Origin of the sequence: Pseudomonas sp. TMW 2.1634 (assembly GCF_001703595.1) — a bacterium.
Taxonomy (GTDB): Bacteria; Pseudomonadota; Gammaproteobacteria; order Pseudomonadales; family Pseudomonadaceae; genus Aquipseudomonas; species Aquipseudomonas fragi.
Genome location: NZ_CP016849.1, coordinates 5,360,684 through 5,414,130, shown reverse-complemented (window position 1 = coordinate 5,414,130; position 53,447 = coordinate 5,360,684). Strand labels below are relative to the sequence as shown.

Below are 53,447 nucleotides of genomic sequence, written 5' to 3'. Positions count from 1 at the left end.
GCGTCACGCCGGACGCAGCCTCGCTGCGCGAGTCAGCGACTACAAGGGGCCAGCACTTAACGCAGCAGCGCCTCGATATCGGCCTTGAGCGCCTCGGGCTTGGTGGTCGGGGCATAACGCTTGACGCTCTGGCCATCGCCGCTGACCAGGAACTTGGTGAAGTTCCACTTGATCCCCTGCGACCCCAGCAATCCCGGCGCACGCTTCTTGAGCTGGACAAACAAGGGATGGGCCTTGGGGCCATTGACGTCCACCTTCTTGAACAGCGGGAAGCTCACGCCAAAGTTCAGCTCGCAAAACTCGGAAATGGCCGCTTCGTCGCCCGGCTCCTGCTGGCCAAACTGGTTGCACGGAAACCCCAGGATCACCAAACCCTGGTCGCGATACTGCTGCCACAGCGCCTCTAGCCCCTTGTACTGCGGGGTAAAGCCACATTTGCTGGCCGTATTGACCACCAACACGGCTTTGCCCGGGAAATCCGCCAGGGTTTTCGGCTCGCCGCCAAGAGTGGTGCATGGGATATCGAACAGGTTGTCGTGCATGACGGCGCCTCAAAAGGTCAGTTGCGGGGAACCAGGTCCAGGCACACCGAGTTGATGCAGTAGCGCAACCCGGTGGGTGGTGGACCATCAGGGAATACATGGCCCAGGTGCGCATCACATTTGGCGCAGACCACTTCGGTACGCACCATGCCGTGGCTCACGTCACGGATCTCGACCATCGCACTGTCGCCAATGGGCTGGTAAAAGCTCGGCCAGCCACAGCCGGAATCAAATTTGGCGCTGGAATCGAACAATGGCGCGTTGCAGCAAATGCAGTGATAAACGCCGTCGGTTTTGGTGCCGTTGTATTTGCCCGAAAACGGCCGTTCGGTGCCTTTGAGCCGGCACACGTTGTATTGCTCCGGATCGAGCATGGCCTTCCATTCGTCCAGGGTTTTGTTCAACTTTTCCATGCTTATGCCTCTGCAACTGAAAAACCCCGACCAGTGGCTTTTCCAGGGGTCGGGTGGCACGTATGATTGCGCCTCGTTAAACACCAGTCTGGCACCCGCCCCAACTGCATTCAAACGGATTCTTGAAGCAAAGCGGTGTTAGCCACTGTGTGCAAACACAGAATTTCCCAGTGCCGTGGTCATCACAGCGCCTGGATCGTTCATTTTCGGGATCACATCGCCATGCAGGTCAGCAAATCAAACAAGCTCGCCAACGTCTGTTATGACATTCGCGGCCCGGTGCTCAAGCACGCCAAGCGTCTGGAGGAGGAAGGCCAGCGCATCCTCAAGCTGAATATCGGCAACCCCGCACCCTTTGGATTTGAAGCGCCGGACGAAATCCTCCAGGACGTGATCCGCAACTTGCCGACTGCCCAGGGCTACAGCGACTCCAAAGGCCTGTTCAGCGCCCGCAAGGCCGTGATGCAGTACTACCAGCAAAAACAGGTGGAAGGGGTCGGCATCGAAGACATCTACCTGGGCAACGGCGTGTCCGAGCTGATCGTGATGTCGCTGCAAGCGCTGCTCAACAATGGCGACGAAGTGCTGGTACCTGCACCTGACTACCCGCTGTGGACTGCCGCCGTGACCCTGGCCGGCGGCCACCCGGTACACTACCTGTGTGACGAGCAAGCCAACTGGTGGCCTGATCTTGAGGATATAAAAGCCAAGATCACCCCCAACACCAAGGCGATGGTCATCATCAACCCGAACAACCCGACCGGTGCGGTGTATTCCAAGGAAGTGCTGCTGGGCATGCTGGAAATTGCCCGCCAACACAACCTGGTGGTGTTCTCGGACGAAATTTACGACAAGATCCTCTACGATGACGCCGTGCATATCTGCACCGCGTCCCTGGCCCCGGACGTGCTGTGCCTGACCTTCAACGGCCTGTCCAAGTCGTACCGGGTGGCGGGTTTCCGCTCGGGCTGGATTGCCATCTCCGGGCCCAAGCAAAACGCCCAGGGCTATATCGAAGGCATCGATATGCTGGCCAACATGCGCCTGTGCGCCAACGTGCCCAGCCAGCACGCCATCCAGACCGCACTGGGCGGCTACCAGAGCATCAATGACCTGGTCCTGCCCAACGGCCGTTTGCTGGAGCAGCGCAACCGCACCTGGGAACTGCTCAACGACATCCCTGGGGTCAGCTGCGTAAAACCGATGGGGGCGCTGTACGCATTCCCGCGTATCGACCCGAAAGTGTGCCCGATCCTCAACGACGAAAAATTCGTGCTGGACCTGCTGCTCTCGGAAAAACTGCTGGTGGTGCAAGGCACGGCATTCAACTGGCCGTGGCCTGACCACTTCCGCGTGGTGACCCTGCCGCGTGTCGACGAGCTGGACATGGCCATCGGCCGAATCGGTAACTTCCTGAAGACCTACCGTCAGTAATTTCTGAGCACGCTGTGCGACCAATCAAAAGTCGCACAGCATGTGTCAGATGAAACATTCTTCACGCAGTGCCTGCTGTCGCCCTCTTTCCCCCTCAAAAAACCCCTGCAAACGACAAAGCCCCGTGTTTATTGGCTTGAGGTGGAACTTCTGGCGCAGAAAAACGTTCCTTCATATTAGGAAATGCCCCGCATGCAACTAGAATCAGGCTGAAGGACACAGTTTGAAATAGTCACTTGGTTGAATAGCCCGGGGCAGCACCTTATATACCCGCATACGGCAACACCTTTAAGACGAGGAGATTCTTACAACCATGATGCGCATTCTGCTGTTTTTGGCCACTAACCTGGCGGTCGTGCTGATTGCCAGCATCACCTTGAGCCTGTTCGGCTTCGACGGGTTCATGGCGGCCAACGGGGTTGATCTGAACCTCAGTCAGCTGTTGGTGTTCTGTGCGGTCTTTGGTTTTGCAGGGTCTTTGTTCTCGCTGTTCATCTCCAAATGGATGGCGAAGATGAGCACCAGCACCCAGGTGATCACTCAACCTCGTACTCGTCATGAACAATGGTTGATGCAAACCGTTGAGCAATTGTCCCGCGAGGCGGGAATCAAAATGCCTGAAGTGGGGATTTTCCCTGCCTATGAGGCGAATGCCTTTGCCACAGGCTGGAACAAAAACGATGCCCTGGTCGCTGTCAGCCAGGGTTTGCTCGAGCGTTTTTCGCCCGATGAAGTCAAAGCGGTACTGGCCCACGAGATCGGCCACGTTGCCAACGGTGACATGGTCACCCTGGCACTGGTGCAGGGCGTGGTGAACACCTTCGTGATGTTCTTCGCACGGATCATCGGCAACTTTGTCGACAAGGTGGTGTTCAAGAACGATGAAGGCCGCGGCATTGCCTACTACGTCGCGACCATTTTCGCCGAACTGGTCCTGGGCTTCCTGGCCAGCGCCATTGTGATGTGGTTCTCGCGCAAGCGTGAGTTCCGCGCTGACGAAGCCGGTGCGCAGCTTGCCGGCACCTCGGCCATGATCAGCGCCCTGCAGCGCTTGCGCTCCGAACAGGGCCTGCCGGTTCACATGCCGGACACCATGGCGGCTTTCGGTATCAACGGCGGCCTCAAGCAAGGCCTGGCGCGGATGTTCATGAGCCACCCGCCACTGGAAGAACGTATCGATGCTCTGCGTCGCCGCGGCTAACCCACGGCAAACACAAAAAAGGGCGACTGCGGTCGCCCTTTTTTGTGCCTGCGATTTCGCTCAGGCGGTTTTTTCCAGGCGATACACCCGCTCCACCAGGCGCGTCACCCCGCCCTTGAGGAACTTCCATTCCTGATCGAGCACATCGGGTTGCTCAATGATTTCCAGCGTCCAGGCAGGTGCCAGCAGGCTCTGCACCTCGGCGTCCGGCACCGAAAACGGCGGGCCGTTCATTTGTGACTGATCGTAGTCGAGGGTTATCAACAGGCCACGGCAACCGCTCGGCAGAATCCGGTTCAGGTGCTGAGCGTAGGCAGCGCGCATTTCGGCAGGCAATGCAATGGTTGCAGCACGGTCATACAGCCCCACACAGGACACCACGTCAGCCTCCGTCAGGGCGAACACGTCACCGCACAGGATCGTCACCGGGCCTGCCTCGTACACCTTGAAGGCGCCCTGCTGGCGAATCTGTGGCTCGACCTGCTGCTCGCTGAAAAACTGCTCCACGGCCGTCTGCGTCAGCTCCACCCCCAGCACTTCATGACCGTTGGCCGCCAACCAGCTCATATCCAGGCTCTTGCCACACAGCGGCACCAGCACACACCCGCCCTGCTCAAGGCCCAAAGCGGGCCAAAGGCGCGGCAGGTATGGGTTGACCTGTTGCAGGTGAAAGCCGATCTGATTGCGATCCCAGCGGTCGTGCCAAAATTCGGGCTGCATGATTCACCTTTAAATTCGATAGATAAGTACTAAAACTTATATTGGATTTAGATCAATGATCGGGATGAAGATGACGCATCTTAACTTTGAGGACATCGTTCATGCTCCCCAGCCTGTTTATTTCCCACGGCTCCCCCATGCTAGCACTGGAACCGGGCGCCAGTGGCCCGGCGCTCAAACGCCTGGCGGCCGAACTGCCGCGACCAACAGCCATTGTGCTGGTGTCCGCGCATTGGGAAAGCCCCGACCTGCGGGTCGCCAGCAACCCGGCGCCCGAGACCTGGCACGACTTCGGCGGCTTCCCGCCAGCCCTGTTTGCCGTGCAATACCCGGCGCCCGGCGAGCCTGCATTGGCGGCGCGGATCGCCGCGCTGCTGGCAGACAACGGCCTGCCGGCCCGGCTGGACGCCAGACGGCCTTTTGACCACGGTGCCTGGGTGCCACTGTCATTAATGTACCCGGACGCAGATATTCCGGTGGTGCAGGTGTCGCTGCCCAGCCAGCTTGGCCCGGTTGGCCAGACCAAAGTCGGGCATGCACTGGCGGCCCTGCGCAGCGAGGGCGTGCTGATCATCGGCTCGGGCAGCATCACCCACAACCTGCGCGAACTGGACTGGCACGCCGGCCCTGAGAGCATCGAGCCCTGGGCCAAGGCTTTCCGTGACTGGATGATCGACAAACTGGCAGCTGATGATGAAACCGCACTGCATGCCTATCGCACACAGGCGCCTTTCGCCGCCAAAAACCACCCCAGCGACGAGCACCTGCTGCCGTTGTATTTTGCCCGCGCCGCGGGCGGCCCGTTCAGCATTGCCCACCAGGGCTGGACGCTGGGCGCGCTGGGCATGGATATCTACCGGTTTGGCTAGCGCCCCATATCCTGTGGGAGCGGGCTTGCTCGCGATGCTGGCGGCGCGGTAGCGCAGTTGAACGGCGTCGATGCCATCGCGAGCAAGCCCGCTCCCACAAAGGCCAGCCAGTACAAATGACGGACAAAAAAAATCCCCGCACCAGGCGGGGATTTTTTTAGCGATCAATCACTGCAACAGTGATTAATCTTCGCGGTAGCGACGCAGTTTCAACTGCTTGCCAGCAACGCGGGTGTCTTTCAGTTTGGCCAGCAAACCTTCCAGACCGGCTTCCGGCAGTTCTACCAGGCTGAAGCTGTCACGCACCTGGATGCGACCGATCGCTTCACGCGCCAGGCCACCCTCGTTGAGGATAGCGCCCAGCAGGTTCTTGGCAGCGATACCGTCACGCGCACCCAGCGCGGTACGGCAACGAGCACGGCCTTCAGCCAATGGAACCGGAGCACGACGCTCACGATCACCACGATCCGGACGGTCACCCGAACGCTCGGAACGCTCACGCGGTGCGCTGTTCGGCACCAGTGGACGCTCACGCTCGATGGCGGCCAGGGTCAGGGCCTGACCGTTGGTGGCCTTGCGCAGCAGAGCAGCGGCCAGGGCACGCGGGCTGCAACCGATATCAGCAATCAGGCGATCCAGCAGATCACCGTGAGTAGCTTCAGCGTCAGCAACCAGCGGCGTCAGGCTGTTGGTCAACTTCTTGATGCGAGCATCCAGAACAGCCTGGGCATCCGGCAGGCGGACTTCCGCAACCTTCTGACCGGTTACACGCTCGATCACTTGCAGCATGCGGCGCTCACGCGGAGTCACCAGCAGCAGTGCACGACCTTCGCGACCGGCACGGCCAGTACGGCCGATACGGTGAACGTAGGACTCTGGATCGTAAGGCATGTCAACGTTGAACACGTGAGTGATACGTGGAACATCAAGACCACGTGCCGCTACGTCGGTCGCCACAACGATGTCCAGACGGCCATCCTTGAGGGAGTCGATCACGCGCTCACGCTGGTTCTGGGCGATGTCACCGTTCAGTGCAGCAGCCTTGTAGCCTTTGGCTTCAAGGGCGCTGGCCAGGTCCAGGGTCGCTTGCTTGGTGCGAACGAACATGATCAGGGCGTCGAAATCTTCAACTTCCAGCAGGCTCAATACAGCCGAGGTCTTCTGGTCAGCGTGAACCAACAGGTGAGCCTGTTCGATCGCGGTAACGGTCTGAGTCTTGGTCTGGATCTTCACGTGTTGCGGATCGCGCAGATGGCGTTCGGCAATGGCACGGATCGACTGCGGCAAGGTTGCCGAGAACAATACGGTCTGACGGGTTGGCGGAAGTGCCTTGAAGATAACTTCAAGATCGTCCATGAAACCCAGTTTCAACATTTCGTCAGCTTCGTCCAGAACCAGGTGGTTCACGGTCGACAGCACTTTTTCGTCACGACGCAGGTGGTCGCACAGACGGCCCGGAGTGGCGACAACGATCTGTGCGCCATTACGGATTGCTTTCAGTTGTGGACCCATAGGGGCGCCGCCGTAAACGGCCACAACGGTAACGCCCGGCATTTGCTTGGCGTAGGTTTCGAAAGCGGTTGCTACTTGCAGCGCCAACTCACGGGTTGGCGCCAGGATCAGGGCTTGCGGCTCGCGCTTAGCAGGATCGATGCGGTGCAGGATCGGCAGGGCGAACGCGGCGGTTTTACCCGTACCGGTTTGCGCCTGACCAATCATGTCGTGACCGGCCATGATGATCGGGATCGATTGCTGCTGAATAGCCGAAGGTTCTTCGTAGCCAGTCGCAATGACAGCAGAAAGAATGTTCGGGTTAAGATTAAAAGCGGCGAAGCCGCCGGTTTCCTGGGTCATGGGTCTGCCTCTAAGTGCATCCGCAAAGACCCATGCTCCAAAGCTGCGCATGCCGTGTAAGACTCAAGAGTCGCCCTGGCTGCTTTGTCGGCGGGGATTTGCGAAAACGTTAAATGAATGGAGCGTTCAGGAGTTGTCCGCGAAACGGACGAGCAGCCGAAGCGTGCTTCGGGAAATGCGACACCTAAACGTGGCCCGGCTAAAGGCCGGCGCGCACTATACCGGATTTATCAAAAAAAAGAAGGGGTTTTTTGCTGTAAAAACGCCTGTACCCCTCTGTAGACCGGGCTTTAACGATTTTTTCGTCCCTGAAAAAGCGTTTCGTGCCGGGCCACCCTGGGGCAAACGCTAAAACGTTTCACCGTCGGGCATCAGGTTGCCGGGCGAATTGCCTTGATCAGCGACTCCAGCGAATAGCCCAGACGCGGTGCCAGGGCTTGCGCACGAACGGTCAGCGCGTCGATGTCCAGGGTCTGTTCCAGATCGGCAGGCACCATCAGGATCACGTTACCCTCCTTGACCGGCAGCTCCCAGTAATGGCGGTGATACAGGCCGCGCAACAGGGCAGCACCTAGCGGCTTGCCATCATCGGTGGCCCACTGGTTGATGATCAGCCAGCCGTTGGGGGCCAGTTTTTTCTGGCAGCTTTCAAGAAAGGTCCAGGCCAGATGCCCCGCAGCCGGACCCAGGTCGTTGTACAGATCGACAAAAATCAAGTCCGCCGGCTCTGCACTGTCGAGCAGTTCAAGTGCATCGCCAATGCGTATAAATAACCGCGGATCATCGTCCAGGCCCAGGTATTCAATGGCCAGGCGTGGCACATCAGGGCGCAGCTCGATGGCTTCGACATCTTCCAGGGGCAAGAATTTCAGGCAGGCCTGGGTCAGGGTTCCGGCGCCCAGCCCCAGGAACAACGCGCTTTCCGGGGCGTCATGGCACAGCGCACCGATCAGCATGGCACGGGTGTAATCGTACTCCAGCCAGCTGGGGTCAGCGGTGAACACGCAACTTTGCTCGATTGCATCGCCAAATTCGAGGAAACGGTAGTCAGCCACTTCCAGTACCCGAATCATGCCGAAGTCATCGTGAACTTCGGCGAGCAGACGCTCTACGCGCTCCTCAGACATTTCCACTCCTTGCCGCGCTCCGGCACTACCCGCAACGCTGAAAAAACAGCCACTCGATAGCGAGCGCAAAGGCGCGATTGTCGGCCATTGCAGCGCAACAGGTCACGCACTAATTGCTGCTAACATGGGCCACCCCCAACAAATACTAGAGTCTGCGATGAGCCCAATCTGGACCCCTGACAGCTGGCGCGCCCTGCCGATCCAGCAACAACCCCACTACCCGGACGCTGCGCACCTGCTGCGCGTCGAGCAAAGCCTGGCCAGTTACCCGCCGCTGGTGTTTGCCGGGGAAGCCCGCGAGCTGCGCCGCCAGTTTGCCGAAGTCACTCAAGGTCGGGCGTTTCTGCTTCAGGGCGGCGATTGCGCTGAAAGTTTTGCCGAATTTTCGGCGGCGAAGATTCGCGACACCTTCAAGGTGTTGCTGCAAATGGCCATTATCATGACCTTCGCGGCAGGTTGCCCGGTGGTCAAGGTCGGTCGCATGGCCGGGCAATTCGCCAAGCCGCGCTCGGCCAATGATGAAACCATCAACGGCGTGACCCTGCCGGCCTACCGTGGCGATATCGTCAACGGCATCGGCTTTGATGAAAAAAGCCGCGTGCCCGATCCGGAGCGCCTGCTGCAGTCCTATCACCAGTCCACCGCCACCCTGAACCTGCTGCGCGCCTTTGCCCAGGGCGGTTTTGCCGACCTGCACCAGGTACACAAGTGGAACCTGGACTTTATCGCCAACTCGGCGCTGGCGGCAAAATACAGCCAACTGGCCGACCGCATCGACGAGACCCTGGCCTTTATGCGCGCCTGCGGCATGGACAGCTCGCCGCAACTGCGTGAAACCAGCTTCTTTACCGCCCACGAAGCGCTGCTGCTCAACTACGAAGAAGCCTTTGTACGACGCGACAGCCTGACCAACGATTACTACGATTGCTCGGCACATATGCTGTGGATCGGCGACCGCACGCGCCAGCTGGACGGTGCCCATGTCGAGTTCCTGCGCGGGGTCAACAACCCGATCGGGGTCAAGGTCGGCCCGAGCATGAACAACGAAGACCTGATCCGCCTGATCGATATCCTCAACCCGGACAACGACCCCGGCCGCCTCAACCTGATCGTGCGCATGGGTGCCGACAAGGTCGGCGATCACCTGCCGCAACTGATCCGCGCCGTGGAAGGTGAAGGCAAGCAGGTGCTGTGGAGCTGCGACCCGATGCACGCCAACACCATCAAGGCCAGCAGCGGCTACAAGACCCGTGACTTTGCGCAGATCCTGGGTGAGGTGAAGCAGTTCTTCCAGGTCCATGAGGCTGAAGGCAGCTATGCCGGCGGCATTCATATCGAGATGACCGGGCAAAACGTCACCGAATGCATCGGTGGGGCCAACCCGATTACCGAAGACGGCCTGTCGGACCGCTATCACACCCACTGCGACCCGCGCATGAACGCCGATCAGTCGCTGGAACTGGCATTTTTGATTGCCGAGACGCTCAAGCAGGTCAAGCGCTGACCCACACACTGTGTGCATGCCGATCTTGTGGGAGCGGGCTTGCTCGCGATGCGGACACCCCGGTGCCTCAGGCAAAGCCGGGGGATACCATCGCGAGCAAGCCCGCTCCCACAGAGGGGTTGAGGCAAGCTCGCCTCACTTGTTAAACGGATCATCCCAAAAAGCCCGGTGGCTTTCGGTTTCGATATCCGCCCTGCTCAAGCCAAGATCCTTGAGCGCCGCATCGCTGATCTGCCGCAAGCAGGCCCGCTCGCGCGACAGTTGATACCAGCGCGAAATCCGGGCCATCCACACTCTGCCTATTTGACCTTTCATCACTTGAGCCTCCTGGGGTATGGCTCAAGTGTCGGCGCGGGCATAAGATCAATCCAACGAATGTTTCTTATGCGACACATCTGCGAGATTGATCAATGGCTGAATTCCCCAGCATCGACACCGACCTGCTGCGCACCTTTGCCGCAATCGCCGATCACGGCGGCTTTACCCGCGCCGCCGAAGTGGTCAATCGCACCCAGTCCGCCGTCAGCATGCAAATGAAACGCCTGGAAGAAGACGTACTGAAATGTGCGCTATTCCAGCGCGAGGGGCGCAATGTCAGCCTGACCCAGGAAGGCATCGTGCTGCTCGGCTATGCGCGGCGCATCCTCAAGTTGCACAGCGAGGTGTTCAACACCCTGCGCCAGCCACAGATGGTGGGCACGGTGAAGATCGGCTCGCCGGATGATTATGTGATGCGCTTTTTACCCGGGGTGCTGTCGCGTTTTGCCCAGGATTACCCGCTGATCAATGTCGAGGTGCATTGCGAGCCATCATCGCAGCTGTTGCAGCGCAACGACCTGGACCTGACCATCGTCACCCGCAAACCCGGCACCGAAATGGGCCAGATCCTGCGCCAGGAGCGTTTTGTCTGGATGGTGGCCCAGGGCTTCTCGCCCCACGAGCAAACGCCCCTGCCGCTGGCGATGTTCAATACCGACTGTTTTTGCCGAACCTGGGCCTGCAATGCGCTGGATATTCAGCAACGTGAATACCGGGTGGCCTACACCAGCGCCAGCCTGGCGGCAATCAACGCCGTGGTGAGTACCGGGCTGGCCGTGACCGCGCAGCTGCAAAGCCTGCTGACCCCGGACCTGCGCATCATCGGCGAGGCCGAGAACCTGCCCGTGCTGCCCTCCGCCAGTATCGTGCTGCTGCGCAAAGCCAACAGCGCGTCGTCGCCCATTATCGAGTGCTTTGCCGAGTACATCGTTGAAGGCTTCAAGCCTTGATTGCCAGCAACCCCGCGCACAGCAGCAAAAAGGCGCAATACAAGCCGCGCAGCATGCGCTCCGGCAGGGCGTGGGCCAGCTTGACACCCCAGCTGATGCTCAACAGGCCACCGATGGCCATCGGCACGCCCATGACCCAGTTGACCTCGTCATGCACCGCATACGTCAGCAAGGTAACCGCAGTACTCGGCGCTGCCAGGGCCAGCGACAGGCCCTGAGCCATCACCTGCGTGGTGCCGAACACGCTGGTCAGCACGGGGGCCGCCACCACGGCCCCGCCCACCCCAAACAACCCGCCGGTCGTGCCCGCTACGGCCCCCAGCACCCCAAACCACGGCCAGCCGTAGCGTGAACCGGTGACTGAGGGTGGCGCCGAGGTGTACATTTTGATCAGGTTGTAGAGGGTGATCGCCAGTAAAAAGGCGATAAAGCCCCAGCGAATAACCCCTGCATCCACCCCGACCGCGAACATTGCCCCCAGCCAGGCGAAGCAAAAACTCATCAGCACCAGCGGCAATGCCTGACGCAGATTGATCCGGTTGCGCTGCTGATAGCGGTACAGCGCCAAAAACACATTGGGCACCGACATGGCCAGGGCCGTGCCTTGCGCCAATTGCTGATCCAGACCGAACCACAACCCCAGCACCGGAATGGCGATCAAGCCCCCACCAATCCCGAACAACCCGCCCAGCGCGCCCATCGCGACGCCCAAGGCTGCATACATTACAAAATCGATCAGCATTACCGCCCCTCTTGGTAAGCGCCCATGCTACCCAGTCCCCGGCCCCGGGCAAAGCACCAGGCCGGGGCTTTTGCCGGGCAAAAAAAAGCCCGACCAACAGGCCGGGCTTTTTATCGTACGGTTAACGCAAGGTTTAAACCTTGGCGCGGCCCTTGTAGGAACCACCGTCACGGGTATCGATTTCGATCCAGTCGCCGATTTCAACGAAATCAGCAACGCTCAGCTCGGTACCGTTTTTCAGTTTGGCAGGCTTCATCACCTTGCCCGAAGTGTCGCCGCGAGCGGAACCTTCGGTGTAGTCAACCTGACGCACGATAGTGGTCGGCAGCTCTACGGAAACCAGACGGTCTTCGAAGAAGATGGCTTCGCAAACGTCGGTCATGCCTTCTTCAACGAATGGCAGAACGGCTTCGATGTCTTCAGCGTTCAGCTCGTACATGGTGTAGTCAGTGGTGTCCATGAACGTGTAGGTGTCGCCGCTGATGAAGGACAGGGTCGCTTCTTTGCGATCCAGGATCACGTCTTCCAGCTTGTCGTCAGCGCTGTATACGATTTCGGTCTTGTAGCCAGTCAGCAGGTTTTTCAGCTTGGTCTTCATGATCGCGCTGTTACGACCGGACTTGGTGAATTCAGCTTTCTGAACCAACCAAGGGTCGTTTTCGAGCTTGATGACTGTACCGGGTTTAAGCTCTTTACCAGTTTTCATTACGAATATCCGAATTTGGATTGAGATTTACAAAAATCTAGGTCGCGTATCATATCCAATTTCTATAAAACAGTACTAGCGCTTGCGCAAGATCGGCCTGTAATGACTGTTCCAGACACCAACGCTCGGCGTGCGCGGTGATCTCGGGCCAGTGTTCCAGCAGCGAATTCCAGCTTTGCGCCATGTCGGCACCCGCATTCCAGGCATGCCAAAGCCCGGTAAATGCCTGGGCAGCCAGCGGCGACAGGCCTTTGACGTACACATCGAGGAACGCATTGAGCTTGACCCAGTGCGCGTCTTCTTCCTGCTCATAGATGTGCCACAGCAGGGGGCGCCCCGCCCATTGCGCACGTACAAACGAGTCTTCACCGCGCACTGCGTTGAAATCACAGCTCCATAACAACAGGTCGTAGTCCTGCTGACGGACGAACGGTAAAGTCTGCACGGTCAAGGCCCCGCGTTGCTGCACCTGCCCCACCGCCAGTTGTTCAACCCCAAGCCAGCGCAGCAGATCACCCATAATCCGTCCCTGAGGCACCAGCAGATGGGTCGGTACACTGCCCGCTGCCATTGCGTCCAGCCAGCTGGCCAGCCCGGTATTTTCATAGGCAAACAATGAAATCAACCGCGCATCGCTTGCCGGTGTAACCCCCAACCCCTGCAAAAAAGCCTGTTTGGCTTGCGGATCCTGCTCAAAGGCACGGCGACGCTTCAACAGGTCGGCCTCACGCAGCAGCCCGCCGGTATCCGGGGTAAACCCTGGAAAGAAAAACATGCGCTTCAAACCATCCGGGCGCATGGAGGGCAGGCCGTGGCACCCATTGACCCAGTCTTCGGCGCTCAAATACTCAAGATTGATCCACAGCGCAGGGGTTGCTCGCGCTTTCATCGCCTGCAAGTAGGCCTCGGGCAATTTGCAGCCAAAGGCTTCCAGCACCACGTCGGCCACTGCCGTCGGCTGCCACGGCTGCGGCCACTGGCACACTTCGACCCCCTGCTGCCATTGCCGCGCCGCCTGCGCATCCGCCTCGGGGCACAGCGGCACAAAGGCCCGCAGATCATCGACCCACAAGCGCACACCCTGCTGATGTTCGGCCACCAGTTGCCGGGCCAGGCGCCAGGTCACACCAATGTCGCCGTAGTTATCGACCACACTGCAAAAAATATCCCAGGAGGCTTTCATTCCGGGCTCCAACATTCAAAGGGCTGATTGTCCGCATAATTGAACGCGTACAGAAGGTTTAAGGCGCATAAATCTGCGCGGCACTCGTGCGACAATCGCCGCTTGTCTCTCTCAAGCCTCGCCTCGACCCATGAACAAGACTGCTGTGCACCTGCTGATGCTGCAAAAGCTCGAAATCGACCTCGACGTGCTCCAGCGCGCAGCGCAAACCGCCTATGAAGCGGCGACCCACGCGGAAAACATCGCCGAAAACAAATACGACACCCTTGGCCTTGAAGCTTCGTATCTGGCCACGGGGCAGGCCCGCCGGGTTGAAGAAATCCGCCAGGCGCTGAAAAACTGCCGGGCCATGCCCCTGGCGCCATACGACGCAGCAAGCGGCATTCAGATCGGGGCGCTGATTCAACTGGAGGCTGAAAACGGCAGTGCGCAGTGGCTGTTTCTCGCCCCCGATGCCGCCGGGCTCAAGCTCGAACACGGCGCACAGACGGTCACCGTGATCACCCCGCGCGCACCGCTGGGCGCTGCCTTGCTGGGCAAGCAGCTGGATGACGAAGTGCAGATCAATGTGGGCGGCGCGGTGCAGGTGTTCAGCGTTTGCGAAACGCTCTAGGCAACGGTGGGAGCGGGCTTGCCCGCGATGGCATCGCCCCGGTTACTCAGATAAATCGCGGCGCCTGAATCGCGAGCAAGCCCGCTCCCACAGACAGTAGCTTTTGGGTATGAATTACTTGGCCGCAGCCATCATGCGGTTCACTTCGCTGCGCACCATGTTGGCGTATTCGGGCGGCGACATGGCGTCCAGTTCCGAACGCACCCATTCCGCCCACTTGCCCTTGCGCTTGGCGCGCTCACCGAACAAACGCGCCGCATCGCCTTTGGCCTTGCCCAGGTTGCTCTGCCAAAGGTCATACAAACGGGATTTTTCATCTTCAAGCGCTGCACGCTCTGCGAGAGGCTTGTTGGCGAGGTTGAAGCTCATGGGAATTTCCTGCGGCGTAAATTTAGGTGACATCTTACACCCTACAAAGAAGTGTCTCAGTCTGGTTTTTGACTACGCTGTCAGCTCAGGCGCAAATCAGATGCAACTTTTTAGCATTGGGTTGACTCCATTACTTATCACCCCTTTAACCTGCAAGGAGTACCGCAATGGCTCGAAAAAATGCCGTACAAGCTGAAGATCAAATCAAGGATCAAGCGTTCAGCGAGCTGCAAGACCTGATTGCCGAATCTGAAAAGCTGCTCAAGGACAGCGCGTCCCTGATCGGCGAAGAAGGCGAAACCCTGCGTGCGCAGGTCAGCCTCAAGCTCAAGCAGGCACTGGATTCAGTGACCAATGTGCGTGAGCGTACCAAACCTGTGGTCGACGCCACTGAAAGCTACATCGGCGGCCATCCGTGGCAGACCGTGGCCATTTCGGCCGGTTTTGGTCTGGTCGTAGGCCTGCTGCTGGGCCGTCGCAACTAAAAATTGGCTGCAACGGCTGCAAGCAAAGCCCCTGGTGTGTATCGCCAGGGGCTTTGTGGTTTATAAATTAAAATTGCCGACATATTCAGTGACATTCTTCGCTGGCATTCCAATACTTCGTCGCATTCCCCATGCCAACGAGACAGCCAATGTCCGCGCCTACTACTGCAACAAAGCCTCTTAGCACTGCCCTGATCCTGCTGATGGCCACCGCCACCGGCCTGGCTGTCGCCAGCAACTATTACGCCCAGCCCTTGCTGCACACCATCGCCCAACAGTTGGGCTTGAGCATGGGCAGCGCCGGCACCGTGGTCATCACGGCCCAGCTCAGCTATGGCGCCGGCCTGTTGCTGCTGGTGCCGCTGGGTGATTTGTTTGAACAACGCCGCCTGATCGTCACCATGACCGTGCTCAGCGCCCTGGGTCTTCTGCTCAGCGCGTTTGCCCCTTCGTTGACCTGGCTGCTGATCGGCACGGCAATGACCGGGCTGTTTTCGGTATCGGCCCAGGTACTGGTGCCGATGGCGGCCAGCCTGACCGACCCGCAAAGCCGTGGCCGGGTGGTCGGCACCCTGATGAGCGGGCTGTTACTGGGCATATTGCTGGCCCGCACCGTGGCGGGCGCACTGTCGTCGGCAGGCGACTGGCGCACCATCTACCTGGTGGCCGCCGCACTGATGCTGATCAGTGCCATCGCCCTGTTCTGCGCCCTGCCCAACCATCACCAGAGCGCAGGCCTGAGCTACCCGAAACTGTTGAAGTCGGTATTCACCCTGTTTGTCGAAGAGCCAGTACTGCGCCTGCGCGCCCTGCTGGGCCTGCTGACGTTCTCGCTGTTCGCCCTGTTCTGGACACCCCTGGCCTTTTTGCTGGCCGTACCGCCCTACAGTTACTCGGACGCCGTCATCGGCCTGTTCGGCCTGGCCGGTGCAGTGGGTGCGGTGGCAGCCAACTGGGCCGGGCGCATGGCTGATCGCGGCAAGGGGCAACAGGCCACCACGACCGGCCTGCTGGTACTGCTGGCGTGCTGGTTGCCGATGGCATTCGCCGGGCACTCATTGGTCGCGTTGCTGATCGGTGTACTGGCCCTGGATTTTGCCGTGCAACTGGTCCATGTGAGTAACCAGAACGCGGTATTTAAAGTCCGCCCGGCCGCACGCAACCGCCTGAATGCCGGTTATATCACCTGCTATTTTATTGGCGGCGCCCTGGGCTCGCTGGTAGGCGCGCAGACCTACCCGGCCTATGACTGGGACGGCATTGTCGTGGTCGGCGCAGTGGTCGCGACACTGGCCCTGGCGGTGTGGGCCTACAGCCTGCAGCGTGAAAGCAAGCTGCAACCGGTCGGCTAGGCAGCTATATGGCGCTTTTCATCGTAATGCGAACTCGCTAGCATGCGAAAAAAGCCCTGACCATCCGAGACGCCATATGATCCCTAAAGAATCCCGTAACGAACTGGCCCTGGATACTTTTATCAAGGCGCACCCTGAACTGATCGAAGAAATGAAAGAGCTGAGCGCCGAGGACCGCCAGCAACAGATTTTGTGGGCCTTTGAAGACGAAGCCGAAAGCCGCGGCCTGGAAGCCTGGGAACTGGCTCTGGAGCTGATCGCGCGCTCCCCTGAAGAACTCAAGAGCATGCGCCTTGAAGTGCATCAGGAAGTTGCCGAAGCCCTGGACATGAGCTGGGAAGAGTATTGCGGTTTCAACGAAATCGCGGTCTAAACCACGCCCCGCTGCACAACACGCCCGGTCGATCACTCACCGGGCGTTTTTGCATCTTAAAGGCTCAGGACTTGTGGTGAGCCTCCACCAGTTTTTGCGCCATCAGCAGATGCATTTCCAGCTTGGGCAGATACTTTTCGGCAAACGCCTGCAACTCCGGTGACTCGGGGTTTTGCGCCTGCTCCTTGTACAACTTGATGGCCTGCTCATGGGTCTTGACCTGATTGGCCGCATAAGCCGCATCAAACGAGTCCCCCTCCTGCACTTGCAGCATCAGTTTTTTCGCCTTGTCGAGCAGTTGCTCGTCGCTGGACACCGGCAGGCCGAGGCGGCTGGCCAGGTCCTTCAAGTCCCGGTTGGCGTTGGTATGGTCCTTGATGGCCTCCACTGCATAGCTTTCTATATCGGTGGATGACGTTTTACTGATCGCCATACGGCTGGTTTCGATCTCCGCAATCCCTGCTGCGTGGGCCTCATCAACAAAGTCTGCCGGACTGGCTGCGACGGCTGTGGCGGCCACGATCAGGGAACAGACCAGGGCACAACCTGCCACGAAGCGTTTGGGGCCAATCAGGTGTTTCATAACGTCCTCCAGAAAAAGGCAGGCTTATTCCCTGCACAGAATCTGAAGGCAGGTGATGGCAAAGGTTTAGATCAAAGCTGTTTTTTCAGACGGGTGGCAACTAAAAGCACTTCAGCCAACCGTGAGCCATACTGTCCAGCAGCACTTGCCGCCAAACAGGAGAAGCCATATGGACGCCTTCAGGGCCATGCTCGACAACTGGGAATCCAGATCTCAGGAGTCCAGCGAGCGGGTTGAATACAGCCTTTCACTGCACAAGCGTGATCTGGTCAAAATCAAGGCTTTCGCCCAAGCCTACGGCCTGGATGAGGCCACCATTACCCAAAGCCTGATTCATTGCGCCCTTGAACAAGCAGAACAGGCCATGCCCTATGTCAAGGGTTCTGAGGTCATCCGGATTGAAGAAGGTGAAGAGATTTATGCCGATGCTGGCAAGACACCAGCATTCGTGAAAGCAGAACAAGCAATCTCCAGGGCGCTGGAGGTAAACAGTCCGTCCTCCTCAAGCTAGCCTTCGGCAGTGACCGGGCAGCGCTGCGCCCGGTCGTCCCTGATGATTGCCAGGCCCGCAGAGTAACCCTTCAATCCCGGCAACCCGGTCGAGCATGCGCAACAATGCGGCTCAGACAGTTATATGGCATCCGTCATTAGTTGGGCGGGCGGTTTTTAATCCGGCGCAATAGTTAGTCCAAAACCGCAAAGTTATTGTCAGACAATATAACGATATATATCCACTCGTCTGACCAACTCGCCATAAAAACTTTAAAACTTGCCCAATAAAATAAATGTGCTTTTCTAGAGGAGCGATTCCTACCCATCGTCTTCAAAGGATGAAGTGATGAATACTGCTAATCAAGCACCCCGCACACCCCTGCCAAAAACCGAGCAGGATTTAATTAACGACGTCACTCAAAAAATCACCCAGCACAGTAATGAGCTGCGCAAACGCTATCGCATACTGGCTTTCCAGAACACCCTCGGCGCCAGCGTGATGGCCGTTTCAATTATTGGCATGATCGTCACAGGCACACTGTATATAAAAGGTCTTATTCCCGGCTGGCTGTGTATTTTAATCAATGCGTTATTGACGTCATTTATTCATGAACTTGAGCACGACTTGATTCATCGCCTGTATTTCCGCAAACAACCCGTGGCGCACAACCTGATGATGCTGTTGTGCTGGATAGCCCGCCCCGGCATGCCCAGCCCCTGGCTGCGCCGTGAACTGCACTTTCATCATCATAAAGAGTCCGGTACCCAGACCGATGTTGAAGCCTGGATTACCACCAGCGGCAGCCAGTGGGGCGCCAAACGCTTTTTAAAACTCATCGACGGTTTTGTCTTTGGCATTGTAAATGCCTTGTTCGCACCTGCCTGGAAAGAAAAAATCAGCCTGACCGTCAAGGTGCTTCGCTTGAATGCACCCATGGGGCTTCTGTACTGGGGCTGCTGGTATATATTCCTGGGTTACCACCTGTACACATGGGTGAACTCGTTGACGGGCCACACTGTTGAGCTCTCGGCTGGCGCAGCACTGCTGATGCAGGTGGTCAATGCTGCAGTGGTGATTATCGTCGCGCCCAATATCATCCGCCAGTTCTGCCTGTTTTTTATCAGCTCCAACATTCACTACTTCGGCGACGTCATGCCGCGCAACCCCTTGCAACAAACCCAGGTCATGAACCGGTGGTGGCTGTGGCCATTCCAGTTGTTTTGCTTCAACTTCGGAAGTACCCACTGCATTCATCACTTTGTGGTCAGGGATCCGTTCTACCTGCGCCAAATGACCGCACCCTTCGCCCATAAAGTTTTAGCGGACGCCGGTGTCAGATTTAATGACTTTGGCACTTACAAGCGATCAAACCGCTACAACTTTTCGCAACCCGAAGTTTGATCAGACCACACGCTTTTATTTAAATCACCTCACCCTAAAAACAGCGTACTGAACACCCCCACACCCAGTGACCTTCAGAGCGCGTTACGCCTTTTTCAACGACACCTTTTAGTGCAGGGCATCGGCCCTGCCCTTTATGTATGCCGTTAATAAATACTGGCTCACTGCATGGAGCATTACGCATGGAAGCAAAAGGACTATGTGCCCCCGAATTCGAAGCCGTCAAAAGCGCTTTTGAAGCCATCTTTAATGACCCGCAAGAACGAGGCGCAGGGCTATGCATTAACGTTGGCGGCACGACGGTTGTGGACCTATGGGCAGGTTCGTCGGACCTCGACGGAAACATACCCTGGAATAAACACACATTGGCGAATACATTTTGCACGGTAAAACCGTTCGCTGCGGTGGCTGCATTAATGCTGGTCGAGAAAGGAAAACTGGAGCTGGATATCCCGGTGGCTGATTACTGGCCTGAGTTCGCGCAGGGCGGTAAATGCCAGGTGACCTTGCGCCATGTCTTGAGCCATACCTCTGGCATTCCGGCATTAAGACTCCCGGACCGCAACCCTGCGATGTATGACTGGGAGCAGATGGTCAAGACACTGGCTGCCGAGCCATTATGGTGGCAACCAGGAACTGCGCTGGGGTATGGCACCACAACATACGGTTGGATAATCGGCGAGCTGATCAGGCGAACGGACGGGCGCAACCCTTGCACCTTTATCCACGAGGAAATAACCCGACCCAACGGGCTAGAGGTTCATCTTGGCGTAGAAGACCAGGAATTTTACCGCATCGCCCGTTATGACTCGGCCAGAGGGCGAGTGGGCGACCCCTACTCTAAGCACTTGCGTGATGTGGTTACTGGTCATTCAGAAGACATTTCGACGCTTGCATTTACTAATCCGGGAATAGCCCCCGGGCGTACATCCGATCGTAAATGGTGGGCGTTTCAACAGCCCGGAGCATGCTCACACAGTACGGCAGCCGGGTTGGCCGGTTTCTACAGCGCCCTGCTGGCCGGGCGCTTGATCGGCACAGAGATGCTCAATGAGTTCACCAAAGAGCACAGCAATGGCCTGGATCGAATCTGGAAGCGGCCAATGCGCTATGGCCTGGGTTGCATGATGGAGCAAAAGGCCGATCCGGACGCTTCACACTGCATGGGGCCCAACGCTTTCGGCCATATAGGGCTTGGTGGCCCAATTGCCTTTGCCGATGCAGAGCGTGACGTGAGCTTCAGCTTTGTGACAACCATATCAGGTCGCCACATGATGATCGATCCACGTGCCCAGAACCTTGCGGCGCTTGCCTACGCGGTGATTTAAAGCCCCACGGATCAGCAGGATGCCTGCACACACAACAAGCAATAACGCGCCTGAGATAAATCAGGCGCGTGCCGCATCAGTGCATCACTGTACTGCAAGGTGGAATGGGGCGGATCGCGAACTGGCCTGCAGCCGTATTCCCACGAATGCTCCCATACCGCCCTTTTCCAGACGCCAGAAACCACAAACCCCCGACTTTCTCCAGGAAAACCAGGGGTTTGTGTTTACTTACTGTGCCGTTGAAGGAGAGATTCGATACCGCCCGCCCCCGCTTTTTCAAATCACGCCCCCCCCGGATTCAAGGGCTACAGCCGATACGGTGCAGGTAATATCTGAGTAATCTATAAAGCTCAATGCCATATAAATCAATGACTTACTATTACATTGCCTTGCGCATCACTCAAAATTAATCTTCTCTGTACTACGCCAAATCCAATAAACACGGATCTTCCAGCCACCTTTAGACCTGTGCGCTATTGAGTTACCTTTTTCCGTCAGCGTTCCTGAGAATCCAAGCTGATGGAGTCGTTCGTGAACGGCAGCTATCGGCTGATTCTGTAGAAAAAGTCGGCCCTTCCAGACTGCCCATGTACTGACTGCTGAAAACGCCATTTTCGCATGCTGCTACGCAAAATCTGAGCCCCAGCCTCTGCTCACTTAGCCTGGAGGCGGCCACCCTTCAATGGCAGTCATTTAAAGGAGCGTTACGAGCAGCTCCGTAAAAGACATTGTCTGCTGGCGCGTCGATCCAGCTTCCACCTATCCAGGCAATTTGCATGCAGGGCTCGCGCAGATCAAACTCGCCAAGACTCCCACTTTTTCTGTAACTCAATATGCCTGATATGTTGCTAAAACCATCGTTACCTGGAGTCATGCTCCGGCGATGGCGCCTCTTGCACCACGTCAAACAATCCCATGCCGCAGAGTTGTTTAGTGTTACCCAATCGACTATCTCTCGCTGGGAAAGTGGCGTACTGGATTTGGATTCCCTCGCACACGAAAAGCTTGAGAAGTTGCTGGCTGCTCGCCTCACTACAGCCGCAGATCATGCGCTGGGCCGAATGGTTCGTGAAAGCTCGCGCCCCGTTCATCTCATTTGTGATTTGACGCACCGTTTGCTTGCTTGTTCATCTTCGCGAGCAGCCCAGTTCGCAAGTCCTGTCAGCGAGCTGCTGGGTAGTTCTTTATGGCGCTTCGCTACGCCAACTATTATTAGCATGGAAGCTGACCTGGATAGATTGGGTTGGCGGGAAGCCTTCGCACCCCCAGCGCTGGAATTTCTAACGGGCGACAATCATTCGTCCATTGTTCCGATCAGCCAAAGCTTATGTCGCTGGACACGAATCCCCCTTTCGGACGGAGCAACAACACGCCTGGTTGAGTCGCTCTGACTGCACCCTGCATATTTTATGCGTAGACGCTAATCATCTTGAGATCTAGTCTGGCTGAACCAGGTGAGCGGACCTTCTGTCCGGCCCACAGAGTCAGAGGTGTTCATGAACATCGAAAAAATCAAAGGGCGCCTCGAATTTCTACGCGAGGCGGAAAAGCTCAAGGATGTACTTAGAAGCGCGCACACTTCTTCCGGGCGAACCGAAAGCACGGCAGAGCACAGCTGGCGCTTATGCCTGATGGCCGTCGTCTTTGGAGATTACCTGACCGGTCTCGACAGGTTAAAAATGCTCAAGATGTGTGTCATTCACGACTTGGGAGAGGCCATCAGCGGTGACATTCCCGCGGTCAATAAAGATTCGTTTCCCAACAAGAGCGAGCAAGAGCGGAACGACCTCATTCTCTTGACCAATACTCTGGATGAATCATTAAAAGCCGAGATATTGGCACTTTGGGACGACTACGAAAATGCTTTGTCACCAGAGGCGGTAGCCGTCAAGGCGCTAGATAAGTTGGAAACAATGCTTCAGCACAACCAAGGCAAGAACCCACCGGACTTCGATTACGAATTCAATCTTGCCTATGGCAAAAAATACACAGATGCCGCCCCTCTATTCGAGGCGCTTCGCAATATCATCGACGAAGAAACCAAAGCTAATATGCTTTTGAATCCAAAATAAACAAGCTCACAGCATCGTCAAGAACCCCCGCCTGAACGAGGCGGACGTCGGGTGTCCCTGCAAGCGACCTAGGCGAGGTGGGGGGACGACGGCGCGCGCCAGGGCATGAAGCACGTCACTACCTCGAAGCGAGTCAACATTGTCATCCGACAGCCTCTTCCTGAAAGCCCAGCAGCCTGTATGGGTGGCGTCAAAGTGCGACTGACTTCCATCAGCACTTTGACGAGAAGCGTTGTGAGCTCGTACTGGCAGCCTCACAAGGTGTGTTTACAATTCTATTTGTTGCGAGCCGTAAAAAAGCCGCCTCGATAGGCGGCTTGGTAATACGGTAACGCACAGGTCAAACAATGATCGTGTGAGGGTAAGCGTGCATGGCGCTGTCGTGTGTCACCAGGCTGATACCTTCTGCAAGCGCTTGGGCCACCATGATGCGGTCAAAGGGATCGCGGTGATGGTTCGGCTGATTGCCTACAGTCAGCCCGTGATCAGAAGTGATCGGCAATTCAAGGTAGCCCGCATCTAACAACACTTTGCGTAGCACAGCTGGAATGACCCCGGTGCGCTCGGCGCCTTTGATGGTCAGTTCCCAGATGCTGGCTGCGCTGAAATATAGGGTATTGGCCTCATCGTCGATAAGCTGGGCCGCTGCCTTGGACAGCTTTTCGTCGCCGATAGCTGCCCAGATCAGGATATGAGTGTCGAGCAATAACCTCATGCCTTGCCCTCAAACATATCCGCTATTTCAGCATCCAGAGCGTCCGAAGCCTCGGCGTTGAATGTTACACCTGTGAGCATCCCGCGACGTTTGGGGGCGGTAATCGGAACCAGCTTGGCCACTGGCACGCCTGCCTTGGCGATGATGATGGTCTCCCCGCCCGCTGCCGCATCCACAAGCTGCGAGAAGTGCGTTTTCGCTGCATGGATGTTGTGGGTCTGCATGTCGCTACCTCCCAATGGTTGGTTAATGAGGTTAGTCTAGTCCAATGCATGGACTAAGTAAAATCGACCTGTTTGCAACCGCCTGCGGGCAGCGCTGCTAAAGCCCGCAGGCGGGGTAGGAGACGACGGTGCGCGCCAAAGCTGATACGTAGCAGCTCAACATTAATCAACCGACAAAAAATATTCAGGGCCCGTTGTTCAGGTAGTGTCGCTATCCTGCAACACGCACTAAATCTGCAGCCAACCTGCCCTGTATATCAGGGTTAATCAACGCTACAAAAACAGCCGCCAGCCCCATTCCAGCCCCACATCACCCTTTTGCAGACGCCAGAAACCACAAACCCCCGACTTTCTCTAGGAAAATCAGGGGTTTGTGTTTACTTAATGTGGCGGTGAAGGAGAGATTCGAAAGCACCCGATCTGCATTTTACGAAGCCCACCCCCCGGTTTATAAGGGCTGCAGCCAGGCGGTGATCGCGAGTTTTGTCCCATGGCTGTCCCATGAGGTATAGCCGTACCGTGAGTGGCTTGGGTGTGGGACAGGGCTATCTGGGGTGAAAATGAAAATTCAGGTTGGTGGTTTGAAGTAGGTAATAAAGGTCAGGTTTCTTATCTATATCTATAAAACCCTTTAAATACATAGCTTTCAGCATGTTTTCCACTGGTCTGCTCTTGGTCAGCTTGAGTATGTTCTGGACTATCTGGAGAGGTTATATCGACCTCCGTCAAACCATTGATTTATAAGGGTTTATTTATCCTGACCTTTTTAAATACCTTACCCGACCTACTCACGGTCAGGTACTAAAAGCCACGGCCTGCAAGGGCTTGAGGGCTACTGGTCACCCTACCTGACCTTCCTGACCATGTTTTGCACCACTTCCTGAAAAAGCACTTTTTAGAGCCCTTTCTCGCCCGCCTGAAAAGTGCTTATCCGCCCTCCTTTCCAGTGTCATGCTGTGAAACGCCCCGATGATGCTGCAAGCCACGTGGCGCCTGGCTTACAGGGGGACGTCCCTCTTGGCGCATACGAGCATTTCCCCGCTGTAATTGATCGAGCGCGTTTTCGAAAACCCATCAAAATCCACGTTTTCCGATTTTTCGCCCAATGAATCCGGGCACTCCAGAATTTCCCCGTTCGTGACCTCCCGCTGCACTGCTGTGCAACCGCGCTTCATTTCTCTTCCAAACCTTTCACTTTGTGCAATGACCGATCCCCTGCAGAGCCCCACGGCCCGCCTGGGCTGGAGGATCGTTTGCACTACATCCGGCTTTGCACAAAAAAATCACGCAAAGCCCGTCGGCGGGAGGGGGATAAGTGCTTTTTCCGCTGTTTTTTTTCCCTTAATGGATTTGACAGCCAATGCCAGATGCTCGACATTCCCCCGCATACAACCCACCGGAAGGAATCCGCTCAATGCACCATATCGAAGTAGCCGCCGTTGCTGACCGCTTGAACGCCATCCGCTCCGACCTCAGGACCGAGAATGGCGAAGTCAGCCCAACTGACATTGCCTATGCGCTAGGTCAGTTGCATACATTGCTCTCGCTGGACTTGATAACGAATGATCAATACGAGGAGCTGTATGCACTTGCGAAGCCGGCTCGGAGCTCGCTACACCCTCATTAATTTCTTCACAGCTATCGAATAATCACTCTCACAATTTTAGATAAGGCATATAATCAGAGGGTGACGATATTAGCCGCAAAAATCGAATGAAAAGCCCGCCTAATCTGCGGGCTTTTCGCTTATTGGAGGCGCCTATGTTGAGCAAGCGAGAAGTGGATCTGCGCGCCGTGGTAATGCCGACCCGTGGTTGTACTGAGGTATTCCGACTGGTTGCGGCGATAGAGGTCGCTGAGACGGCTCAGGCGCTGAACGTCAGTGAAGGATTTTTGCTTGGCCTAGAGACTGCGAGCGCGACTCCTGCTGCGTTAGTCGAGGAGCTATATTTCGGTTTCAAAATAGCTGCTAAGCAAAGGTTGTTCGTAATTTGCGAGACCTGATGTAGCTTGGGGTCTAAATATTTTTAGCAGCTCATCAGCAAGTATGGAGTCGTGATGCCCGAGTACATGTATAGATTCAGAAGCATTGACAACCTGCTGGGCAAAAACGGAAGACAAGGAGAACTTGAGGGCCAGTACATATTCTTCGCGAGCCCGGAAAGTCTCAACGACCCATTGGAAGGGTACTTCGAAGCATTTTGGGCGGGGGACGATATACTTTGGCGAAACCAACTTAGACACTACATATCGTGCCTTGCTCACACGTACATATCGTTCATCGTAACGGGTGAGGCAAAGGAACAGCCGGACATTATTAGGAGTATGACTCACGTAAGCGAGCCGCATAAAAAACTATTCAATCGTCTTCGTAAGAATTTCACCGCGGATGCGGTTGTGGCAAAACATATAAGTGCACTTGCACTCAACGATCGCAAGGTAAAAAGATCTGAGCTTGAGGGTCATCTTCAAGTACTGCATGTCATCGCTATCAGCATTGTGCAATCTGCGCTACATACGTCTGAATATATTGATCTCTACGGCGAGACCATGGCTAGGGCCGATATAGAGGATATCAGTTCAAGATTTCTCACCGCCATAAACAAAGCAATTGCATCGCCTGACCCAAGTGGAATGCATATTGAGAAACTTAACCAAGACATCATTAGTCAGTTTGCTCAAGCGAAATTTCAGTTGCTTTATGAAGAAAGGCATGCTGAATCCGCTGACAAATGGCTGGACCTGTCGCGACACTTTCCTGAAAATTACTGCAAGAACATCACCAAACTAAATTTTCCAGAATGGTACGTTGCATGTTTCATGTCAGAGGCAACTGATTCGTCGATATGGGGCACCTATGGAAACAACCATTCGGCTGTGTGCTTAAAGTTTAAAACATCAGGCGAACCAAATACCCGCAGACTACGATTAAATACACCGAGTGGCTATGGCCCCAAAGGGAGATCATTTTCTTGGCAAGATCTGCCTTTTGATAAGATTAGTTACGACGAAGACTTTGTAGAAATAGATTTCTTCAACTCCTTAGGTGAATTACCAGAACCTGTAATCCTTAATGAGTGGTTTGTTAATGATGAAGATGAGATAAGTCCGCGCTACGAGCGAATGATAACTGACTTAACTGAGTGGCGTAAGGAGTACCATCTAAACCGAAGTAAGAGCACCACCATAAAGACACGAGACTGGCTAAAAGAAAAGGAGTACCGCTTGAGCATCGTTAATACTCCTGATGCACGCCACAGATGCATAAAGTACGAATTTGAAAGCCTGGAGGGCATCATTTTTGGCATTAAAACCCGTGCAGATGACAAAATTAAGATAATTAATTTAGTTGAGCGGATGTGCGTGGAGCAAGGAAGAACGTCGTTCAGTTTCTACCAGGCGCGCTACGACAGTCAGATGCAGGGTATTAAGATTGATCGCATTGGGGCGCTTGCACCGCGTTACAAGTAGATCATCACCCGATACTTGGAGGTATCAGGCGGTGATGACTGTCTGATTATGTTCGGAGTCTAAAGCGTCACGGCTTTAAGCGGCGCGGACAGCTCCGCAGCACTCGATGCGTCCGCCGTGAATGCTGCCGCTGTAGCCGGTGGTGCGTTGAGTTGAGGGTGGCCGTGGACTGCAATCTGAGTAGCCATCAGTTGCACCAGGTCCAGCGTGTCGCACAGCACTTGGAAGATGTTGACGCTTTCGGACCCGACATGATTTTTCGGCGCGACCAAGCGCTGACTGATTCCGGCCACGCTTTTGCGTAACCCCTTGATCTTCTCTTGCATATCACCGCTGACGGCGGCGTTGAGCGTCTTGCCCACCACCAGGTTGTAATCCCGTCCTGTCGCCTGGTGCATATCGTCCAGGGCAGCAAAGGTGGCGCCACCGGCTGAATTGAGCTTGAGCGCGCCCAGGGCGTTGATCCGCTTGATGCCACCCACTTCCTCGGTGGAATGATTCTCCACGTCCTGGTCATGGCTCTGGTACTTCTCGCGGTTGCCCAGGGCTTCGACTTCGCGCTCCAGCGAATGGTCGCGGATCTTGCCATCGGTCTGCCGTAGCCAGTTACCTTCCGCATCGACGCGCTGCTGCACCGCATCACTGTGCTGCCACACCTGGTCCCCCTTCGGCACCTTGGGCAGGCTCAGCCCATGCGGCAGGATCGTCTGGATATAGGGCTTGTGCGGCAGGCCATAGGCAAAGCACACCACCACCTGGGTGCCTTCCTGGGGAAAGGCAAACATGCCCATCTCATCGCCGCCCGATGGCAGTGGCAGCGGCACGCCGCACAACTCCGGCAGATCAGGATCGACTTCGCCGTCCGGGCCGAGTACTTCGATGTCGACCGCATAACGTGGCCGGAAGTCGTCGCACAAGGATGCGCCGGTGGGCGCGTCAGCCACCCCCACCACGCGGGCAAAGCGCGGCAGGTGGTAACCGCCGGTGAGTTCAGGGAATTGCCGCTCTACGCTGCGCTTGATTGCGTCGTCCATTTGATGGCCATCTGTGTGCCGGCAAGCGTGACACTGGTGATCCGCTCGCCCTGGTTGATTGTTGCACCTGGTCGTAGCCCGGGGAGAGCCGCGACCATTGCACTTTGATTGCCCTGGTAGCCGTCGAACAGACTGACCGGGAGTTGCAGCGGTGCTAGAGCACCAAAGAAGCTGTCGGCCCAGGAGCCGACGAATACTTCACCGTCGCCCTGCTGCTGCCAGATAAAGTCGGGGATGCCGAACACTCGCGCCATGCTGTCCAGCGCTTGATAACCCGCCGCCAGACTGTAGAAAAACGGGGCTTTCACCTTGGTGTAGGGCTGATCCGGCACGCGAAAACGCAGGCCGGTCTTGGTGCTGATCTCGGTGAGCACGGCGCGCAGATCCACATGCCGCAGGTTCAACGGCAACGAACCGGCCAGCACGGCGGCCAGCTCGCGACAGAACACCACCTGCTCGATGCCGTTGGCGGCAGTGCAGCGCTCGACGTAGCCGATGAAGTGGCGCTGCAGGGCGGCTTCGTTGTAGCCGATGTCGAGCGTCACGAGCCCTTGCACCGCCGCCCCTGCCTGAATGGTGAACATCGCCCGTCCTGGGCTTTTGATCTCCAGGCGAACTTCGTCTTTCACCAGCGGCACCACGACGCCATTGATCGTCAGCACCTTGTGTAGCTTCATGCTCATGGCGTGCCACCCAGGTAGGAGTCCACTTTTTTCAGGACGGCTTCGAAGCCGGTCAGCTCCTGGGGGGCGCCGCTCGATCCGTCGGCGCCGGTACTGGTACCGGCCACGCCGTCACCTGGTGCGGATTGCGACTTCACTGCGTTACCTGCGCGTCGGCTCTCGACCTTTTCCGGGTTGGAGAGCTTTTCCGACAGGGTAAACTGGACGATCCACTGCGCCAGGCTATCGTCTTCACGGGCGCTGACGCCTTCGGAAAACGTCACCTGGCGAATACCAAACGCTTCGGCGGTGTCGTTGACGATCCGATAGGTCTTGAGCTGGCCACCGCCTTCGGTGCCTTCAGCCAGGCGCATCAGCGTGCGCAGGTTGGTCAGCTGCTTGTAAGGGATCGTCAGCGCGACCGTCAGCGTCTTGGGCTTGAACCCCTTGTGCGACTTTTCCGTGCCCGAGGTCTGGCCTGACATGTCGTCGCTTTCGATCTTGAGGTTGGCCGTCACCTTCATGCGGTTACCGATGATTTGTTGCCCATCGAGCAGCAGCGTCATAGGCCCACCAGTTCGCGAACAAAGCTCAGACCCTTCAGGGAACCCACCAGCATCACGCCCGACGACAACACCCATTCATGACCTGGTGCGCCGTCGCCCTCGAGCAGCTGTTTACGCAGTTCGCCGGCATCGCCTGGTCCCAGCAACCGCGCCTGCATGCTGGTGTTGGGTGTACCACCGGCCAGCAGGTCTTTCAGGGCGTTCAATTTCGAGTCCTGGCCCACGGCCTGTTCGGCTTTGCGCTGTGCCAGCTCGGCCAGGTCATCCAGTGGCGAACTGTCCGCCGCGTAGCTTTCCAGGCGGGCCAACTGGCCGTTGATCGAGGCGCTGGCCTCCTTGAGCACGGTGCACCGCTCCAGGGGCAAATCCCCCCAACGTGGCAACGCGCCGGCGCTGGGCAGTTCCCACTTCGAAGTGTCCAGGTCGAACAGGTGCTGGGCGCGACGCTCGGCTTTCTGCAGCTCGCCGATCGGCATCAGCGCGTTGAATTTCGACAGCACCCCGGCCATCTGGTCGAAGCGCGTGCCGAGGAACAGAATCACCAGGGCGTACTGCTCGCCGGTCGGTCTGGCCGCGTCGGTGTTGTCCTCGAGCTTGTCCGCCAGGCGTTGCACCAGGTTGGGAGCCGACAGGAAGCGCTGGTAGCCCGTACCCTGCCCGACGCCGCTTTGAAACGGTGTCACCACCACGCACTTGGGAATCTCGCCAAACTGGCCGTCCAGGGCGGCGCGACCGTTGGCAATGACGCCCTTGACCGCTGCGCCAATCACACTCAGATCGGTGGTGACCTGATCCGCCAAGCTAGTCAGGCGCGCACCCGTACTTGCCAGTTCGGCGGTGGCCATGTCCTTGGCCGCTCCCATCTGGTCCATCCAGGCAGTCGCCTCGATCGGCCATTGCATGGTCACCGGTGCCCAGCTCATTCGGCTGCCTGCTCGATACCCATGACTTCGCCAAAAGCCGACTGGTGCGCCTCATTGAACTGCACTTCGATGTCGATAGCGGTGATATCAATCATCGTCTCGGCGGCGTTGATCGCTGTCACCACCAGGCGCTCACCCGCATAGCAGCCCCGGACGTGTGCAGCCATAGCCTTGGCGATAGGCTCCATGTCCGTGAGGGTGAAGACCCTCCATTCGTTCGCAGCTTTCCAGTTAGTATCGGGGATCAGGCCGTCCTTCAACGCTCCATAGTTGTTGTAGAACTCGGACCTGCTTACCCGGTCAGTGAGAATTTTTAGACCGTCATCCATTATCAGACCTGCCGTTTCCACCTGGTAACGGATAGCAGCCAAGGTTTGGAGCATTTCAGGCTTATTGAGCCCCACCACAATGGCGTCGGCCTCTTCTTCATCAGCTGCGATGAACAGTGCCCGATACGGCATTGAAAGATGCGTGACCAGAGCCCCGTCTGCGGAGAAACTTTCTAATTGGTACATGGCAGACCTCAGGCAATTTTCCAGAAAGCGTTCAAATAACCGGCGGATGCGCCGCCGAAGGCGTAGGCAATACCGTCAATCACGTCAAATACGAAGCCATAGCGGCTCACCGCACCTGAGGGCAGCGTCTCCCATGTATCGAGTGCAGGGTCATATTTGAAGAGTTGATTGGTATAAACGCTGCTTGAGTAGCCACCGTGGGCATAAACGAGGCCGTCAATCGTCAACAGCGAGCGACCGTAAAACAGACTCAGCTCCGATGTCGTCGCCTTGGTGGTCCAGGTGTTGGTTTCAGAGTCGTAACAATAGAAAGCCTGGCCGGCCCATACATAGGCTTTCTTACCAACTACTGTCGCTGATCCGTTATAGAGGCTCGTCGGCGCGGCTTGCAGCGCTTTCCAGGTGTTGGTAGCAGGTGTGTACTTGTAAGCATCTTTCGTAAAACCGCCGCCAAAAACGTACATCTCCCCGCCGATATTGACCGCTAGTTGACCAGAGAGAACACCTTTAGGGATCGGTGCCAGCGCTTTAACAACCTCACCCACTGGGTTATACGACCACAGGGCATCAGTCTCACCACTGCCGCCAGAGGATGAAGATCCGCCGAGAAAATAAATCAGCCCGCCAATTGCCACGGCTGAGTGCCCCTGCAGCGCTCGACTGAGCGTCATCTGCTTCCATGTCGCCGAAACGGGTGAAAACTCCCAAGTGTCAGCACGCATTGAGCCGCTGATGCTGTCATAGCGTCCACCCTGAACGTAGAGCTTGCCGTTGATCACAGCTCCTGCAGCGGCCAGGCGAGTGGCAGGACCGGTTGGCAGTTGAGTGAACGTACCCTTCAAAGACCGCCCAGTTGTGAAGGCGATCGGCACGGACCATTCCGTTTCCCCAAGGGTTTGGCCCCGATATTTCACCCGTCCATACAGCTTGGTGGATTCCGGCAATCGGCTGGAGGGCTGAAAACTGAGCAGGCTGGCACTGACCCAACCGCTATCCTGGACAATCCCGGTGCCATCCGCTGCAGTCGAAATCATGAATCGGCTTGCAACGTGGGTGTCATTTCCACCGTAAACGCTGAATGCGTCACTCTTCAACGTCGCGCCGGTACTTACGGCAGCTTGGCCATCTGTTGGAGCCAGGATCGCCGGTTTGCGGATGTAGGAGCTGACGGTGTTGAACGCTACGACCTGCGGGTTAGCGGAGGAAAGTGTCGCACCGTTATGGAAGGCTCTCGCGTAGTAGCGTTTGCCAGCCTGCAGCAGCACGTCGTAGCTGCTCAGCTGGATGCTCTCCAGCTCGCTGGTACTGGTCTTGTCGAAAACAAGTGCAGTGAATGCTTCATCGGTCGCTACCTGATAGCGCGTTGAAACGTGGCGGTCGTACCCGACTGGATACACTTGAAATGGTGTGGTCTTGATCGTCAGATCCAGGATGACATCCGTTGCCCCGGCGATCGGGCTGGTGATCTTCGGTGAGACGATCGACGCCGAGCCAATCGCTACGCTGAACACTGATTCGGCCCCGTCTCTGATGACCTTCAAAGTGGTCAGCCCGCTTGCAGCGCCTGAGGCAATTGCCAGTGTTACCGTATCCGCAGCAATCGTTGCGGTGCCTACGGTGGCAGCGACGGTATAGGCACTAAAGCGATTGAAGTCAGTGATTTTGAAGGTGTTGGAGCTGCCAGGGTAGACCAGGACAGGCCCGTCAAGGCTCACCGATACGGGCGCTGCTACGTCGTTCAGATCTGCTTTGTTATCCAGTTCGACCTGCAGCTGCTCGATCCGTGAATTGATAGCAGTGAAATCCGCAGTGAAATCGAACTGCCAGCTGCTGGCCGGCACATTGATCCCGGTCAGACTCTGCGCACCGTCGTACTCCAGGATAATGTTGCGAGTCAGGTTGTTGCCTGCCTGCAGCGGCGGAATCTCCTTACGTTTCTGCTGACGCGGGACGTAGGCCGCGATCACCAGGACGTCTTCGGCAGACACCAGGCCGATCCAGTTAAAGTCAAAGTCACCGATATCGCTGCCCAGCATCAGGCTGTACACGACCTTATTGGTGGCCAGGTAACCTTCACGCGTCACCGGCACGCTGTGAACGATGTTTGTCGCAACCGGCACACCCGCTGCACGGTCCACCGGCAAAGTGGTATCCAAGCCAGGCACGTTCGCCAGGATGAACTTGGACACCAGCAGCGCTTCGCGCTTGCTCTGTTTCTGCGAAATGAGGCTTTCGCCGGCCAGGGTAATACTTGCACCCATTGGGGATTCCTTAGCGGGTAACCAGGGTGAGCTGGTCGTGGTTGAATTCGGTGGTGTTCAGCGAAACGCTGACGGTGTGGGTGTCGTCGAAGCGAGCCGTGACCGACAGCGAGTCGTTGCCGTACTCCTGGGTGGTCAGGCGCAGTTGCACGGTGTTGAAGTCGTCGAAGCGAGCGGTCAGGGACATCTGGTCGTTGCTGACGTCATAGACGCCAATCACCAACGTTACCCGCGAGGTGCCCACCAGCTCGTAACGGCGGCAGGTCCGGCCATACTGGTAAACGATCATGTCCAGCAGCACGGGGTTTTCGGACAGTTGCTCGTCGGTCAGCAGCAGCTGGACGATGTCCCAGTCACGGTCGGGCTGACGCTCCAGGATCTGCACGGTACCGATCCCCAGGCGTTGGAAGATCCGCTGAAAACCCGCAACGGAACCCGCGTCGACCGCGTTGACGAAGGCGTACTTCACCCGCAAGCGATACAGGGCCTCGGACTCACCACGAAAGCGCGTGATATCGCGCTGCCAGGCGAGCAGATCCAGAATGGTCAGATGGCAGGTCTCGGCATCCATCTGCAGCAGCGGCCAGCGCAGCCAGCCTTCGACCGACTCCCACCACGCCTGGGCGGTGGTCTTGAGCTTGGTGGCCTCTTCGCCGTCCAGCCAGAACGGCAGTTCGAGTTTGATCATGCGAACACCACCGCAAGCGACCGCAGGCGGGGAATGGCCAGCGCCGAAATAATGTCGTCGTTGCCGAACTTCATCGACTCGATGCTGGGGAACTGTTCGTGCAGCTCCTCGACCAGTCGGCTAAACGAAAAGCGCGACTGTGGCCAGGTCAACGTCGGGGTGTAATCGCGGCCGGTGCTTTCACGGAACGCTGCCCGGATAAACAAAGCGATATCAGCTTTGAGATCAATCAGGCCCTGCGCAGTGATATTGGCTTTCGGCCAGACCTGCAGACTGACGTCGTGCTGGGTCTCGGGCATCACCAGGACCAACATGGAATCCCCGTGGCCGTGGTTGCCCTCGTCCATGATTCGGGCGTTGATCTGCTGCAGGTAGGTGTCCGCCGGTGCATCCGCTTCGAACAACACGTAGGCATTGGCGCTGCCCGGGCCGCGTGGGGCCCCATGCTCGAAGTACACGCCATTGGCCGATACGCCTGGGAACGCGGCGATCAGGGCGCGGTACACAGCGTCGGTGTGCCACTGGTTGACCGCGCTGAACTGATTGCGCGCACGCAGGCGCAGATCGTCGTCCAACTCTGCATCGGAACCCGGGGTGGCCAGCCAGCCGTCAAGGTTCACCACCTGGACAACGCCCGGTACCGGGACGGGCAACACGGCGTAATAACCCGGGGCCAGGTTGAAACCGCTGCCGGCATCGATGGCGATCACGGGGATCGATACCTGTGACGCGCCTTCGATAAAGCTGCCCATCGCCGTGGTGACCAGCTCGTACACGTTGCCGTTGATCGTGGCCGACTGCACGCGGGTGCCGATCGGGATCTCGAACGAACCCACGGTCGTGGCTCTGCTGAACAACAGAGAGCCGATCGCCTTGGTCGGGGCTTTGCGCTCGACGTTCACCGCCCAGGCCAGCATGTCCAACCAGGTGCTGGTGGCCGTCTTCAAAAAGAAGTTTGGCAGCACCGTGCCGGTGACGAAGGTCAGGATCCACAGCACCGGTTTGGTTACCAGGGCAGTGATCACCCGCCAGAACGGCGAATACGCACTGGTGTTGGCCAGCTTGCTGCCCTGGGCGACCACTTCGGCCTCCCAGGCGGCCTTAAGCGCGGCCTCGGTTGTCGGGATGCCAGCGTCGGCCAGCGCCTGTTTGAAGTCCACGTCACTCACAGCGTTACCTCAAGGTTGCCAAACTGCAGGGTGGTCGCGGTGACCAGGTATTGGCCGGATCCCAGCTCAGTGATTCGGGCGGTGCCGGGTACCAGGCGCACGTCGGCTTCCACCAGCAGTTCCAGCTGCTGGATGCAGTCGCGCTGTTTCAGGCGGTTGCGCTCGGCCACCAGGGTCACCAGCAGGCCGCTTTCGCGGATCATGTGGCCGATGTCCTGGGCGATGCAGGCGCGATCCTCCACCGGTACCGGCTGACGGCTGAGGTCCAGGGCAAAGTCGTTGTCCTCGATCAGCAGATCGATGTACTCGCTCATCCACCCACCGCCATGCTCATCATGTTTTCAACTTCCAGCGGGGTCATAGGCTTGGCCGTATTGATGTTGAGGGTCTCCACATGCGTGCCCCTGTTTTGGGTTTGGCTGTTGTTGTTCTGGATGCTGCGCAACAGGCCGCCCTGGGGCACAGCCGTCGGCCGCATCGGCGACAGACCGCCCGACGTGCCGCCGTTCATGCGCTGACGTGCCTGCTCGGCTTGTTCGGTGAGCGGCGGCGTGGTGACCAGTTGCGGCGGTGCCGGCGCATTGACCAGGGGCGCGGAAATGCCGGGGATCTCCGGCGCTTTGGGCATCTCGCCAAAGGCCGCATCGATCTGCACACCGGGGATCTTGTTCAGCATCTCGATTAGGCCATTGATCGCGTTTTTGAAGATCGCGACGATGCCGTCCCAGGCGGCGCTGGCCATGCCGGTCCAGCCGCCAATCGAGCCGAACCAATCCGACAGCGCCTGCAGCTGGCCGGCGATCCACTTGAACGCGGCGGTGTTCATCAGCGCCGTAGTCCATTGGTCCCAATAGACGACTGCAGCGACCACCAGCGCGACCAGGGCGACGATGCCGACGATGATCAGCAGCACCGGGTTGGCCAGCATGGCGGCGTTAACCAGCCAGATCGCGCCTTGCCAGAGCAACATGCCGACCCGGACCAAACCCATCCAGGTGTAGAGCGCTGCCAGGCCCAGGACAAAGCCGGCAATCAACACCGTGTGCACCAGGAACATGGCGATGCTGCGAAACCCCGTCCAGGTCAGGGCTTTCCAGATGGTGACCAGCGACAGCCAGACCATCTTGGCCAGGCCCACGGTGAAGGTCATCGCGGCCATGGCGGCAGTTAGGCCGAGAATCACCAATACGGTGATGCCGATCACGCGGGTGATGTTCGGGAACAGTTGGGTCCATCGGGTCAGCGTGCCGGCAACGCCGACCAGCTTATCCATCAGCGGGGTCAACATCGGGATCAGCGCCTGGCCGAAGGCAATGCGCAAGGCCTGGACGGCCGCACCGAACTGTTGCCACGGATCGACCATGACCTTGGCCATCTTCTCGGCGCTCTCCAAACCGCGGACTTTGCCCAGCTGATCCAGGCCGTTTTTGAAGCGGTCGGTGTCCTTGGCCAGGGCATTGATCACCCGTGCACCTTCCCCGCCGAACGCCTCGGTCAGCTTGGTGCCGGCGGCGGCGCTGGTCAGGTCGCCGAACTTACCCTCGAGCTTGGCCAGAATGTCCGCCATCGGCATCAGCTGGCCGTTTTGCTCGGTGAATTTCAGCTTGAGCTTTTCGGACGCTGCGCCGATGTTCTCGAAAAACGACTTGTACAGGCCGCCGGCGTCGCCGCCTTCCATGGTGCTGCTCAGCGTGCCGATCACCGCGAACTGCTCGGCGATATCGACGCCGGCCGTGGTGGCGAGCTGGCCCACTTCCTTGAACGCATCCTTGAGCTGCGCGCCGTCCGTGCGGAACAGCTGGGCCGCCAGTGCCGTCTGACCGCCCAGTTTCTCGACCCACTGGCTTTTGCCCATGGCATCGGCTGAGGTCTTGAACAGGTTGTACATGGTGCCGACGTAGGCGCCCATGGTCTCGGCGTCGGATTTGGTGGCCTTGGCCAACAGGTTGCTGGTGTTGGTGAAGGTCGCCAGCTGGTCGCCCGAAAGCCCCTTGATCGCGCCCGAGATGCTGTAGGCCGAGGCCACGAAGTCGCGGGCGTTCTCGCCGTAGTTCACCGAGAACTCCAGCGACTTTTGATTGAGGGCACTCAGCGCGTCCTCAGCCACGCCCAGCGAGCGGACTTCGCCCAGGGCGCGGTTCATTTCCAGCGCCGGTTCCAGCGATTCGGTAATGGCAACGCCCGCGCCCACCATGCCGGCCAGGCCGGTGCCCATCTTCATGATGTTCTGTTGGCCTTGGGTGGCCAGGTCGGAAAAACTGGTTTTCACCTTGCCCAGGGGCGCGCTGACCTTATCGGTCAGACTGAGGATGAAAGCCAAGCGGGCGCTGCGGTCAGCCATGGATGGTTATCCGGTGAAGGCACGGGAAATGCCGTTAGCGACGGCAAATTCCATACGTTTCCAATATTCGTCTTCCAGCCACTTGGCCGTGCCCATGTTCTCGATCGTGGGCTCTGCACCCGGCAGCCAGCGGTGGGTTAGGGCCAGCAGTTGGCCCAGCCCGTCGTTGGTTAAGCCTTCAGCGTGGCTGAGGACTTTTTTACGATGATGTCGATGTCCGGCGAGTACTCTTCAAGCAGCGCACCGGCCAGTTCCATCACGGTCACCGGGTTGGCCAGCAAGGGTTTCAGCGTGGCGCGCTCTTCCTGCTTGACGGTGCCCATCAGCAGGTTGTTGGCCGGAGCCACCTTGTTCGCCTGGGTGGTGGCGTTGAAGTACTTGGTCACGACCTGGGGGGTCATCTGGAAGGTGAATTCCTGGTCGCCGATTTCCAGGGTGATGTCGCGGTTTACGTCAGTCATTGGAGAGTCCGTCTGTAGGGGTTTTGGTGGATGTTGATCAGGGATTGGCGGGCATGCGTAGGCACAACTGCCGGGTGTAGTCCTGCAGGCCGAGGATCATTTGCCGACTTAGGGCGAGCTGATCTCGGAGAGAGAAATAATCCGATCGAGCGTCTGCTGCGAGTTCGGCGGTGCCTGCATCAGCCACGCTGGCGGCGCCGGTGGTTGTGGGCACTGCGGGTCTGCAGGTGGCACGGATGCGCAGCCGCTGACGGCCATCGTCAACATCGCGGCGCAGAGAATCGTTTTCAGCGCGTACATGGTTCAGTTCCTCGGTGTTTTTTTGGTCGACCTGCTCACGTGCGGCGAGCTGTTCGCCGCTGATGCGGGCGACTTCCCGCAGGCCCTGGACTTCGGACTGGGCGCTGTCGCGCTCACGGCGGGCGTCGTCGCGCTGATCAGCGACCCAGTCAACCGCGCACCAGGTCAGCAGACCGGTGATCACCAGGAACAGGAAAAGGCGCAGTGGGCTGATGGTCATTTGAGGCACATCTCCGCTTCCGCCCGACGCCGGTTGTACAGGCCAGGCACAAACACCTTGCGACCCTGCGCGTCCGTGACGTAGGCCCAAACCGGTTTACCATCCGGAGCCCACGCCAGCGCCCTGCAGCCGTCCGCGATGCGGCCTGCGTTGATCAGGCCCACGGCCCGACTGGCGCAGGTGTTGGCCGTGCCGACGTTGTGCGCGTGGCTGCTCAAGGCGTCGAAAGTGTTCTGGCTGATCTGCTGATTGGTCAGGCAATCGGCCAGGGTCAATTGGCCCTTCTGGACCACCAGCTTTTCCACTTCAGCGCAGCGGGCATCCGACCAGTACTCACCCACAACCACTGGCACCGGGCTGGTGTGCTTGGTGACGCCTTTGCAGACGGTGGGCAGTCCACGTGCCAGATTGTCCGCGTAGACGACGTTCTGGCCATTGCCTTCCCAGGTGCCCAGAAACGTCATCAGTCCGGCGCTGACCAGTGCAATCGCGCCGGTAGCGATCTTCATGCGCAGGTTCATCCCTTCACCTTCCAATCGCGCAACATCTGCCGGTACTTAGGAACCAGGAGCAAGATCTGCAGCACCATGTAGAAGGCCGTCAGCATGTAGGCCACCGCCGACCAGTCAACGGCGCCGGTCACACCGGTGGCGGCTACGCCGATCGCGGGTGACGCTTTTGCCAACGCAACGGCGGTGTCCTGGGCGGCTTGATTCGCGCTCATCGACGAACCTCCCGTTCAAAAATGGACTGGCACGGGACGCAACGGGTCATGCCGCCGAGCGCTTGGCGCGCTGCAGGAATCTCGTTGTCGCAGTCCTCGCAATGGGTGAGGCTCGGCCCGATCGGCCGCTTGCGCGCAAGCACGGCCTTGATGGCCTGCTCGCGCTGCCGAAGCTCAAGCGCCTGGGCACGGTCGAACGGGCACACCATCAGGTCAGCCCCTCGATTTCAGCAGCGGACAGGTACGGCACGCCGTTGATCTTGATGAAGTCCGGGCTGGTGACGTCGAACGGGATCTTGTGTTTGTTCTTTTCGCCGCCTTTCTGGTCGAGGCTCAGCAGGCTGGAGATCCGCACCTTGCAGCCGAACGCTTCGATCCGCAGTTCCTCGTCGCCTGCCTTGGCGAAAAACACGATGTCGAACGGCTCCAGCTCGCGGAAGCTGCCAGCGGTCTTCGCCTGCTCAATCAGCAGGTTGAAGTTGGTGGTGTCCAGCTCCAGTTCGCCCGCTGCAGCCACGTCACCATCAACATGGCCATTGGGCACGCCCTTGGTCTGCGCGACGGTGCTGTTGTCGGTGATGTCGATGGTGCCGGTCTCAACGTGAACGAGCAGATCGCCCAGGTTCACGTCGAAGTTCTTGCCGCCAATCTTTGCAGCCATGCGGGGTTACTCCGTTGCGTCGTTGGAAAGATCCAGGGCGATGTTCGCCGTGAGGTCTTTCGGGCAGTTGAGGGGCTTGACCTTGATGAAGGCCTCCACGGCGGTTTTGCTCTTCCAGGTCAGGACGATGTCGCCGTCCTTGGGCTGCTCGATCTCGCCGGGGAATACCTGGCCCGCGAAGGTGGTGGACTTGGCCATCGCACGCAGCGGGGCCATCAGGGCGCTGATATTCACCGCCATGCTGTTGGCCGAACTGTTCAGACGGCGATCGGCCACGCGGCGGATCAGCAGCGGACGCACCAGGCGCGCCGCCTTGTCGGCGATACGCAGGTGCTCGATCACCTGGAAGTCGCTGGCCGGCGTGTCGAGCAGGTTGCCGTCGGCCCAGTACACGCCCGGATAATCGGTGTAGGTCTGGGTCACGGAAAAACGCGCCTTATCCAGCTCGGAGCGGATCGCGGACAACAGCGGCACGCCTTCGGAATCGACCGGTACCGGTCCCAAGCCAAGTACCGGGCCGGTGGCCACGCGCATCGGGCTGTCGGCCACACTGACGGCGGCGTTGGCCAGGCGACCGGCCAACACGCCCAAGTCGTTGCCGTGCAGCTGGGGCACGCAAATGACACGCGGTGCGGCCAGGCCTTCCACGATGGCTTTCTGTTCGGTCAGGTACTCCGACCAGGTCTGATCGGCGGCATCAATCCCGACCGACGAGGCAATGACAAAAGCGCGACGCCCATAGGTGTTCTGCAGGGCTTGCGCAGCGTCGTGCATGGCTGACAATTCGGCGGCAGTGGTGACTGGTTTGGTGATCACCACGGCTTCGACGGAGTAGCCCTGTTGCTGCGCCTTGGTCAGTGCGTCCTGCCAGTTGCCATCGGCAGCCAACGGCGCAGCCAGGCAGGCCCAGCGATCCCCGCCGTTCAGGCGTGCCGCCGTGATCTGGGTTTTCAGGTCACTGGCCGGAATGCCCAGCATCACGTCCAGGTCGCTGTCGGTATTGAGGGGGATCAGTTGCCCCTGGCTTTTCGCACCAGGGCCGATGAACAGGAAATAACATTCGATCGCAGACACGGCACCCTGGCCGAGGTTGAGATTGTTTACGCTGACTTTGCCGAGTGACATGCAGTGCCTCGTTAGCGGGGAGAATTAAGGATTTGTTGCAGCACCAGGTTCACCAGCGCGCTGGTTTCCGTCTCGGTGCCAGGGCCGAGAAACTGGCGCTTGGGCAGCTTGATTTCCCAGCTTTGTGCACCAGAGGTTTCGGCTTGTTGGTCGTCCAGGATGCGGATCAACAGACCCGCCTTGGCGTAGTTCACATGTTCTTTAATCCACGCCACGGACGGGCGTGTGAGCGTTTTTTTGCCCGCCTGACGAACCTTGAAACCGAGACGGCGCAAGCGCTTGGCCTGCTTTTCGGTCGCGGCCAGGCCTTCGGGAACCTTGTTCCACTGGCGCATCTGGGCAGCGGTACGGCGCTCGGAGACGCCGTTGTGTTGCTGCGATGCCACCCACCGGGTCAGCGCGTTGCGCCAGCCCAGTTCGGCTTCGTCAGCGTTGACGCGGGTGACCTCGAGCAGCTTGCCCAGGCCGGCTTCCATTTTCTTTTTGCCCTTGGCCGAACCCTTGCGGGCTTCGAACGGCGAGCCGTCCAGGTTCTGCTGGTTGCGGATCCGTTGGCGACTCAGGCTGCGCACGCGCTTGCTGACGTTGTTCAGCAGCCGGCGGCGTAACTGCGGCGGCAGATTGAGCAGCGCGAGCTGTTCTTCCGCACCCAGCAGGCCACGCACGTCCAGGTCGAAAGTGCTACGCGCCATCGCCGGTCACCTCGCCCTTCTCGGCCACCCACAGCTCGAACGGCACGAACGCCCAGGTCTGACCGAAGGCCTCGATCTCGCCGTCCGGATCCTCGGTCAGGTATTGCGGTTCGCTGAACTGCAGCTTGATGTCGACGTCGGCCAGGTCGTTGTCGAGCATGGTGATGTCGAACACGGTCGCAGGCAGGCCGTCGCGGTCCTCGTCGTTGTTCTCCAGCCAACTGCCGACCAAGGCCATCAGACGAGCCGGGTTGTCGGCGAAGCGCTCGAGCACGATGGTGGCGCTGTAGTTCATGTCGCCCATATGCATGCCGTCGACGTCGGGTTTCCAGATCAATTCCAGCTGCACCTGGTCGGTCCAACTGTCGAGCTGTTCGGTGGCCACCAGGCGGCTCTGAATGAGGTACGCCGTCAAGGCGCGCAGCTTGATCACAGCAGTGCCGCCGTGATCCGGCCACGACCCTGCAGCGAACGCACAGAGGCCTGACTGAAGGCGATAAAGGTTTCACGACGCTCGGGTTCTTCCTTCCCGGTGTTCTCGGCACTTTCGCGACGGGTCACGGTGGCGAACTGGGGCAGCAGACTGGCCTTGGCGCGGCAATACACGGCTCGCTTGTACGTCGCTGCTTGAAATGTGCGCTCCGGCAGCACCATAGGGTCAGCAGATTCCACGCTGGACACACCTACGGATTGCCATCTGGCTTTGAGTTTGGCCAGGTCCGTATTGACCTCGACCATAGCCACGCTCAAACCATCGACCAGCGTCTCGACCAGGTATTCCCCTGGAAGGCGATAGACCTTCTGGAACTCAGCCAGTGAGAGGTTCGGCCAAAAGCCGTCATTCTCGATCTGCTGCTCCACGAATGTGGTGGGGTTACCTGAAAAGCCCATTGCTGGTCGCTCAAATAGGGGCGGGAAAACTGTTTCAGTGGGTCAGGGCCATAAATGGTTGGCTCACATCCACAGTTTCTCGCCGGGGGGGGAAGTCAGTTACTCGGTGGCCGGTGTGGCCTGTTGTTTTGCCAGGGCCTTGCGGCACTTATCCAGGCGGGTGTTGTTACCAGCCGCCGCGTGCAACTCGGTTGAACGCTCAAGATGCTTGATCGCGGTTTCCCACTCCTGAGCGTCCTGGGCACGCATGCCGATCAATTTGTGGTACTTGCTCGGGATCTGCTCCGTCAGATCCCACTCACCGTCCACGCGTGGCAGCAGGTCGGACAGGTAAGGCTCCGGGCTGCGGTTGGCGTTGTATTCGGCATAAGCCCAATCGCTCACGACATCAGCGACGAAGGTCTGGATGTCGCGGCGCTTGAAGCGCTCCGGCATCTGTTGCCCCTGGGCAATGGCGAAGTCGGCCAGCTCCAGGCCGTCTTCGAACTGGACGGTGTCGAACAGCCAGACCATCACCTGCACCAGGACACGATTCGGGAAGTTCATGCCCGACTCGCAGTAGCGCTGCACGTATTCCTGGTACTTGGGTAGCAGCTCATCACGCTTGAGCGCCTGTTTACTGGCCAAGTTCTTGAGCGCGCTCAGGCGCTCCAGATCCAAGTCCAGTGCCGCTTCCTGCAGCAACAGGTGCTTGCGGGCATTGGCCGGGCTGCTCAGCGCTTCGGCAGGGGAATACGCTACCGGTGCCGCTGCAGCAGCGACTAAGGCAGCGCCCCCCAAGGCCAAGGTGCGGCGCTTGTGCTTCAGGGCCAGACTCACTCGACCAGCTCCACGTTTTCAGTCAGTGCGATCTTTTCCAACTGCTCGATCACATAACCTTCGTTACGGCTGTTGTAGTCCTCGACGCGGGAGCGTTTCGGGTTGTCGACCGTCTGCTTACGCCAGCTGGAGTCCTGGAAGTAAATCGACAGATTGTCGAAGCTGGTGACCATCACCGCGTTGACCGGGAAGTTCGGCACGCTGTAAGACGGCAATCCGCCATAGGTCGAGATGACCTGAGCACTTTCGATGCGCTCTTTTTCGGTCGGGGTATCGCCTTGCTTGGTGTAGAGCTTGGCTTTGTCAGCGGCGAGCAAGTCGCTACCGATGATCGCCACCAGGTCACCGTCTTCGCGCAGGATCTCGTCGATCATTTGCTTGGTGTCATGCACCAGGGCATCGAGGTTGGCGTAATCGCCGCCAGCGCCCAACAAGACTTTGCCGGCGGTGTCGCCTTCCTTGAGCACTTGCTGTGGTGCTTGCTCGCGCAGTTGCTGCAGCCAGCCCTTGTTCACGTCCTGAAGCTTCGGATTCGCAGCCAGGTCGGTCTGAATTGCGGCGCTCGTGCCATGGAAACCGATAACGATGCGGTCCTGGGCGATGCGCTTCTGCACTGCTGCGGAATAGCGATCCTGGAAGTCTGGGAATTTGGCCCAGGCATCGATCTTGGCATAGGGCAGGCCCACGTCGGACTCGGTCGAGGACAGCTCATACAGGCTGTTTTCCAGTTCCGATGTGTCCTTGGCTTCGCGATCGGTGGTTTTGGTGTTGGTGCGGCCAGTGACCGGACCATTGACACCGATAAACACTTTCTCGCCCTTGATCTCGGTGACCGGGACGACGTTGATACGCTCCAGGAAGTCCGCTTTGGCCGTAATCGCGTCGTTCAGTTCCTGCGCGGTGGACGGTTCCACGCTGAAGGTCTTGCAGGCATCCGCGACACCGTAACTTTCGGCGATCGCAACCTGCAGCGCGGCGTATTTCTTGGCGCCATTGGCGCTCAGTGGCTGGCCCATGTCAGAGCACCCGCTTTTTGGTGGCGGTTACCGGCCCCTGGGAACGCGGGATATTGCGGCCGGTGGCGGTGTTCTGCAGTGCGGTGAACTGCTTCTGCAGGTCAGCCATGCCAGCCAGCAATGCCTTGTTAGAGGCGCCGCCGTTACGGGCGAATTCGCGATCCTCCTCAGCCGTGGTGACGATGGCATCGACGGCAGTTGTGACGTCGTCAATCGGAGCCTGCTCAGGCTCAGGGGCATCAACAACGACTGGATCGACAACGGCTTGAATGCCCGCGACGACCACAATCAGTTGAGCCAGCAGGGCCTTTAGGGCCGTTGCGGTAGCTTCATCCATTGGGGGGTTGCTCTCGGTGGTGGTGGGTGGGGTTTCGGTGGTGCTTTCTTCAAGGCCGAAGCGCTTGAACAGACCCGTGAACATGCTGAACAGCTTGGCGATGTCGCCTTGTGGTTCTTCTTCACTCAGCGAGCCGAGTGGTACGGAGTTGGCGAAGTAGGCCGTCGCACTTGTCTTCTTGGAGAAGCACAGTTCTTGGGTACCAACGCTGGCAGGCTCATCAGTCACCGCCATACCGGTGAGGTAGGCTTTGCCCTTACCACGGAAATTTGGGGTGATCTCGATGCTGCTGAAGAGCTTCTGGCCTTGATCGTTGAGCCAGAGCAGGCGGTCGTTGGGCTTGAGTTGGGCTTCCAGCGCGACATGGCCTGGTTCCAGATCCTCGGCATCCTCTACCAGGCGTACGGCATATACCGTGCCGTGGGAGCCCTGCCAGCGTTCGTGGTCACACCAGATCACTGCGGTGTAAAAGGCCGACTTGTAGGTCTCAGCGATATCGCGCAGTTCCTGGGGAAGGATTTCGCGACCATCAGCAGTGGTGCCGCTGGTGGCGACACGTTTCCAAAAACTGACAAGGGAACGGGGCATTGATAACTGCGCTCAATCGGTGATTTGAGCCGCCAAGATAGGGAGCCAGCCGCCCTCAAACAAACGGTTCAAATGCGCATCCCTCCTATATTTGACTTATAGGAGGAACGCGGAATTTAACACCGCGTTTCCTGCGTTTTCGCCGCATAGACTGCGGCCCATGCTCTACTCAACCGAAGTAAAAGAAGCCGCTAAACGTCTGTTCCTGCGCCGCTGCAAGGCCAAGGAAATTCAGGCGCAACTCAACCTGCCCAACATTCGGATCGTCTATTACTGGATCCGCCAGGGCGGCTGGGAAGACATGCTGTCGGACGAAGAACCGCTGACGGCGATCGGGCGACGCATCACCCTGCTCCTGGACAAGGTCACCAGCCTGAGCAAGGACGATCTGAACGAGCTGGACAGGCTGACATCGATCCGCGAGCGGCTGATCAAGCAAGCCGCCAAGCCAGTGCCGGCATTACCTGGTGAACCTTCGGATGAACCACAGGAACGCCGCCAGCGCTCGCGTGGCGAGCGATCCAGCCGAGGCGATGGCGGCGGTAAGAAACGCGAGAAAAAAGCCAAGAACGACATCAGCGGCCTGACCGAGGTGGACTTCCTCGATAAGTTCATCTCCAAGATGTACGGCTACCAAAAAGATCTGTTCGCGGCCAAACAGAACCCGCTGACCTGCCGGATCCGCAACATCCTCAAAAGCCGCCAGGTGGGCCTGACTTACTACTTCGCCGGCGAAGCGTTCATGGACGCGGTATTGAGCGGCGACAACCAGGTGTTCCTGTCGGCCAGCCGATCGCAATCCGAGATCTTCCGCAGCTACATCATCCAGTTCGCCCAGCAGTGGTTCGGCATCGAGCTGACCGGCAACCCCATCACCCTGAGCAACGGCGCCGAACTGCGTTTCCTCAGCACCAACAGCAGCACCGCCCAGGGCTACCACGGCCACGTCTATGTGGATGAATACTTCTGGATTCGCGACTTCGAAAAACTCAGCACCGTGGCCAGCGCCATGGGCACCCACAAGAAGTGGCGCAAAACCTACTTTTCAACACCCAGTGCGGTATCGCATCAGGCCTACCCGTTCTGGTCAGGTGATGAATTTCGCAACAGCAAGCGCGGGAAAAAGACCGGCGGCACCTGGCCGGTCGAAGCGGCGTATACCCAGGGCGCGCTGTGCCCGGATGGCCAATGGCGCAAGACCATCACCATTCAGGATGCGATCGACGGCGGCTGCGATCTGTTCGACCTCGAGCAGCTGCAGCTGGAGTACGACGAGGACAAGTTCCAGCAGCTGTTCTACTGCAAGTTCATCGACAGCACGCAAAGCGCATTCGGCCTAAAAGACTTGGAGCGCTGCTATTCCGATCTGACGTTGTGGGAGGACTACAAGCCCGACGACGACCGCCCCTACGGCAACAGCCCCGTTTGGATTGGCTACGACCCAAGCCGCACCCGCGACGACGCCACATGCGTGGTCATTGCCCCGCCGCTCGAAGCTGGGGCCAAGTTTCGCATCCTGGAGAAGCACAGCTGGCGGGGACAATCGTTCAAGTACCAGGCCGAGCAGGTCAAGAAACTCACCGAGCGTTTCAACGTCCAGCACATCGGTATCGATACCACGGGCATCGGCTACGGCGTGTTCGACCTGGTGCGCGACTTCTACCCACGGACAACGTCGATTCACTACAGCCTGGAAACCAAAAACACGCTGGTGCTCAAGGCCCAGGACACGATCCAGGGCAGCCGCATCGAATGGGATGCTGGGTGGACCGATGTTGCCCAGGCGTTCCTGACCATCAAGCGCGGTACCACCGGTAGCGGCCAGATCACTTACAGCGCATCGCGCACTGAAGCCACCGGCCACGCCGATATCGCCTGGGCAATCATGCACGCCCTGGCCAACGAACCTTTGAACACGAACAAGCGGCGCCGCAGCCGCTACCTCACGAGCGAAACCAATGCCCAAGCCACGCAGAAAACCGCAGGTCAGTCAGCAAACACGTCAGCCCACGCGAATGTTCACGTTCGGGGAGCCGGAACAGGTGTTGAGCGGCAATATCGGCGAGTACGTGGGGGTATTCCCCAGCGACGACGGCGAGATCTACAAGCCTCCAGTATCCCGTACGGGCCTGGCCAAGCTGTTGCGCGCCAACGCTCACCACGGCGCCATTCCAAAGTTCAAACGCAACCTGCTGCTGCGTGAGTTCATCCCGTCAGAGGGCTGCACCTCCCAAACCATGGGACGTGCCGGGCTGGATTACATGGTGTTTGGCGAGGCGTACTTCTACCGCGATACCAACACCTTCGGCCAGGTGCTGGAGCTGCAACACCTTCCGGCGATCAACATGCGGGTCAAGGTCGACGGTGGGTTTCGGATGCTGCTGCCCGACAACAAGTTCCTGGACTTCGACCAGGAGGAGATCGAGCACGTCATGGACTACGACGTGGAGCAGAACATCTATGGCATTCCTGACTACTTGGGCGGCCTGCAGGCGCTCCTGCTGAACGAAGCAGCCACCCTCTTCCGCCGCCGCTACTACAGCAACGGCGCGCACGCGGGCTACATCTTCTATACCAACGACCCGGACCTGACCGAGGAGGACGAAGACGAGCTCCGCGCTCAGATCAGCGCGAGCAAAGGTGTGGGTAACTTCCGCTCGATGTTCGTCAACATTCCCAACGGCAAAGAGGACGCCATCAAGATCATCCCGATCGGTGATTTCCAGGCGAAGGACGAGCTGGAGAAGGTCAAGAACATCACCCGCAACGACGTGATCGCCGCCTGGCGTATGAACCCCGCACTGGCCGGCATCATCCCGGAAAACAGCGCCGGTTTTGGCGATATCGAAAAGATCGATCGGGTATACACCAGCAACGAAATTCGCCCGATCTGTCAACTTTTCGACCAGGTGAACGACGCCTTGCGAGAAGACAGGCGAATTGCCTGGAGAGAAACGCCAAAGGCAGTGGAAAGCACTGCTCCCACAACCTAACACGGAGAATGCCACTACATATTGTGGCAATATAGTGGCTAATTGGCTGCCCTGGGGAGGGACACAATGCGAGTTATTTGTAAGTGTGGGAACAAGGGCCGGATCTCTTCGCGAGAGACGCTATCGGCGGAGTTCGCGAAGCTTTACTGCCAGTGCCTGGACGCAATGTGCGGGCATACATGGGTCGCGCACTTAACGTTTTATCGCACGCTGAGTCCGTCGGCACAGACCTTTGACAGGATGCTGTTTGATCGCCTGAAGGACATGCCCAGGGCAAAACAGCGGGAGTTGTTCGAGCAGCTGGGCGCAGCATGATCGTGGCTGAAACGCCGGCCATATCAGGGCCGGCGTTTGCGTTACATCGATAAAGCGGTTTGTTGCTTCACGGGCAAATCAACTGACTGCTGGTTCCTCTGGCTGGGTTGCCAGGACCTCGGAAAGCCGGCGCAGTTGAAGTTGCTCCTGTTCACTCAACTGCCGGTAAAGGCCGATCAGGCGACGTTCAATTTTGGTCAGGCCGAGCCATTCGAACTCAGTGATTCCCGCGCAGGCGCGCTCATTGTTCGTGCGATCCAACATGCTTACTACTCCATAAAGTGCATTGCTGAATCGACGTTATCGGGACGGGGACTGGCTTTAGAACGAGGGGGCGACGAATGTCTTACATGCTTTGTGACAAGTTAAGTCCGTTGGCGGGCAGCATCGTCAGCCATGGCTTGCAGGAAACGACGGATCGCTTCCTGGTCGAATGGCGTGATGCTTCTGTACTGCTTAACCAGCCGATCCTCAACTTCGGAAAGTGCATCGTGGGAAAGAGTCGTTCGCACGCCGTTGAGAATGTACGGGATGTCGAAACCGATCTGGCTCGCAGCTTTGCTCAGATAAGACGCCGTCGCATCGCTAGTTCCCGCCTCATAGTTTGCTTGGGTCCGCTTAGCAATTCCGAGTGCTTCAGCAACCTGGTTCTGCGTCATGCCGTATCGCTTCCGCTCTTCTTGCAGCCGGGAACCTATGTCTTCAGAAAGATGCAAAATTATTCATCCGGGTTATTTACAAATGCACCAAAGTGCATCATTGTGCATTCCACACCACATGAAACTGCACGGAATTGCACTATGCCCAAAACATGCATCACTGAGCAAGCCCGCAAACAAGCGCGTGAAGCCTTGGAGAAGCGCGGTCAATCCGCGAAGGACTTTGCGAAACAGCACGACCTGAACCCCAGCACCGTGTACGCGGTGCTGAGTGGACAGAGCCTTTGTCGCCGTGGGGAGGCACATCGCGCCGCGGTGTTGCTGGGGATCAAAGACGGCGTGATCGAACAGTAATGGCACTGGACCACAGGGAGAAGTAGAAAATGAATTGCCAAATACTAGAAGCACGCAAGTCCACAATGAGCGCGATTGTCAGTAGTGCAGGCGGACGGGAACTCTCAGCCGCTCACCTCAACATGAAGAACGTGAAGCAGTTCGACAACCGCGCCTACCAGAACGGCGGCTGCTGTCCTCTGACCGATGCGCAGATTCACGCGCTGGAGCAAGTCGCCGGCACTACGCATTACCCCACTTACATTGCCGGGATCTACGGCGGGTTATTCGTGCCAATCGCCGATCCAGACCACCTGGACAACGTCGAGTTGTATGCACGCTCTGTTCAGGCTGCCGCCAAACGTGGCCTCGTTGATCAGATCATCGCAAAAGCCCTGGAAGACGGTTCGATCAACCAGGAAGAAGCCGAAGAAATACTGGACGCGCATAACCTCCACATGGCCGCCCGTCATACGGAAGTGCGAGCAGCTATCGCCTTGTACCGCAACAAATCGGGAGTAGCGGCATGAATACTTTGCCTGCAATTCAGGCGTACCAGGACGTGCTCAAAGCCGCCGCACTTACCTTCCTCGAGCGTCACCAGTGCGAACACTTGGGCAATGACCAGAAGTTGTTCGACCGTGCCGTCCAGCACCTGGTCGCGGACTTTGGCAGCCCTACCCAGATGGCGGAAAAGTTGGTGCACCTAGCCTGCAGCGACATGAACGCGATCCGTGATCGGCAGCGCTTGGACATCATCAGCAGCACATCGACGCACACCGTCATCATTGATCCTGCCACCGGCCACGCCTGGGCTATCCCGGTCAGCCTGATCTATGAACGCATCATCAACGCACCCGACAACGGGCGTTATCGCTTAGCCAACTCGTAACACCAACCCAACACATTGCCTGCCCCGCGCCCAGTGGGTTTGGGTGAGCTTTGCCTGAAGTCGAGGTTTCACGATGGAAAACGCCGTAATCATCAATGCCCAACTGCCGTCTGCACAGGCCGAAGCGTTGCTGGAGTCGCTGAAAGCGAACTATCGCCAGAGTTTCAACGAGCACTGGTATGCGGACCAATTTCGTTTCGTCGCAGACGGCAATCGACACAAAGCAATTCTCGCTCACGTCCCGGTGATGGCTGCCCAGAAACATCTGATCGGCGCGCTTTCCCTAGGCCTTAACAAAGCATTGAAACAATCATGAAAGCAGACCTACGCGAAGACATCCTGCGCCTCCTTGAGCAGGATTACGGACTCAAGCACCGCCCTGGCACCAAGTACATGCGGGGCGGCACGTGCCCGCAATGCCACCACAAGGACCGGCTGCTGTACGCACGCCATGACGAACCTTGGATGATCATTTGCGGCCGGCCGACGAACTGCGGTTTCAGCATGCCTGTGCAGGAGATCTATAAGGATCTGTTCTCTAACTGGAGCAAGCGAGCCCCCGCAACGAACGACAACCCCAACGCTACAGCCCGTGCCTATTTGGAGTTCGGACGCGGTTTTCAGATCGAGCGGATCACTGGCTGGTTCACCCAGGATTCGTTTTATTCTGACAAGCTCGGCGCCGGTACCGCCACTGTGCGCTTTGCCCTGGATAAGGGCGTTTATTGGGAACGCCTTATCGACAGGCCGGAGCGCTTCGGCAAGATGAAGGCTCGGTTCAAGAAGGGTGAAAGCCCCTCAGGCGGCTGGTGGTGCCCGCCATCGGTGGACTTGACCGCGACCAAAGAGCTTTGGATTGTCGAAGGGATCTTCGATGCGATCGCCCTTGAACACAACAGCATCGATGCCGTTTCCGCCATGTCAAATAACAACTTCCCGGTCGATGCCTTAAAGGAACTGTCGCGGCAACGTGGCGGTAAGTTGCCGACGCTCGTCTGGGCGCTGGATAACGAACCTCAGGCCCAACGCTACACGAGGCAATGGGTCAGCCAAGCCCGTGAAATGGGTTACACCTGCCGGGCCGCACTGATTCCGCAATCAGGCCGAAAAGTCGACTGGAACAACCTGCACCAGCGCTGGCAGTTTGAGGACGATAAACAGAAGCGAGATCTGCGCCGCACCAATGACCTGAAAATTGCGCGCCACCATGGCGACCTTCTCCTGGCCGAGTCGCCCAGGGAGAAGGCGATACTCATCCACGAGGCGGATAAAAAATCGGAGTTCTCATTCGAATTTTCCAACCGCTTGTACTGGGCCAAAGTTGATCAGCACAAGCTGGACGAGGAACAGAAAGCGATCGTCAATAGCGAGGACGGCGACGATCAGCTACTGAACGACAAGGCTGCCAAGCGCAAGGCACTGGATAGCGTTCTCTCGTTGCGCCAGCTGGCCAACTGCAATTTCGAGGCGCTGTACAAGCAGGTCAACGAGTCAACTGGCGAAGCGTGGTACTACGTGCGTATCGACCCACCGAACGACGGCCCTTCCGAAAAAATCACCTTCACGCTGAAACAGTTTTCGTCCAGCAGTGAGTTCAAAGCACGGCTTCTGTATTCGAGCGGGTCCTGGCTCGGGGCACAGAAACACCTCGATCAGATCGTCATGCAGCAAACCGAGGGCATCAAGTCCGTCGAGACCATTGATTTCGTGGGGTACAGCAAGGAACACAAAGCCTACATCTTCAATGACATCGCCTGCCACAACGGGGTGCTCTACAAAGCCAACGCCGAGGACTATTTCGAGTTCGGCAGGAGCCGCGTGAAGTGCCTGATCAAGAACGTAAAGATCACGCCTAACCCAGACGCAAAGGGATACAGCAACGATTGGCTGCAGAAGCTTTGGCTGTGCTTTGGAGCGAAGGGGTTGGTCACTTTGTCGTTCTGGTTTGGCTCCCTGTTCGCGGAGCAGATCCGGGCCCAGTACGAGAGCTTTCCATTTCTGGAAGTGACAGGTGAGGCTGATGCCGGCAAGTCCACACTGCTGGTCTTCATCTGGAAGTTGTTCGGTCGTACCTATGAGGGGTTCGACCCATCCAAAGGCTCTGCGTCAGGCCGTAGTCGGTCAATGGGACAGGTGGCGGGTATGCCCATCGTATTGCTTGAGGGTGATCGCAACAACGACAAATCCTTTGACCTGGCCGAGCTCAAAGATCTGTTTGGTGGCGGCCTTCTCGGAGTCCGTGGAGTCAAGAACAACACCAACGAAACCTATGAGCCCGAGTTCCGCGCCACCATTGCATTGAGCCAGAACGCACCGGTGACGGGGGAAGAGCCCATCTTGAGCCGGATCGTAAAGTTGCACTTCACGAAACCGAACATCACGGATGAAAGCAGTGCTGCAGCTGATGCACTGGCACTCACTGAAATGAAGGATGTAAGCAACTTTCTAGTGCAGGCAATCAAGGCTGAACCTCAGGTGATGGCCAAGTTCGTGGAGCGCTATCCGCATCACCGTGAGCAACTGCGGGCCAAGCGCACATTGGCGTCGGCGCGAGTGATCAAAAACCACAGCATGATGCTCGCACTCTTGGACTGTTTGACCTTGGTGTTGCCGCTGGACGCCCAGATGATCGAGGCCGCACAGAAGGAGCTGATCAGCATGGCGCACGAACGCCAGTCTGCGATCAGCCTCGACCTTCCCGAAGTGATCGAGTTCTGGAATGTCTATGAGTATCTGGAATCGCTGAGCAGCGAGCCGATAGTCAACCACAGCAAGAAGTCGGACGTCATTGCGATAAACCTCAACGAGTTCGCCAAAGTCGCAGCCGAACACCGCCAGAAGCTGGCCGACGTCGGCACGCTGCGCCAGCTGCTGCGCGATAGCCGCTCACGGAAGTTGATCGATGCAAACCGGACTACGGATAGCGCAATTCGCAGCATTCAGCGTCGGCACAACCAAGTGAATCCGCCGCCAGAGTCGGTGAAGTGCTGGCAGTTCAAGGCCTGATCAGGAGCATGCACATGCAAATTCAAGTCATAGCGAACCCTGAAAACATCGACGTCATTAACGAAATTTATCACCGGATTGAAAAAGAGACAGGCCGTCCTGTAGTCAACGCGGGCGCATATGGCGCCCGCGGCCTGGTGACTATTTTGTGGGTCAGGGCTGAAGGTGGCCAGCGCGAAATTCTGGCCTTTGACTGCGATCGGGACCATATCCA

64 protein-coding genes and 1 pseudogene (1 of these 65 cut by a window edge) are annotated in these 53,447 nt (G+C 58.0%); 26 read left to right on the top strand and 39 right to left on the bottom strand.

What is annotated here, in order from left to right; all coding sequences use genetic code 11:
- Positions 1-56 precede the first annotated feature (56 nt).
- Together BFC21_RS25840 and msrB are read right to left on the bottom strand one after the other, a co-directional pair.
- Positions 57-542 carry a glutathione peroxidase gene (locus tag BFC21_RS25840; protein ID WP_088379296.1) on the bottom strand — a complete coding sequence of 162 codons (486 nt, stop codon included), beginning with the start codon at positions 540-542 and terminating at the stop codon, positions 57-59.
- A gap of 17 nt (positions 543-559) precedes the next feature.
- On the bottom strand, positions 560-955 hold the full coding sequence (gene msrB, locus BFC21_RS25835; RefSeq protein ID WP_016780012.1) for a peptide-methionine (R)-S-oxide reductase MsrB: 396 nt from the start codon (positions 953-955) through the stop codon (positions 560-562).
- Between the two features lie 222 nt (positions 956-1,177).
- Between msrB and BFC21_RS25830 the strand changes: the two genes are divergently transcribed.
- Both BFC21_RS25830 and htpX read left to right on the top strand, forming a co-directional pair.
- Positions 1,178-2,389 (top strand): pyridoxal phosphate-dependent aminotransferase, encoded by a 1,212-nt coding sequence (locus BFC21_RS25830; RefSeq protein WP_016780011.1) that lies wholly within the window; start codon positions 1,178-1,180, stop codon positions 2,387-2,389.
- Between the two features lie 313 nt (positions 2,390-2,702).
- Positions 2,703-3,590: a protease HtpX gene (htpX, locus tag BFC21_RS25825; protein ID WP_088379295.1), complete on the top strand. Its 888-nt coding sequence runs from the start codon at positions 2,703-2,705 to the stop codon at positions 3,588-3,590.
- A 60-nt stretch (positions 3,591-3,650) separates the two neighbouring features.
- Here htpX and BFC21_RS25820 read toward each other — a convergent pair whose 3' ends face one another.
- Entirely contained in the window at positions 3,651-4,310 is a 660-nt protein-coding gene (locus BFC21_RS25820; protein ID WP_088379294.1) for a thiopurine S-methyltransferase, read from the bottom strand.
- Between the two features lie 101 nt (positions 4,311-4,411).
- Here BFC21_RS25820 and BFC21_RS25815 point away from each other — a divergent pair, with 101 nt between their 5' ends.
- The gene (locus BFC21_RS25815; protein ID WP_088379293.1) at positions 4,412-5,179 is read left to right on the top strand and encodes a class III extradiol ring-cleavage dioxygenase; all 768 of its coding nucleotides are present in this window, start codon (positions 4,412-4,414) and stop codon (positions 5,177-5,179) included.
- Positions 5,180-5,362: 183 nt separating this feature from the next.
- Here the strand turns inward: BFC21_RS25815 and BFC21_RS25805 are convergent, their stop codons facing one another.
- Both BFC21_RS25805 and BFC21_RS25800 read right to left on the bottom strand, forming a co-directional pair.
- Positions 5,363-7,033 (bottom strand): DEAD/DEAH box helicase, encoded by a 1,671-nt coding sequence (locus BFC21_RS25805; protein WP_016780007.1) that lies wholly within the window; start codon positions 7,031-7,033, stop codon positions 5,363-5,365.
- Positions 7,034-7,404: 371 nt separating this feature from the next.
- Entirely contained in the window at positions 7,405-8,160 is a 756-nt protein-coding gene (locus BFC21_RS25800; RefSeq protein ID WP_016780006.1) for a spermidine synthase, read from the bottom strand.
- 157 nt (positions 8,161-8,317) lie between these two features.
- Between BFC21_RS25800 and BFC21_RS25795 the strand changes: the two genes are divergently transcribed.
- Positions 8,318-9,664: a class II 3-deoxy-7-phosphoheptulonate synthase gene (locus tag BFC21_RS25795; RefSeq protein ID WP_088379292.1), complete on the top strand. Its 1,347-nt coding sequence runs from the start codon at positions 8,318-8,320 to the stop codon at positions 9,662-9,664.
- Positions 9,665-9,799: 135 nt separating this feature from the next.
- On the opposite strand, the gene BFC21_RS25790 is transcribed toward BFC21_RS25795, so the two are convergent.
- Complete coding sequence (locus BFC21_RS25790; RefSeq protein WP_016780004.1) at positions 9,800-9,979, bottom strand: DUF1127 domain-containing protein; 180 nt, start codon at positions 9,977-9,979, stop codon at positions 9,800-9,802.
- 95 nt (positions 9,980-10,074) lie between these two features.
- On the opposite strand from BFC21_RS25790, the gene BFC21_RS25785 reads away from it, so the two are divergent.
- Positions 10,075-10,932 carry a LysR substrate-binding domain-containing protein gene (locus tag BFC21_RS25785; protein ID WP_016780003.1) on the top strand — a complete coding sequence of 286 codons (858 nt, stop codon included), beginning with the start codon at positions 10,075-10,077 and terminating at the stop codon, positions 10,930-10,932.
- Here the strand turns inward: BFC21_RS25785 and BFC21_RS25780 are convergent.
- The 3 genes from BFC21_RS25780 to earP all read right to left on the bottom strand — a co-directional run bounded on the left by BFC21_RS25780 (position 10,922) and on the right by earP (position 13,563).
- On the bottom strand, positions 10,922-11,674 hold the full coding sequence (locus tag BFC21_RS25780; RefSeq protein WP_088379291.1) for a sulfite exporter TauE/SafE family protein: 753 nt from the start codon (positions 11,672-11,674) through the stop codon (positions 10,922-10,924). The two genes, BFC21_RS25785 and BFC21_RS25780, sit on opposite strands and share 11 nt — an antisense overlap.
- A gap of 133 nt (positions 11,675-11,807) precedes the next feature.
- Entirely contained in the window at positions 11,808-12,380 is a 573-nt protein-coding gene (locus BFC21_RS25775) for an elongation factor P (protein WP_016780001.1), read from the bottom strand.
- Between the two features lie 49 nt (positions 12,381-12,429).
- Entirely contained in the window at positions 12,430-13,563 is a 1,134-nt protein-coding gene (gene earP / locus BFC21_RS25770; RefSeq protein WP_120266652.1) for an elongation factor P maturation arginine rhamnosyltransferase EarP, read from the bottom strand.
- A gap of 130 nt (positions 13,564-13,693) precedes the next feature.
- Between earP and BFC21_RS25765 the strand changes: the two genes are divergently transcribed.
- Entirely contained in the window at positions 13,694-14,176 is a 483-nt protein-coding gene (locus BFC21_RS25765; RefSeq protein WP_088379290.1) for a transcription elongation factor GreAB, read from the top strand.
- 114 nt (positions 14,177-14,290) lie between these two features.
- On the opposite strand, the gene BFC21_RS25760 is transcribed toward BFC21_RS25765, so the two are convergent.
- The gene (locus BFC21_RS25760; protein WP_016779998.1) at positions 14,291-14,545 is read right to left on the bottom strand and encodes a hypothetical protein; all 255 of its coding nucleotides are present in this window, start codon (positions 14,543-14,545) and stop codon (positions 14,291-14,293) included.
- Between the two features lie 167 nt (positions 14,546-14,712).
- Here BFC21_RS25760 and BFC21_RS25755 point away from each other — a divergent pair, with 167 nt between their 5' ends.
- From BFC21_RS25755 to BFC21_RS25745, 3 genes are all read left to right on the top strand, one after another.
- Positions 14,713-15,030, top strand: a complete 318-nt coding sequence (locus tag BFC21_RS25755) for a YqjD family protein (RefSeq protein ID WP_016779997.1) — start codon at positions 14,713-14,715, stop codon at positions 15,028-15,030.
- Between the two features lie 149 nt (positions 15,031-15,179).
- Positions 15,180-16,382: an MFS transporter gene (locus BFC21_RS25750; protein ID WP_120266651.1), complete on the top strand. Its 1,203-nt coding sequence runs from the start codon at positions 15,180-15,182 to the stop codon at positions 16,380-16,382.
- Between the two features lie 76 nt (positions 16,383-16,458).
- On the top strand, positions 16,459-16,755 hold the full coding sequence (locus tag BFC21_RS25745; protein WP_016779995.1) for a DUF6388 family protein: 297 nt from the start codon (positions 16,459-16,461) through the stop codon (positions 16,753-16,755).
- Between the two features lie 64 nt (positions 16,756-16,819).
- Here BFC21_RS25745 and BFC21_RS25740 read toward each other — a convergent pair whose 3' ends face one another.
- Complete coding sequence (locus BFC21_RS25740) at positions 16,820-17,338, bottom strand: DUF4142 domain-containing protein (RefSeq protein ID WP_088379288.1); 519 nt, start codon at positions 17,336-17,338, stop codon at positions 16,820-16,822.
- Between the two features lie 169 nt (positions 17,339-17,507).
- Here BFC21_RS25740 and BFC21_RS25735 point away from each other — a divergent pair, with 169 nt between their 5' ends.
- The 5 genes from BFC21_RS25735 to BFC21_RS25715 all read left to right on the top strand — a co-directional run bounded on the left by BFC21_RS25735 (position 17,508) and on the right by BFC21_RS25715 (position 22,632).
- Entirely contained in the window at positions 17,508-17,849 is a 342-nt protein-coding gene (locus BFC21_RS25735) for a hypothetical protein (protein WP_016779993.1), read from the top strand.
- A 327-nt stretch (positions 17,850-18,176) separates the two neighbouring features.
- The gene (locus BFC21_RS25730; RefSeq protein ID WP_088379287.1) at positions 18,177-19,232 is read left to right on the top strand and encodes a fatty acid desaturase; all 1,056 of its coding nucleotides are present in this window, start codon (positions 18,177-18,179) and stop codon (positions 19,230-19,232) included.
- A 182-nt stretch (positions 19,233-19,414) separates the two neighbouring features.
- The gene (locus tag BFC21_RS25725) at positions 19,415-20,560 is read left to right on the top strand and encodes a serine hydrolase domain-containing protein (protein ID WP_088379286.1); all 1,146 of its coding nucleotides are present in this window, start codon (positions 19,415-19,417) and stop codon (positions 20,558-20,560) included.
- Positions 20,561-21,393: 833 nt separating this feature from the next.
- Positions 21,394-21,951, top strand: a complete 558-nt coding sequence (locus tag BFC21_RS25720) for a helix-turn-helix transcriptional regulator (protein WP_088379285.1) — start codon at positions 21,394-21,396, stop codon at positions 21,949-21,951.
- Positions 21,952-22,056: 105 nt separating this feature from the next.
- Positions 22,057-22,632, top strand: a complete 576-nt coding sequence (locus BFC21_RS25715; RefSeq protein WP_088379590.1) for an HD domain-containing protein — start codon at positions 22,057-22,059, stop codon at positions 22,630-22,632.
- A 340-nt stretch (positions 22,633-22,972) separates the two neighbouring features.
- Here the strand turns inward: BFC21_RS25715 and BFC21_RS25710 are convergent, their stop codons facing one another.
- Both BFC21_RS25710 and BFC21_RS25705 read right to left on the bottom strand, forming a co-directional pair.
- Positions 22,973-23,347 (bottom strand): type II toxin-antitoxin system VapC family toxin, encoded by a 375-nt coding sequence (locus BFC21_RS25710; RefSeq protein WP_120266650.1) that lies wholly within the window; start codon positions 23,345-23,347, stop codon positions 22,973-22,975.
- Positions 23,344-23,571 carry a type II toxin-antitoxin system Phd/YefM family antitoxin gene (locus BFC21_RS25705; protein ID WP_095004250.1) on the bottom strand — a complete coding sequence of 76 codons (228 nt, stop codon included), beginning with the start codon at positions 23,569-23,571 and terminating at the stop codon, positions 23,344-23,346. The genes BFC21_RS25710 and BFC21_RS25705 overlap by 4 nt, the downstream gene beginning before the upstream one ends.
- 1,414 nt (positions 23,572-24,985) lie before the next feature.
- On the opposite strand from BFC21_RS25705, the gene BFC21_RS25700 reads away from it, so the two are divergent.
- From BFC21_RS25700 to BFC21_RS25690, 3 genes are all read left to right on the top strand, one after another.
- Positions 24,986-25,198, top strand: a complete 213-nt coding sequence (locus BFC21_RS25700; protein ID WP_120266649.1) for a hypothetical protein — start codon at positions 24,986-24,988, stop codon at positions 25,196-25,198.
- Positions 25,199-25,332: 134 nt separating this feature from the next.
- Positions 25,333-25,575 carry a hypothetical protein gene (locus BFC21_RS25695; protein ID WP_120266648.1) on the top strand — a complete coding sequence of 81 codons (243 nt, stop codon included), beginning with the start codon at positions 25,333-25,335 and terminating at the stop codon, positions 25,573-25,575.
- Between the two features lie 54 nt (positions 25,576-25,629).
- Positions 25,630-27,042, top strand: coding sequence for a DUF2971 domain-containing protein (locus BFC21_RS25690; RefSeq protein WP_120266647.1), 1,413 nt, complete (start codon positions 25,630-25,632; stop codon positions 27,040-27,042).
- A 59-nt stretch (positions 27,043-27,101) separates the two neighbouring features.
- On the opposite strand, the gene BFC21_RS25685 is transcribed toward BFC21_RS25690, so the two are convergent.
- The 24 genes and pseudogenes from BFC21_RS25685 to BFC21_RS25575 form a co-directional block, all read right to left on the bottom strand.
- Positions 27,102-28,076 carry a hypothetical protein gene (locus BFC21_RS25685; protein ID WP_120266646.1) on the bottom strand — a complete coding sequence of 325 codons (975 nt, stop codon included), beginning with the start codon at positions 28,074-28,076 and terminating at the stop codon, positions 27,102-27,104.
- Positions 28,049-28,759: a hypothetical protein gene (locus BFC21_RS25680; protein WP_120266645.1), complete on the bottom strand. Its 711-nt coding sequence runs from the start codon at positions 28,757-28,759 to the stop codon at positions 28,049-28,051. Before BFC21_RS25680 ends, BFC21_RS25685 begins: the two co-directional genes overlap by 28 nt.
- On the bottom strand, positions 28,756-29,304 hold the full coding sequence (locus BFC21_RS25675) for a DNA-binding protein (protein ID WP_120266644.1): 549 nt from the start codon (positions 29,302-29,304) through the stop codon (positions 28,756-28,758). Before BFC21_RS25675 ends, BFC21_RS25680 begins: the two co-directional genes overlap by 4 nt.
- Complete coding sequence (locus BFC21_RS25670) at positions 29,301-30,227, bottom strand: hypothetical protein (RefSeq protein WP_120266643.1); 927 nt, start codon at positions 30,225-30,227, stop codon at positions 29,301-29,303. Before BFC21_RS25670 ends, BFC21_RS25675 begins: the two co-directional genes overlap by 4 nt.
- Positions 30,224-30,742, bottom strand: coding sequence for a DUF4376 domain-containing protein (locus BFC21_RS25665; protein ID WP_120266642.1), 519 nt, complete (start codon positions 30,740-30,742; stop codon positions 30,224-30,226). Before BFC21_RS25665 ends, BFC21_RS25670 begins: the two co-directional genes overlap by 4 nt.
- Positions 30,743-30,750: 8 nt before the next feature.
- Positions 30,751-33,003, bottom strand: a complete 2,253-nt coding sequence (locus BFC21_RS27895) for a phage tail protein (RefSeq protein WP_120266641.1) — start codon at positions 33,001-33,003, stop codon at positions 30,751-30,753.
- 172 nt (positions 33,004-33,175) lie between these two features.
- Positions 33,176-33,691: pseudogene (locus BFC21_RS25655) on the bottom strand (phage tail protein); the annotation flags it as partial.
- Positions 33,688-34,860 carry a baseplate J/gp47 family protein gene (locus BFC21_RS25650; RefSeq protein WP_120266639.1) on the bottom strand — a complete coding sequence of 391 codons (1,173 nt, stop codon included), beginning with the start codon at positions 34,858-34,860 and terminating at the stop codon, positions 33,688-33,690. The pseudogene BFC21_RS25655 and the gene BFC21_RS25650, both read right to left, overlap by 4 nt.
- Positions 34,857-35,174 (bottom strand): DUF2590 family protein, encoded by a 318-nt coding sequence (locus tag BFC21_RS25645; protein ID WP_120266638.1) that lies wholly within the window; start codon positions 35,172-35,174, stop codon positions 34,857-34,859. Before BFC21_RS25645 ends, BFC21_RS25650 begins: the two co-directional genes overlap by 4 nt.
- Positions 35,171-37,201 carry a phage tail tape measure protein gene (locus BFC21_RS25640; protein ID WP_120266637.1) on the bottom strand — a complete coding sequence of 677 codons (2,031 nt, stop codon included), beginning with the start codon at positions 37,199-37,201 and terminating at the stop codon, positions 35,171-35,173. Before BFC21_RS25640 ends, BFC21_RS25645 begins: the two co-directional genes overlap by 4 nt.
- Positions 37,202-37,207: 6 nt before the next feature.
- Positions 37,208-37,351 carry a hypothetical protein gene (locus BFC21_RS27890; RefSeq protein WP_371914965.1) on the bottom strand — a complete coding sequence of 48 codons (144 nt, stop codon included), beginning with the start codon at positions 37,349-37,351 and terminating at the stop codon, positions 37,208-37,210.
- Positions 37,352-37,371: 20 nt separating this feature from the next.
- On the bottom strand, positions 37,372-37,662 hold the full coding sequence (locus BFC21_RS25635; protein WP_120266636.1) for a putative phage tail assembly chaperone: 291 nt from the start codon (positions 37,660-37,662) through the stop codon (positions 37,372-37,374).
- 37 nt (positions 37,663-37,699) lie between these two features.
- On the bottom strand, positions 37,700-38,182 hold the full coding sequence (locus BFC21_RS25630; RefSeq protein ID WP_120266635.1) for a lysis protein: 483 nt from the start codon (positions 38,180-38,182) through the stop codon (positions 37,700-37,702).
- Positions 38,179-38,703, bottom strand: coding sequence for a lysozyme (locus BFC21_RS25625; RefSeq protein ID WP_120266634.1), 525 nt, complete (start codon positions 38,701-38,703; stop codon positions 38,179-38,181). Before BFC21_RS25625 ends, BFC21_RS25630 begins: the two co-directional genes overlap by 4 nt.
- Positions 38,700-38,906 carry a hypothetical protein gene (locus BFC21_RS25620; RefSeq protein WP_120266633.1) on the bottom strand — a complete coding sequence of 69 codons (207 nt, stop codon included), beginning with the start codon at positions 38,904-38,906 and terminating at the stop codon, positions 38,700-38,702. Before BFC21_RS25620 ends, BFC21_RS25625 begins: the two co-directional genes overlap by 4 nt.
- A complete protein-coding gene (locus BFC21_RS25615; protein ID WP_120266632.1) occupies positions 38,903-39,115 on the bottom strand; it encodes a TraR/DksA family transcriptional regulator in 213 nt (70 codons plus the stop codon). Before BFC21_RS25615 ends, BFC21_RS25620 begins: the two co-directional genes overlap by 4 nt.
- A complete protein-coding gene (locus tag BFC21_RS25610; RefSeq protein WP_120266631.1) occupies positions 39,115-39,567 on the bottom strand; it encodes a phage protein in 453 nt (150 codons plus the stop codon). Before BFC21_RS25610 ends, BFC21_RS25615 begins: the two co-directional genes overlap by 1 nt.
- A 6-nt stretch (positions 39,568-39,573) precedes the next feature.
- Positions 39,574-40,692, bottom strand: a complete 1,119-nt coding sequence (locus BFC21_RS25605; protein WP_120266630.1) for a DUF2586 domain-containing protein — start codon at positions 40,690-40,692, stop codon at positions 39,574-39,576.
- An 11-nt stretch (positions 40,693-40,703) separates the two neighbouring features.
- Positions 40,704-41,384, bottom strand: a complete 681-nt coding sequence (locus BFC21_RS25600) for a phage virion morphogenesis protein (RefSeq protein WP_120266629.1) — start codon at positions 41,382-41,384, stop codon at positions 40,704-40,706.
- On the bottom strand, positions 41,374-41,817 hold the full coding sequence (locus BFC21_RS25595) for a phage tail protein (RefSeq protein ID WP_120266628.1): 444 nt from the start codon (positions 41,815-41,817) through the stop codon (positions 41,374-41,376). The genes BFC21_RS25600 and BFC21_RS25595 overlap by 11 nt, the downstream gene beginning before the upstream one ends.
- A complete protein-coding gene (locus BFC21_RS25590) occupies positions 41,814-42,275 on the bottom strand; it encodes a head completion/stabilization protein (protein WP_120266627.1) in 462 nt (153 codons plus the stop codon). The genes BFC21_RS25595 and BFC21_RS25590 overlap by 4 nt, the downstream gene beginning before the upstream one ends.
- A gap of 99 nt (positions 42,276-42,374) precedes the next feature.
- Positions 42,375-43,094: a phage terminase small subunit gene (gene gpM / locus BFC21_RS25585; RefSeq protein WP_120266626.1), complete on the bottom strand. Its 720-nt coding sequence runs from the start codon at positions 43,092-43,094 to the stop codon at positions 42,375-42,377.
- Positions 43,091-44,110: a phage major capsid protein, P2 family gene (locus BFC21_RS25580; protein WP_120266625.1), complete on the bottom strand. Its 1,020-nt coding sequence runs from the start codon at positions 44,108-44,110 to the stop codon at positions 43,091-43,093. The genes gpM and BFC21_RS25580 overlap by 4 nt, the downstream gene beginning before the upstream one ends.
- A gap of 1 nt (position 44,111) precedes the next feature.
- Entirely contained in the window at positions 44,112-45,035 is a 924-nt protein-coding gene (locus tag BFC21_RS25575) for a GPO family capsid scaffolding protein (protein ID WP_120266624.1), read from the bottom strand.
- 160 nt (positions 45,036-45,195) lie between these two features.
- On the opposite strand from BFC21_RS25575, the gene BFC21_RS25570 reads away from it, so the two are divergent.
- The 3 genes from BFC21_RS25570 (at position 45,196) to BFC21_RS25560 (ending at position 48,343) form a co-directional block, all read left to right on the top strand.
- Positions 45,196-47,238 (top strand): terminase large subunit domain-containing protein, encoded by a 2,043-nt coding sequence (locus BFC21_RS25570; RefSeq protein WP_120266623.1) that lies wholly within the window; start codon positions 45,196-45,198, stop codon positions 47,236-47,238.
- Positions 47,177-48,028, top strand: coding sequence for a phage portal protein (locus BFC21_RS25565; protein WP_256557603.1), 852 nt, complete (start codon positions 47,177-47,179; stop codon positions 48,026-48,028). The genes BFC21_RS25570 and BFC21_RS25565 overlap by 62 nt, the downstream gene beginning before the upstream one ends.
- Positions 48,029-48,094: 66 nt before the next feature.
- Complete coding sequence (locus tag BFC21_RS25560) at positions 48,095-48,343, top strand: ogr/Delta-like zinc finger family protein (protein ID WP_120266621.1); 249 nt, start codon at positions 48,095-48,097, stop codon at positions 48,341-48,343.
- A gap of 78 nt (positions 48,344-48,421) precedes the next feature.
- Here the strand turns inward: BFC21_RS25560 and BFC21_RS25555 are convergent, their stop codons facing one another.
- Positions 48,422-48,607 carry a hypothetical protein gene (locus tag BFC21_RS25555; RefSeq protein WP_120266620.1) on the bottom strand — a complete coding sequence of 62 codons (186 nt, stop codon included), beginning with the start codon at positions 48,605-48,607 and terminating at the stop codon, positions 48,422-48,424.
- Between the two features lie 101 nt (positions 48,608-48,708).
- A complete protein-coding gene (locus tag BFC21_RS25550) occupies positions 48,709-49,059 on the bottom strand; it encodes a helix-turn-helix domain-containing protein (protein WP_120266619.1) in 351 nt (116 codons plus the stop codon).
- 84 nt (positions 49,060-49,143) lie between these two features.
- On the opposite strand from BFC21_RS25550, the gene BFC21_RS25545 reads away from it, so the two are divergent.
- From BFC21_RS25545 to BFC21_RS25520, 6 genes are all read left to right on the top strand, one after another.
- Positions 49,144-49,356, top strand: a complete 213-nt coding sequence (locus BFC21_RS25545) for a DNA-binding protein (protein WP_120266618.1) — start codon at positions 49,144-49,146, stop codon at positions 49,354-49,356.
- A 29-nt stretch (positions 49,357-49,385) separates the two neighbouring features.
- The gene (locus BFC21_RS25540) at positions 49,386-49,865 is read left to right on the top strand and encodes a YmfL family putative regulatory protein (protein ID WP_120266617.1); all 480 of its coding nucleotides are present in this window, start codon (positions 49,386-49,388) and stop codon (positions 49,863-49,865) included.
- Positions 49,862-50,227 (top strand): hypothetical protein, encoded by a 366-nt coding sequence (locus tag BFC21_RS25535; protein ID WP_120266616.1) that lies wholly within the window; start codon positions 49,862-49,864, stop codon positions 50,225-50,227. The genes BFC21_RS25540 and BFC21_RS25535 overlap by 4 nt, the downstream gene beginning before the upstream one ends.
- A 73-nt stretch (positions 50,228-50,300) precedes the next feature.
- Complete coding sequence (locus BFC21_RS25530) at positions 50,301-50,543, top strand: hypothetical protein (protein ID WP_120266615.1); 243 nt, start codon at positions 50,301-50,303, stop codon at positions 50,541-50,543.
- Positions 50,540-53,233 (top strand): toprim domain-containing protein, encoded by a 2,694-nt coding sequence (locus BFC21_RS25525; RefSeq protein ID WP_120266614.1) that lies wholly within the window; start codon positions 50,540-50,542, stop codon positions 53,231-53,233. The genes BFC21_RS25530 and BFC21_RS25525 overlap by 4 nt, the downstream gene beginning before the upstream one ends.
- 14 nt (positions 53,234-53,247) lie before the next feature.
- Positions 53,248-53,447 carry the 5' portion of a hypothetical protein gene (locus BFC21_RS25520; RefSeq protein WP_120266613.1) on the top strand. The gene runs 103 nt beyond the window's last position, so 200 of the gene's 303 nt are visible here — the first part of the coding sequence; it begins with the start codon at positions 53,248-53,250; the stop codon falls past the right edge of the window.

What these genes read in the sequence shown, in the direction of transcription:
- BFC21_RS25780 (WP_088379291.1), bottom strand. Translation starts at nt 11,674, where the DNA reads ATGCTGATCGATTTTGTAATGTATGCAGCCTTGGGCGTCGCGATGGGC.
- BFC21_RS25580 (WP_120266625.1), bottom strand. Translation starts at nt 44,110, where the DNA reads ATGGGCCAGCCACTGAGCGCCAATGGCGCCAAGAAATACGCCGCGCTG.
- earP (WP_120266652.1), bottom strand. Translation starts at nt 13,563, where the DNA reads ATGAAAGCCTCCTGGGATATTTTTTGCAGTGTGGTCGATAACTACGGC.
- BFC21_RS25720 (WP_088379285.1), top strand. Translation starts at nt 21,394, where the DNA reads ATGCCTGATATGTTGCTAAAACCATCGTTACCTGGAGTCATGCTCCGG.
- BFC21_RS25775 (WP_016780001.1), bottom strand. Translation starts at nt 12,380, where the DNA reads ATGAAAACTGGTAAAGAGCTTAAACCCGGTACAGTCATCAAGCTCGAA.
- BFC21_RS25715 (WP_088379590.1), top strand. Translation starts at nt 22,057, where the DNA reads ATGAACATCGAAAAAATCAAAGGGCGCCTCGAATTTCTACGCGAGGCG.
- BFC21_RS25645 (WP_120266638.1), bottom strand. Translation starts at nt 35,174, where the DNA reads ATGAGCGAGTACATCGATCTGCTGATCGAGGACAACGACTTTGCCCTG.
- BFC21_RS25575 (WP_120266624.1), bottom strand. Translation starts at nt 45,035, where the DNA reads ATGCCCCGTTCCCTTGTCAGTTTTTGGAAACGTGTCGCCACCAGCGGC.
- BFC21_RS25745 (WP_016779995.1), top strand. Translation starts at nt 16,459, where the DNA reads ATGATCCCTAAAGAATCCCGTAACGAACTGGCCCTGGATACTTTTATC.
- BFC21_RS25725 (WP_088379286.1), top strand. Translation starts at nt 19,415, where the DNA reads ATGGAAGCAAAAGGACTATGTGCCCCCGAATTCGAAGCCGTCAAAAGC.
- BFC21_RS25545 (WP_120266618.1), top strand. Translation starts at nt 49,144, where the DNA reads ATGCCCAAAACATGCATCACTGAGCAAGCCCGCAAACAAGCGCGTGAA.
- BFC21_RS25785 (WP_016780003.1), top strand. Translation starts at nt 10,075, where the DNA reads ATGGCTGAATTCCCCAGCATCGACACCGACCTGCTGCGCACCTTTGCC.
- BFC21_RS27895 (WP_120266641.1), bottom strand. Translation starts at nt 33,003, where the DNA reads ATGGGTGCAAGTATTACCCTGGCCGGCGAAAGCCTCATTTCGCAGAAA.
- BFC21_RS25705 (WP_095004250.1), bottom strand. Translation starts at nt 23,571, where the DNA reads ATGCAGACCCACAACATCCATGCAGCGAAAACGCACTTCTCGCAGCTT.
- BFC21_RS25615 (WP_120266632.1), bottom strand. Translation starts at nt 39,115, where the DNA reads ATGGTGTGCCCGTTCGACCGTGCCCAGGCGCTTGAGCTTCGGCAGCGC.
- BFC21_RS25540 (WP_120266617.1), top strand. Translation starts at nt 49,386, where the DNA reads ATGAATTGCCAAATACTAGAAGCACGCAAGTCCACAATGAGCGCGATT.
- BFC21_RS25800 (WP_016780006.1), bottom strand. Translation starts at nt 8,160, where the DNA reads ATGTCTGAGGAGCGCGTAGAGCGTCTGCTCGCCGAAGTTCACGATGAC.
- BFC21_RS25765 (WP_088379290.1), top strand. Translation starts at nt 13,694, where the DNA reads ATGAACAAGACTGCTGTGCACCTGCTGATGCTGCAAAAGCTCGAAATC.
- BFC21_RS25605 (WP_120266630.1), bottom strand. Translation starts at nt 40,692, where the DNA reads ATGTCACTCGGCAAAGTCAGCGTAAACAATCTCAACCTCGGCCAGGGT.
- BFC21_RS25700 (WP_120266649.1), top strand. Translation starts at nt 24,986, where the DNA reads ATGCACCATATCGAAGTAGCCGCCGTTGCTGACCGCTTGAACGCCATC.
- BFC21_RS25640 (WP_120266637.1), bottom strand. Translation starts at nt 37,201, where the DNA reads ATGGCTGACCGCAGCGCCCGCTTGGCTTTCATCCTCAGTCTGACCGAT.
- BFC21_RS25790 (WP_016780004.1), bottom strand. Translation starts at nt 9,979, where the DNA reads ATGAAAGGTCAAATAGGCAGAGTGTGGATGGCCCGGATTTCGCGCTGG.
- BFC21_RS25525 (WP_120266614.1), top strand. Translation starts at nt 50,540, where the DNA reads ATGAAAGCAGACCTACGCGAAGACATCCTGCGCCTCCTTGAGCAGGAT.
- BFC21_RS25695 (WP_120266648.1), top strand. Translation starts at nt 25,333, where the DNA reads ATGTTGAGCAAGCGAGAAGTGGATCTGCGCGCCGTGGTAATGCCGACC.
- BFC21_RS25710 (WP_120266650.1), bottom strand. Translation starts at nt 23,347, where the DNA reads ATGAGGTTATTGCTCGACACTCATATCCTGATCTGGGCAGCTATCGGC.
- BFC21_RS25755 (WP_016779997.1), top strand. Translation starts at nt 14,713, where the DNA reads ATGGCTCGAAAAAATGCCGTACAAGCTGAAGATCAAATCAAGGATCAA.
- BFC21_RS25530 (WP_120266615.1), top strand. Translation starts at nt 50,301, where the DNA reads ATGGAAAACGCCGTAATCATCAATGCCCAACTGCCGTCTGCACAGGCC.
- BFC21_RS25805 (WP_016780007.1), bottom strand. Translation starts at nt 7,033, where the DNA reads ATGACCCAGGAAACCGGCGGCTTCGCCGCTTTTAATCTTAACCCGAAC.
- htpX (WP_088379295.1), top strand. Translation starts at nt 2,703, where the DNA reads ATGATGCGCATTCTGCTGTTTTTGGCCACTAACCTGGCGGTCGTGCTG.
- BFC21_RS25840 (WP_088379296.1), bottom strand. Translation starts at nt 542, where the DNA reads ATGCACGACAACCTGTTCGATATCCCATGCACCACTCTTGGCGGCGAG.
- BFC21_RS25815 (WP_088379293.1), top strand. Translation starts at nt 4,412, where the DNA reads ATGCTCCCCAGCCTGTTTATTTCCCACGGCTCCCCCATGCTAGCACTG.
- BFC21_RS25620 (WP_120266633.1), bottom strand. Translation starts at nt 38,906, where the DNA reads ATGAGCGCGAATCAAGCCGCCCAGGACACCGCCGTTGCGTTGGCAAAA.
- BFC21_RS25610 (WP_120266631.1), bottom strand. Translation starts at nt 39,567, where the DNA reads ATGGCTGCAAAGATTGGCGGCAAGAACTTCGACGTGAACCTGGGCGAT.
- msrB (WP_016780012.1), bottom strand. Translation starts at nt 955, where the DNA reads ATGGAAAAGTTGAACAAAACCCTGGACGAATGGAAGGCCATGCTCGAT.
- BFC21_RS25535 (WP_120266616.1), top strand. Translation starts at nt 49,862, where the DNA reads ATGAATACTTTGCCTGCAATTCAGGCGTACCAGGACGTGCTCAAAGCC.
- BFC21_RS25820 (WP_088379294.1), bottom strand. Translation starts at nt 4,310, where the DNA reads ATGCAGCCCGAATTTTGGCACGACCGCTGGGATCGCAATCAGATCGGC.
- BFC21_RS25680 (WP_120266645.1), bottom strand. Translation starts at nt 28,759, where the DNA reads ATGAGCATGAAGCTACACAAGGTGCTGACGATCAATGGCGTCGTGGTG.
- BFC21_RS25635 (WP_120266636.1), bottom strand. Translation starts at nt 37,662, where the DNA reads ATGACTGACGTAAACCGCGACATCACCCTGGAAATCGGCGACCAGGAA.
- BFC21_RS25830 (WP_016780011.1), top strand. Translation starts at nt 1,178, where the DNA reads ATGCAGGTCAGCAAATCAAACAAGCTCGCCAACGTCTGTTATGACATT.
- BFC21_RS25590 (WP_120266627.1), bottom strand. Translation starts at nt 42,275, where the DNA reads ATGGGCTTTTCAGGTAACCCCACCACATTCGTGGAGCAGCAGATCGAG.
- BFC21_RS25795 (WP_088379292.1), top strand. Translation starts at nt 8,318, where the DNA reads ATGAGCCCAATCTGGACCCCTGACAGCTGGCGCGCCCTGCCGATCCAG.
- BFC21_RS25665 (WP_120266642.1), bottom strand. Translation starts at nt 30,742, where the DNA reads ATGTACCAATTAGAAAGTTTCTCCGCAGACGGGGCTCTGGTCACGCAT.
- BFC21_RS25570 (WP_120266623.1), top strand. Translation starts at nt 45,196, where the DNA reads ATGCTCTACTCAACCGAAGTAAAAGAAGCCGCTAAACGTCTGTTCCTG.
- BFC21_RS25730 (WP_088379287.1), top strand. Translation starts at nt 18,177, where the DNA reads ATGAATACTGCTAATCAAGCACCCCGCACACCCCTGCCAAAAACCGAG.
- BFC21_RS25670 (WP_120266643.1), bottom strand. Translation starts at nt 30,227, where the DNA reads ATGAGCTGGGCACCGGTGACCATGCAATGGCCGATCGAGGCGACTGCC.
- BFC21_RS25750 (WP_120266651.1), top strand. Translation starts at nt 15,180, where the DNA reads ATGTCCGCGCCTACTACTGCAACAAAGCCTCTTAGCACTGCCCTGATC.
- BFC21_RS25630 (WP_120266635.1), bottom strand. Translation starts at nt 38,182, where the DNA reads ATGACCATCAGCCCACTGCGCCTTTTCCTGTTCCTGGTGATCACCGGT.
- BFC21_RS25760 (WP_016779998.1), bottom strand. Translation starts at nt 14,545, where the DNA reads ATGAGCTTCAACCTCGCCAACAAGCCTCTCGCAGAGCGTGCAGCGCTT.
- BFC21_RS25555 (WP_120266620.1), bottom strand. Translation starts at nt 48,607, where the DNA reads ATGTTGGATCGCACGAACAATGAGCGCGCCTGCGCGGGAATCACTGAG.
- BFC21_RS25560 (WP_120266621.1), top strand. Translation starts at nt 48,095, where the DNA reads ATGCGAGTTATTTGTAAGTGTGGGAACAAGGGCCGGATCTCTTCGCGA.
- BFC21_RS25600 (WP_120266629.1), bottom strand. Translation starts at nt 41,384, where the DNA reads ATGGCGCGTAGCACTTTCGACCTGGACGTGCGTGGCCTGCTGGGTGCG.
- BFC21_RS25690 (WP_120266647.1), top strand. Translation starts at nt 25,630, where the DNA reads ATGCCCGAGTACATGTATAGATTCAGAAGCATTGACAACCTGCTGGGC.
- BFC21_RS25740 (WP_088379288.1), bottom strand. Translation starts at nt 17,338, where the DNA reads ATGAAACACCTGATTGGCCCCAAACGCTTCGTGGCAGGTTGTGCCCTG.
- BFC21_RS25685 (WP_120266646.1), bottom strand. Translation starts at nt 28,076, where the DNA reads ATGGACGACGCAATCAAGCGCAGCGTAGAGCGGCAATTCCCTGAACTC.
- BFC21_RS25735 (WP_016779993.1), top strand. Translation starts at nt 17,508, where the DNA reads ATGGACGCCTTCAGGGCCATGCTCGACAACTGGGAATCCAGATCTCAG.
- BFC21_RS25675 (WP_120266644.1), bottom strand. Translation starts at nt 29,304, where the DNA reads ATGACGCTGCTGCTCGATGGGCAACAAATCATCGGTAACCGCATGAAG.
- BFC21_RS25625 (WP_120266634.1), bottom strand. Translation starts at nt 38,703, where the DNA reads ATGAACCTGCGCATGAAGATCGCTACCGGCGCGATTGCACTGGTCAGC.